At 46.8% G+C, this 57,671-nt stretch carries 36 protein-coding genes and 1 pseudogene (2 of these 37 cut by a window edge); 34 read left to right on the top strand and 3 right to left on the bottom strand.

Going from position 1 to position 57,671, the window contains the following annotated elements; all coding sequences use genetic code 11:
- Positions 1-673 carry the beginning of a sensor histidine kinase gene (locus AC58U0_RS15265; protein WP_497379793.1) on the bottom strand. Its footprint begins 1,112 nt before the window's first position, so 673 of the gene's 1,785 nt are visible here — the first part of the coding sequence; it begins with the start codon at positions 671-673; the stop codon falls past the left edge of the window.
- Positions 674-802: 129 nt separating this feature from the next.
- Between AC58U0_RS15265 and AC58U0_RS15260 the strand changes: the two genes are divergently transcribed.
- From AC58U0_RS15260 to AC58U0_RS15250, 3 genes are all read left to right on the top strand, one after another.
- A complete protein-coding gene (locus tag AC58U0_RS15260) occupies positions 803-2,128 on the top strand; it encodes an ABC transporter substrate-binding protein (protein WP_497379792.1) in 1,326 nt (441 codons plus the stop codon).
- A gap of 83 nt (positions 2,129-2,211) precedes the next feature.
- Positions 2,212-3,084, top strand: coding sequence for a carbohydrate ABC transporter permease (locus AC58U0_RS15255; RefSeq protein ID WP_497379790.1), 873 nt, complete (start codon positions 2,212-2,214; stop codon positions 3,082-3,084).
- Positions 3,081-3,920, top strand: coding sequence for a carbohydrate ABC transporter permease (locus AC58U0_RS15250; protein ID WP_497379789.1), 840 nt, complete (start codon positions 3,081-3,083; stop codon positions 3,918-3,920). Before AC58U0_RS15255 ends, AC58U0_RS15250 begins: the two co-directional genes overlap by 4 nt.
- 418 nt (positions 3,921-4,338) lie before the next feature.
- On the opposite strand, the gene AC58U0_RS15245 is transcribed toward AC58U0_RS15250, so the two are convergent.
- Positions 4,339-4,530 (bottom strand): helix-turn-helix domain-containing protein, encoded by a 192-nt coding sequence (locus AC58U0_RS15245; RefSeq protein WP_497379788.1) that lies wholly within the window; start codon positions 4,528-4,530, stop codon positions 4,339-4,341.
- Between the two features lie 404 nt (positions 4,531-4,934).
- On the opposite strand from AC58U0_RS15245, the gene AC58U0_RS15240 reads away from it, so the two are divergent.
- From AC58U0_RS15240 to AC58U0_RS15145, 20 genes are all read left to right on the top strand, one after another.
- Positions 4,935-5,912 (top strand): glycoside hydrolase family 43 protein, encoded by a 978-nt coding sequence (locus AC58U0_RS15240; protein WP_497379787.1) that lies wholly within the window; start codon positions 4,935-4,937, stop codon positions 5,910-5,912.
- Between the two features lie 480 nt (positions 5,913-6,392).
- Positions 6,393-7,316, top strand: coding sequence for an ABC transporter permease subunit (locus AC58U0_RS15235; protein ID WP_497379786.1), 924 nt, complete (start codon positions 6,393-6,395; stop codon positions 7,314-7,316).
- Positions 7,313-8,281: a carbohydrate ABC transporter permease gene (locus tag AC58U0_RS15230; RefSeq protein ID WP_497379785.1), complete on the top strand. Its 969-nt coding sequence runs from the start codon at positions 7,313-7,315 to the stop codon at positions 8,279-8,281. The genes AC58U0_RS15235 and AC58U0_RS15230 overlap by 4 nt, the downstream gene beginning before the upstream one ends.
- A gap of 42 nt (positions 8,282-8,323) precedes the next feature.
- A complete protein-coding gene (locus tag AC58U0_RS15225) occupies positions 8,324-10,123 on the top strand; it encodes a type 2 periplasmic-binding domain-containing protein (RefSeq protein ID WP_497379784.1) in 1,800 nt (599 codons plus the stop codon).
- A gap of 160 nt (positions 10,124-10,283) precedes the next feature.
- Positions 10,284-11,816, top strand: a complete 1,533-nt coding sequence (locus tag AC58U0_RS15220) for a carboxylesterase/lipase family protein (protein WP_497379783.1) — start codon at positions 10,284-10,286, stop codon at positions 11,814-11,816.
- 304 nt (positions 11,817-12,120) lie between these two features.
- Positions 12,121-12,906: a helix-turn-helix transcriptional regulator gene (locus AC58U0_RS15215; protein ID WP_497379782.1), complete on the top strand. Its 786-nt coding sequence runs from the start codon at positions 12,121-12,123 to the stop codon at positions 12,904-12,906.
- 41 nt (positions 12,907-12,947) lie between these two features.
- The gene (locus tag AC58U0_RS15210; RefSeq protein WP_497379781.1) at positions 12,948-15,272 is read left to right on the top strand and encodes a glycoside hydrolase family 95 protein; all 2,325 of its coding nucleotides are present in this window, start codon (positions 12,948-12,950) and stop codon (positions 15,270-15,272) included.
- 1,118 nt (positions 15,273-16,390) lie between these two features.
- Entirely contained in the window at positions 16,391-18,073 is a 1,683-nt protein-coding gene (locus AC58U0_RS15205) for an ABC transporter substrate-binding protein (RefSeq protein ID WP_497379780.1), read from the top strand.
- A 72-nt stretch (positions 18,074-18,145) separates the two neighbouring features.
- Positions 18,146-19,120 carry an ABC transporter permease gene (locus tag AC58U0_RS15200; RefSeq protein WP_060648371.1) on the top strand — a complete coding sequence of 325 codons (975 nt, stop codon included), beginning with the start codon at positions 18,146-18,148 and terminating at the stop codon, positions 19,118-19,120.
- Between the two features lie 13 nt (positions 19,121-19,133).
- Positions 19,134-20,045, top strand: a complete 912-nt coding sequence (locus AC58U0_RS15195) for a carbohydrate ABC transporter permease (RefSeq protein WP_497379779.1) — start codon at positions 19,134-19,136, stop codon at positions 20,043-20,045.
- A 126-nt stretch (positions 20,046-20,171) separates the two neighbouring features.
- Positions 20,172-21,689, top strand: coding sequence for a response regulator transcription factor (locus AC58U0_RS15190; RefSeq protein ID WP_497379777.1), 1,518 nt, complete (start codon positions 20,172-20,174; stop codon positions 21,687-21,689).
- Positions 21,690-21,714: 25 nt separating this feature from the next.
- Complete coding sequence (locus AC58U0_RS15185; protein WP_497379776.1) at positions 21,715-23,538, top strand: sensor histidine kinase; 1,824 nt, start codon at positions 21,715-21,717, stop codon at positions 23,536-23,538.
- Positions 23,531-25,036: a response regulator transcription factor gene (locus AC58U0_RS15180; protein ID WP_497379775.1), complete on the top strand. Its 1,506-nt coding sequence runs from the start codon at positions 23,531-23,533 to the stop codon at positions 25,034-25,036. The genes AC58U0_RS15185 and AC58U0_RS15180 overlap by 8 nt, the downstream gene beginning before the upstream one ends.
- Positions 25,037-26,361: 1,325 nt before the next feature.
- Complete coding sequence (locus AC58U0_RS15175) at positions 26,362-27,354, top strand: endo-1,4-beta-xylanase (RefSeq protein WP_497379774.1); 993 nt, start codon at positions 26,362-26,364, stop codon at positions 27,352-27,354.
- Positions 27,355-27,667: 313 nt separating this feature from the next.
- Positions 27,668-31,837 (top strand): endo-1,4-beta-xylanase, encoded by a 4,170-nt coding sequence (locus tag AC58U0_RS15170; RefSeq protein WP_497379773.1) that lies wholly within the window; start codon positions 27,668-27,670, stop codon positions 31,835-31,837.
- A gap of 100 nt (positions 31,838-31,937) precedes the next feature.
- Positions 31,938-33,008 carry an alpha/beta hydrolase gene (locus AC58U0_RS15165; RefSeq protein WP_497379772.1) on the top strand — a complete coding sequence of 357 codons (1,071 nt, stop codon included), beginning with the start codon at positions 31,938-31,940 and terminating at the stop codon, positions 33,006-33,008.
- A gap of 108 nt (positions 33,009-33,116) precedes the next feature.
- On the top strand, positions 33,117-33,377 hold the full coding sequence (locus AC58U0_RS15160; protein ID WP_497379771.1) for a hypothetical protein: 261 nt from the start codon (positions 33,117-33,119) through the stop codon (positions 33,375-33,377).
- Between the two features lie 2 nt (positions 33,378-33,379).
- Entirely contained in the window at positions 33,380-33,517 is a 138-nt protein-coding gene (locus tag AC58U0_RS15155; protein ID WP_497379769.1) for a helix-turn-helix domain-containing protein, read from the top strand.
- A 43-nt stretch (positions 33,518-33,560) separates the two neighbouring features.
- Positions 33,561-35,084, top strand: coding sequence for a glycoside hydrolase family 43 protein (locus AC58U0_RS15150; protein ID WP_497379768.1), 1,524 nt, complete (start codon positions 33,561-33,563; stop codon positions 35,082-35,084).
- Positions 35,085-35,448: 364 nt separating this feature from the next.
- Positions 35,449-38,157, top strand: coding sequence for a glycosyl hydrolase family 95 catalytic domain-containing protein (locus tag AC58U0_RS15145; protein WP_497379767.1), 2,709 nt, complete (start codon positions 35,449-35,451; stop codon positions 38,155-38,157).
- On the opposite strand, the gene AC58U0_RS15140 is transcribed toward AC58U0_RS15145, so the two are convergent.
- Positions 38,128-39,039: an AraC family transcriptional regulator gene (locus AC58U0_RS15140; protein ID WP_497379766.1), complete on the bottom strand. Its 912-nt coding sequence runs from the start codon at positions 39,037-39,039 to the stop codon at positions 38,128-38,130. The two genes, AC58U0_RS15145 and AC58U0_RS15140, sit on opposite strands and share 30 nt — an antisense overlap.
- A 531-nt stretch (positions 39,040-39,570) precedes the next feature.
- On the opposite strand from AC58U0_RS15140, the gene AC58U0_RS15135 reads away from it, so the two are divergent.
- The 11 genes and pseudogenes from AC58U0_RS15135 to AC58U0_RS15085 all read left to right on the top strand — a co-directional run.
- Positions 39,571-41,868: a helix-turn-helix domain-containing protein gene (locus AC58U0_RS15135; protein WP_497379765.1), complete on the top strand. Its 2,298-nt coding sequence runs from the start codon at positions 39,571-39,573 to the stop codon at positions 41,866-41,868.
- Between the two features lie 392 nt (positions 41,869-42,260).
- Positions 42,261-43,115 carry an ABC transporter permease gene (locus tag AC58U0_RS15130; protein WP_497379928.1) on the top strand — a complete coding sequence of 285 codons (855 nt, stop codon included), beginning with the start codon at positions 42,261-42,263 and terminating at the stop codon, positions 43,113-43,115.
- 23 nt (positions 43,116-43,138) lie between these two features.
- Complete coding sequence (locus AC58U0_RS15125; RefSeq protein ID WP_497379764.1) at positions 43,139-44,035, top strand: carbohydrate ABC transporter permease; 897 nt, start codon at positions 43,139-43,141, stop codon at positions 44,033-44,035.
- Positions 44,036-44,166: 131 nt separating this feature from the next.
- A complete protein-coding gene (locus AC58U0_RS15120) occupies positions 44,167-45,831 on the top strand; it encodes a type 2 periplasmic-binding domain-containing protein (RefSeq protein WP_497379763.1) in 1,665 nt (554 codons plus the stop codon).
- 149 nt (positions 45,832-45,980) lie between these two features.
- The gene (locus AC58U0_RS15115; protein WP_497379762.1) at positions 45,981-49,064 is read left to right on the top strand and encodes a discoidin domain-containing protein; all 3,084 of its coding nucleotides are present in this window, start codon (positions 45,981-45,983) and stop codon (positions 49,062-49,064) included.
- 124 nt (positions 49,065-49,188) lie between these two features.
- A complete protein-coding gene (locus AC58U0_RS15110; protein WP_497379761.1) occupies positions 49,189-51,861 on the top strand; it encodes a glycoside hydrolase family 2 protein in 2,673 nt (890 codons plus the stop codon).
- A gap of 41 nt (positions 51,862-51,902) precedes the next feature.
- Positions 51,903-54,274 (top strand): annotated as a pseudogene (locus AC58U0_RS15105) (glycoside hydrolase family 95 protein).
- 69 nt (positions 54,275-54,343) lie between these two features.
- Positions 54,344-56,275, top strand: coding sequence for a glycoside hydrolase family 43 protein (locus AC58U0_RS15100; protein WP_497379760.1), 1,932 nt, complete (start codon positions 54,344-54,346; stop codon positions 56,273-56,275).
- A gap of 35 nt (positions 56,276-56,310) precedes the next feature.
- Positions 56,311-56,652 carry a hypothetical protein gene (locus AC58U0_RS15095; RefSeq protein WP_497379927.1) on the top strand — a complete coding sequence of 114 codons (342 nt, stop codon included), beginning with the start codon at positions 56,311-56,313 and terminating at the stop codon, positions 56,650-56,652.
- On the top strand, positions 56,637-57,059 hold the full coding sequence (locus tag AC58U0_RS15090; protein WP_497379759.1) for a beta-galactosidase small subunit-related protein: 423 nt from the start codon (positions 56,637-56,639) through the stop codon (positions 57,057-57,059). Before AC58U0_RS15095 ends, AC58U0_RS15090 begins: the two co-directional genes overlap by 16 nt.
- Positions 57,060-57,243: 184 nt before the next feature.
- Positions 57,244-57,671, top strand: the 5' portion of a protein-coding gene (locus AC58U0_RS15085; protein ID WP_497379758.1) for an ABC transporter permease. Its footprint extends 514 nt past the window's final position; the window shows 428 of its 942 coding nt (coding positions 1-428); the start codon lies at positions 57,244-57,246; its stop codon lies beyond the right edge, outside the window.

Here is a 57,671-nt window from a genome sequence, read left to right as displayed (position 1 = left end):
CGTATCTGGAATCAAACAAGCCAAGCAGCATGTCCCGATCCAGGCATATGACGAAGTATCCATAGGCCTTATTCGGATGAATGCTTTGAAAATCGAAGATTGGATTTACGATATAAATAACCGGCTGATCTTCGTTGTTCATTAATCCGTTCAGTTTGCCGACTAGGGGATACTGATAGTTTTTCGGCATCGCGGAAAAGAAGTTTTGGTATTCAAACCGCTCGCTTAAGCCGTTAGCCGTGTTTCTTGGTTTGTAAAACAGCTTAGAATCATTGACGCGGTAAAAAAGGACGCTTGAAGCGGCAGGAATTCGGTTTAACAGTATAGACATGAGGCTGGAAAAATATTGGCTTTCTTCCAGAACGGTCTTGGGTGAGGTCGGAACATTACCCGGTAAAAAATGCTCGTAAGTGCCAACGGTTTGGGAATTTCCCGGATATAACGCCGTGGTCTCGCGTTTGAATTGATCCAGCACTCCGCGAAATTGGTCCGCGATTCTTTGCACTCGTACGTCTAGCTGCTCTTTTTCCCCTTTCTCCAGTAGATCGTAAAACCGAGAGTTAGTCAAAAAGCCGATCAGCACAAATACGCAAAGGAGCGAAATTCCGATTCGGACATTGAGCTTTCGGAATACGTGTCTGCCGATATATTTTCTATACATCAGCCTAACCATGGGGCATCACCTTCAAATCGGTTTAATTAGTCAAGTTAATGTTTAGTTATTCCACTGGTTCCAATAGCTTCTAAATCTATATAATTAGAATGCAAACAATCATAATGTTTTGTCAAGGGGGAAAACCGAATGAACAAGCTTTTGAAAAGGCTGTTTACCGTCACACTGGGTTTGACCGTATTCACCGCAGGTTGCGGAAACGGCTCTCAGAATGTGGCAGGAGGAGGCGGTAATAGTCCGAGCAGCACGCCGCAAGGGAAACAGAACGCCGACAAACAGGCTGTGGAAATCACTTATCAATCCTGGATCACGCCGAATTTGACGGCCGCGTTTTATGATAATGCGATCAAGAAGTTTCAAGAAAAAAATCCGGGCATCAAAGTCAAGCGCATTGAGCCGCCGGCCAACGAAGGGTCTCCGGACAACTATTTAAAAACGCTGCTCGCGGCAGGGGATTTCCCCGATGTGATCCAGAATGGGACCATCCAGCTGTTTTTCGATGCGGATGCGCTGCATGAAATACCGATCGATGATGACATCAAACAAATTAATAATTACGATTCCTCGATGATTAACGGCAAGCTCTACAACATTTCCGCCACACGCCAGCCGCAGTCGTTGATGTTTTATAACAAAAAGATGTTTACCGATGCCGGTGTCACGAGCGTTCCTAAGACATGGGCCGAACTGGAAGAAACCAGCACCAAATTGAAGGCTAAAGGCTTCACGCCGATTCTCACGGCCGGAGATTGGACGGCAGGTTTTGCGTTTTCCGTGATGACCTCTCCGACCATTTACAAAGACAATCAGAAGTGGTATACGGACCGTTATGACGGCAAAGTGAAATTCACGGACCCGAACTGGATCGAGGCCGCCAATTACTACGACGGCTTGGTGAAGAAAGGATACTTCAACAAAGGGGCATTAAGTATCGGATATACCGATGTGGAGCAGGAGTTCCTTAAAGGCAATGGAGCCATGTATCCGATGGGGGTATGGTTTACGGCTGCCGAGGCGAAGGCGAAAAAGGATTTTGAAGTGGGCGTGTTCCCGATTCCGACGAAAGACGGCAAAGTATTTATGGTCGGCGGCGACAATGAGGGCCAGTTCGCAGTATCCAAAACGGCCAAGAACGCTGATGCTGCGATCAAATTCGCCAAATTCATGATGCTCGATCCGGAGGTAGGCAGGGAGTTCTTGAAGGCGGACGCCCTTATCTCCAACCTGAAGACACCGATTACGTACGATATGACTCCGCTGCAAAAAGAATTGGCAGGCATAATGGCTAACGTGGGGAAAATGGTCGGTCACTATAATAATCAGGTCGGAAGCGTGCCTGTATCCGGGATCCAGGATCAGTACAACAAAGTAGCGCAAACGTTACTGCTTGGCAATGCGCCGGTACAGGAGCAAATGGCTTCCCTCGATGCGTACTGGGAGTCACATAAAAAATAAAGCCAAACACAATAAGCATTGCAGCAAAGGTACATGGGAGCCCATGTACCTTTGCTGTGAACACCGAAGGGAGAAGTACAGACATGAAAGGAAATGACTTACGGAGCTATTCGCTTATGTATGCTCCCGGGCTGCTGATCTATATTTGTTTTATGCTCATTCCGATTATCCTCTGCTTTTATTATGCTTTTTTCGATTGGAACGGTATTAATAGCAAGATGAATTTCGTCGGCTTTGACAATTTTGTAAAAGGCGTTACAGACAAACAATTTCACCGGGCGTTATATGTCACTTTTTTCATCACCGTCATTTCAACCATTATCGTGAATGCGTTCGGTATTTTATTCGCCGTGCTTCTCAATAAAAAGGGGAAGCTGATCAACTTTTACCGATCCGTTTTTTTCTTTCCTTTGCTGCTCAGTCCTGTCGCAGTCGGATTCATATGGAAAAGCATTATCAACTATAACGGATTGTTAAACACGGTGCTGCAGCGGATGGATATCGAAAAAATCCAATTCCTAGGGGATCCGCAATGGTCTGTCTTAACGATTGCCGGAATCGCCATATGGCAGTCGACAGGCTTTATTATTGTCATTTACCTTGCTGGTCTGCAGACGATTCCGAAAGAGCTTTACGATGCCGCGAGCATCGACGGCGCCTCCCGCTTGTCACAGTTCAACAACGTCACGTTTCCTTTATTGGCGCCATCCTTCACGATGGGAATTGTGTTTATGTTTACCGGGATGATGCGGGAGTACGACCGTATTGCCGTTCTGACACAAGGCGGGCCTGCAGGATCCACGGAAACGATCGCCTATCAGATCGTAAAGGAAGGATTTAGCGCAAACCGGTTGAGCTACGCTTCAAGCCTTTCCGTCTATTTATTAATCATAGTCGGCGTACTAGCGACAACTATGACGGTTTACCTTAGAAGAAGGGAGGAACGCATCGTATGAAATCAGATGCAAGGCTGCACGACATATGGCGTCATGGGTTCCTGATGGTGCTTTCTCTGCTCTTGCTGGTACCGTTTTATATCACGGTCGTTAATTCATTCAAGAACAGGCAGGACATTGTTCAAAATCCCGCCGGACTTCCGCTCGGCCGTTTGACGCTTCATAATTTTGCTCATGCCGCCGTCAGCCCGTCTTTCAACATTTTTAAGGCTTACGGCACATCCGTGACGATTACTGTGGTATCGGTCGTTTTGCTGATTGTAATCAGTTCGATGATGTCGTACGTGACCGCACGAAGCAGTCATCCTTTTTTGAAGTACGTTTATTTGCTTTTGTTGACAGGGCTTATGATTCCTCCTCAGGTGATCCTCATCCCTTTAGTTAAGGTACTCGCCCTACTTGGACTGATGTTTACTTCACAAGGATTGATTCTTTACTACATGGGTTTTTACATTCCGTTTACGGTGTTTGTGTATACCGGTTTTATACGCACGTTGTCGAAGGAGCTCGATGAGTCGGCACGCATGGACGGCGCTGGACCGTTTGTCATTTTCTGGGCCATCATTTTTCCATTGCTGCGGCCGGCGACGGCATCTGTGATCATCTTCCTGTTTCTTTGGATCTGGAACGATTTTTTGAATCCCATCATTTTGCTCGGTTCTACGAAGGGGTATACGGTAACGACTGGGATATACCGCGCCGTAGGGCAGTACAGCACGAACTGGGAGGATGTGTTTTCGCTCGTAGTATTGGCGTCGCTCCCTGTCTTATTGCTTTATCTGTTTATGCAGCGCCAGTTTATTGCAGGCTTAACGGAAGGGGCCGTCAAGGGATGACACGGTAAGAAAAAAACGGGATGACGAAAGGGAGATTTTCATGGATTTGACCGGTAAAACAGTTTTGATCACAGGCGCCACAAGCGGTATAGGCAGAGCTGTTGAGAGGATGCCATTGAAAGAATAAAAGTAATTGGAAATTCTATTCTAGTTTGCCGGGTAAATTTGAGCTATAAAGGCTGAATAGCAACCAGCGGTGATTATTTGATAGTTGAAATAGATGGTTTATGGCAGCCTGTGTTCAACAAACGACGGACGCCGGCGACGGTGACGGCCCCCGGCTATGATTTAATCATGGCATAATCACCATACCGCTAATGTAATCCAATTCGTCCCTATTTAAAGTCGACAAATGATTCCTTCCGAACTGATGAAACCTACATTAAAGGTCAATAAAATATTTGGTCTAGCGGCATAGTTAACGTACAATTTGTCGGGTAGTTGCTATCTTTTCTAATTTTTGCACCACTACCGTTTCGACGTTGTCATCCGTTGAAAGAAGCAACTCTTTGGCTCGGACAAGTCGTTTAGCGTTCACATAGTCGGTTACATTCATTCCTGTCAGTTGCTTAAAGACGCGGGAAAAGTGGCTGTTTTCCGCTTTCGCCATTAATCGGATACGAGGACAGCATGAACAATCAAATTTAATGGCGGATTAAAAGCTGGTCCAACGGAAGCCAAATCACATACATGTGAACTAATATTAAAAGAGCAGCGCCTCCTTGTCGGTTGGTAATTAACTGACAAGGAGGTGCTATTTTATGCAAGTGTTCTAAATACGTTATCCCGTATCTTTCATTATTTATGGGGGATAGATCTTTAATCTATTTATTTTGTAATCGCATACAAGGTCTCATAATAAAGGTGTAAGAGAAAATCAAATCTATAAGGAGAAGCAAAAATGGGGGGGGCACGAAAAAGAAGTTGTGAGGATCCATGTCGCTTGCATCAGCCGCATATTAACAAAAAAAAGTAAATGAACAACCATAATAAATAAAATAGAGGAGCGTAAGCATGCACAATCTACCGAAACCTCATCACCCGCTTGTCACCCATATCTTTACTGCTGATCCTTCGGCGCACGTATTTGAGGGGAAAATTTACATCTACCCGTCACACGATCTCGATCATGACGGCACTGATAATGACAATGGGGATCAATATGCAATGGAAGATTATCATGTTCTATCCATGGATGGCTTCGATTCCCCCGTTATCGACCATGGCCAGGTCCTTCATCTAAAAGATATTCCCTGGGCTTCCAAACAACTCTGGGCTCCTGATGCTGCTTTTAAGGCCGGCACCTATTTCTTGTACTTTCCTGCCCGGGATCATGATGGGATTTTTCGAATCGGTGTGGCGACCAGCTCATCGCCGGCCGGTCCTTTTCTTCCTCAACCGTCTTATATCGAGGAAAGCTTCAGTATCGACCCAGCCGTGCTTGTTGATGACGACAATCGGGCTTACATGTATTTCGGCGGTCTTTGGGGCGGCCAATTGGAAAAATGGCAGACCAGTACTTTCGAGCCGGAAGCGGTGGGGCCAGCGGCGGAGGCGCCTGCGATAGGTCCTCGGGTCGCTCTGCTGAGCGAGGACATGCTGTCATTTCAAACCGCTCCATTAGAAATTTCGATTGTTGACGAAAATGGCGACCCGATTCTCTCTGGAGACGAAGATAGGCGTTATTTTGAAGGACCGTGGGTACACAAATATAATGGCTGGTACTACTTGTCCTACTCCACGGGCACCACTCATAAATTAGTATACGCCGTCAGCCGGAATCCGTTGGGACCGTATACCTTCAAGGGCACGATCTTAACTCCGGTTATCGGCTGGACAACTCATCACTCCATCGTCCAGTTCGAAGACAAATGGTACTTATTTTATCACGACAGTTCTTTGTCCGAAGGCGTTAACCACAAGCGTTGTGTCAAATATACGGAGTTAATCTATAACGAAGATGGTACGATTCGGACGATCGCTCCTTATTAACGAAAAAATTTTGGCTTTGGCCCTTAAAAACTGCGGGCGGGACATTCTGTTCTCCGCCTGCAATTGGGGAGCCGACAACGTATACCAACGGATCTGCTCGGAGTTCCTAGTGTTAGGAATCTGGGCTTTTTTCACGTATTAAACCATATGTGGCTGTCTTCAGCTGTAGCTTGTGGTTGCTTGTATATGGATATTTGATCTTTTCTCCACTGTTCATAGATGCCATCATCGTGATTCACCGAGCTATATGAGAATAGATCAATAATCGATGAGAATAGGTCATTGTTTTGAAAAAAATGATATCTTATAATAGCTTTAACGAAACCGAATGAAAACGCTATCAACACAAGGAGCGTCCTTAAATTCATCGATGACCTTTTGCACTGGAGTAGAGTGAAACTGCCATTTCGGCACTTCATATTTTTTTGGAATATCGTTATTTGTCAATAAATACGTTGAATATAAAATAGGGGGCCTGACATGGTACGAATAGAAAAATACAGCAAGAAAAGCATCTCAATAATGAAATTCCTTTTTATTATGCCTTTTATGGTTTTACTTGGTATCTTTGCATATTACCCGCTATATGGTTGGGTTTATGCATTCTTTGACTATACGCCGCCGATTCCGCTGTCCCAATCGCCGTTTGTTGGTCTGAAATGGTTTCATACCCTGGTCGAAAACCAAGTGAAGATCGATCAAACGATTCAAATTCTCAAGAATACGTTTGGGATGAGTGGCTTGAATCTGCTATTCTCATGGCTTCCAATGATTTTTGCCATATTCCTGACTGAGATCAAATCCGTACGTTTCCGGAGGTTTATTCAGACGGTAACAACCTTGCCGAACTTCATCAGCTGGGTATTGGTCTATTCACTGGCATTTTCAATGTTCTCTAGTGAAGGTATAGTCAACGGCCTTTTGAAACAACTTGGATTTATTGATTCCCCGGTATTACTTCTTCAAAACTCCGACCATGTTTGGATTATGATGTGGATATGGACGACTTGGAAAACATTGGGTTGGTCAGCCATATTGTATATAGCGGCGATTATGAGTATAGATGATTCTCTATATGAAGCGGCCTATGTAGACGGCGCGACAAGAATGCGGGTGATCTGGCATGTCGTATTGCCGAGTATGGTGCCGACCTATTTTGTTTTGTTGATGCTGCAAATTGCGAGTTTTCTGAATAATGGCTTGGAGCAATATTTCGTATTTCAAAATGCATTTAACAAGGATTCCATACAGGTTTTAGACTTATATGTTTACAACCTTGCAATGGGGGGCGGCAGCTATTCCGTGTCTGTCGCGATCAGTATGCTAAAGAGCTTAATTAGTGTTGTGCTTCTCTTTTCTGTGAACGGACTATCAAAAAGACTAAGGGGAGAGAGTATTGTATGAGTGATACAGCAGCAGGGCTGGCGCCAAATGATAAAGTGCCCGGCAGCCATCTCACTAGAAAAATGAAAGTCCAGGTCAGCCCAACAGACAAAATGATGACTGTTTTCATATATTTCCTGTTTTCCCTGTATGCGCTTATATGTGTATATCCATTTTACTCCATCATTATTAATACCATAAGCGCAAATGATATCAGTGCCAAAGGTGATGTTATCTTTTACCCGATAAATATCCAATTTCATAACTACGTGGATGCGTTTAAAATACCGGGTTTATGGGATGCAGCCATTGTATCTGTAGGAAGGACCGTGATTGGAACCACTTTGACGGTAGGGGCTTCCGCCTTTCTGGGATTCATGTTTACCCAGGAGGATATGTGGAGGAGAAAATTATGGTATCGCTATACGGTTTTAACCATGTTTTTTAATGCCGGGGTTATTCCGTGGTATTTAACAATGAGGTCTTTGCATCTGACAAACAATTTTTTGGCCTATATTCTACCGACAATCGTAGCTCCGTTTTTCATCATTCTTGTAAAGACTTTCGTGGAATCAACGCCGAAGGAATTGCAACATGCGGCTAGTATCGACGGGGCTGGGACCATGACCCTTTTTTTCAAAATCATGTTGCCCATCTGCAAGCCCATATTGGCTACAGTTGCCATATTCGCAGCAGTGGATCAGTGGAATTCCTTCCAGGACACGTTGTTGTTGGTCACGGAGAGCAAGCTTTATAGCTTACAGTTTATTCTATATAACTATATGAATCAGGCAAGTTCCATATCCAGCATGGTAAACCTGCAGAATGCCGGTTCAACAGCGATAACAAGTCTGGCAACAAAGCAAACCACTACTTCAATTCGAATGACGGTAACCATTATTGTTGTAGCGCCTATTTTATTGGTTTATCCGATTTTCCAAAGGTTTTTTGTAAAGGGGATTATGATCGGTGCAGTGAAAGGATAACTTGCACCGGTTTAATAAATTGAAAGAATATGGGGGTTGAGTATGAGTAAACCTAGTAAAGCAGTAAAAAAATCGATGTTGTTATTGTTTGCTAGCCTCTTCATGGTTTCGGTAGCATTGACCGGCTGTGGAGGCGAATCTAACAATAAGGCTGCATCAACGGAACCAAGTAAGTCACCAGACTCCGGTACTGGAGCTACATCCAAGGCTAGTACAGCACTAGATCACAGTAAACCGCTGACCATTACCGTTTTTGACAATGCAGCAAATTATCAAGGCGAGCAGAAAGGGTGGTATGGAAAGCTTATTAAGGATAAGTTCAATATCACATTGAACATTCTTGCTCCGCAGGTTGCCGGCGATCAGCTATACAAGACAAGATCGGCAGCAGGAAATTTGGGCGATCTCCTGATCGTCAATAATAATCAGTTGGAAGAATTAATTCCAGCCGGTCTGATTATGGACCTCACGGGTAAGGTCAAAAATACCCAGAACCTGTCCAAATATGTGGACAATCATTTCAAACCTTTCAATGCAGCATTCCAAAAAGTAAATCCGGATGGCAAGATTTATGCTTTGCCAACTTTTGAGGCAGATACTTCACCAACGACATACTCGGAGCAAATCCCTTACTCAAGCCCAATAATGCCTTGGGATTATTATAAGGGAGTCGGGGCTCCCAAGCTGAACAATCTGGATGATCTTTTGAATGTGCTGCAACTCATGCATGAGAAATATCCGAAGACGCCGGACGGTAAACCGATAGCTCCGATCACTTTGTGGAAGGACTGGGACAGCAGAGGCACAATGGAAAATGCACGTTGGTTGAGCAATTGGTACGGTTATGAGCAGCCAGAAGGAACCACGACCATGCAGTTAAATGCAAAAGGCGACATTGTTCCCCTCATCGATGACAACAGTATGTACAAGAAAATTCTGCAATTTTATTTTAAAGCCAATCAGATGGGTTTGGTTGACCCTGACTCGCCGACTCAGGATTGGAACAAAGTATCGGAAAAGCTGACCAACAAGCAGGTACTTCTTTTGTGGTACTCATGGGAAACAGGGTTCTACAATACGATTGAAAGAGGTAAAAAGGGTGACGGGAATGTTGCTATTCCGATCGCTGACACGCACATCATTCAGTCAAGCGATGCCTATTACGGCAACGGAAGAGCATTTGCTATCGGCTCCAAAGCCAATGATCCCGATCGGATCATGGAGTTCATGGATTGGCTGGCTTCTCCTGAAGGCTTGCGCTACTATGTGAATGGATTTGAAGGCTTCAACTACGAAAAGACGGCAGATGGTAAATTTAAGCTGACCGAAGTAGGTCAAACCGCATTCCAGAAAAATACACCTGTTCCAGATGAGTATGGAGGCGGAGGATACCAGGACGGACAAAGCAAGCTCAACACAATGATCATAAGCGATTTTGCCAAAGATCCAATGACAGGGGAGTTCTATAACAGTAATTACTGGGCTGCAACAATTGAAGCGAACAAGACAGCGCTAACGACGGATTGGCAGAACACCTATAAAGCAGAAAACGCAACAGACTACTACCTGAAAAATAAGATGATCGATATCGTCCCCAATATCAATACAAGTCTAGGAAGTGATTCATCAGATATTAAAAACAAACGCAGCCAGATTTCTGACTATGTAAAGAACACATCCTGGAAAATGGTATTTGCTAAGAATCAAGCAGAATTCGACAAGCTTTGGGAAATGATGAAAAAAGATGTGACAGGCCTCGGTTGGAATGATGTCTTTGCTTCGGATACGGAAAAAGCGCAAAAGATTGTTAAAATGCGTGCCGATGCATTAGCTAAAAAGTAAAAATAATAATTTTTTATGAATGAGGGATATGTATGATCTTATATATCCCTCATTCATTTTCTGATTTTAGACTAATACATCGTCCGTCGATGATCTTTTGCAGATTCTTGCGAAGACGCTTTCGTGGAACGAGTTCGCTTAATGAAAGGAGAAATCAAGCATGCTTAGAGTCGTAAACGTTGAAAACGGATGGGTACAAGGGTTGCCGGCAGCCGACCCCAGGATCACAAGTTTCAAAGGGATCCCGTTTGCCGCTCCGCCCGTAGGAGAGAACCGCTGGCGTGCTCCGCAGCCCGTCAAAGACTGGGAGGGCGTGCTCAACGCGTACGAATTCGCGCCTGTCTCGATGCAGGCCAGACAAGAAATCGACGACAACAATATTTATACCCGGGAATGGGCTGTGGAACCGGACATCGCCATGGACGAGGACTGCCTCTACCTTAACGTGTGGACCCCGGCTAACCGTACCGATGAAAAGCTGCCGGTGTACGTATGGTATTTCGGAGGAGGCCTGCAGGTCGGTCATACGGCCGAGATGGAGTTTGACGGGGAACGCATCGCCCGAAGAGGCATCGTCGTGGTTACGATCAACTATCGTCTGAACGTGTTCGGATTTCTATGCCACCCTGAAATCACGGCGGAATCGCTGGAAGCTCCCGCGAACTTCGGCCACCTCGACCAACAAGCTGCTACAAGATGGGTCAAACGCAATATCACTGCTTTCGGCGGCGATCCGGACAACATCACCATCGGCGGACAATCTGCCGGCGGCGGAAGCGTCATGAGCCAGCTTACTTCACCGCAGAACAACGGCCTCTTTCAGAGAGCGATCGTGCAGAGCGGGGTATTCACGGAGCTCTACCCAGGAGTCCGCACGCCCAGGTTTCTGCGCGATATAACGGAAGCCGAACAGGAAGGCGTTCAATTCTTCGAATTTCTCGGCATTTCCTCGCTTGCGGAAGCCCGGAAGCTGGATGCGGTTTCTCTCCGAGACAAGATGCTGGAGTACAAGGCGTTCTGGGGCACCGTCGTCGACAATAAGTTCAGTGTTGGCAGCGCGTTCGAATTGTTCCTTCAAAACAAGCGCTTGCAGGTACCGGTGATGTTCGGCCATACGTCATCCGAGTTTTTCAGTGCTCCGGAGGCCGATTCACTGGACGGAATCAAGAACTTGGCCGTCAACTTATTCGGCGACGATGCCAATGAATTTCTTGAAGTTTGCGGATTTCCGTCAGGCAACTTCGATGAGGTCTTGAAAAAAACTTCGGTAAGCGGCATCGAATACGCGATACGGATTGCCGGGCAGGCCAATGCGGATACTGGCGCCAATCTCCCGCTTTACTATTACAATTTCGATGCGGGAATCCCGGGTTGGGATAACCCTGGAACGTTCCACTCGGTGGATCTCTGGTTCTTCTTCGAGACCCTCGCCAAATGCTGGAGGCCGTTCGTCGGCAAACATTACGATCTTGCCCGCCAAATGTGCAATTACTGGGCGAACTTCATTCGTTGTGGAGATCCGAACGGCAAAGATTCTACGGGAGAGGACTTGCCACGGTGGGAGCCCTATACGCCAAAGGCACCATACGGCATGCGATTCGTGGATCAAGCCGAGTTTTCCAGGGAACAACCCAGCGATATGATGCAGCTCCTCGTGAGACAATATTTCAAGAATTCGGCAACTATATCATGATCTCCAAAGAGGGTGGCATTGAGGTTCAAAAAAACGGCAAACTTCTCATTTCAATAAGCGGCCGATGTTCGTGAAGGTAAAGACCGCCTTTGGCGTTAACGAGGTTTACGACCAAGCTTACGAGACGACCTTGGTTTTCAACCAAGGTCTTTTTAACGATTGCGGAATCGGTTGACGTTTCATTACTATCACTGCTTCGGACGCTCACGATGATGGTGTTGCTTCGTTGACTGTTTTCAAACAGTCATATATGCTAATAAAAATAATTGATGTATTGTCATTTTTTTGATACTGGAGGATCATGATGACCAACATTTTCTATGTTGAATATGATGCCGCGCACGCAAGCAATTTTGTGTTCGATGTCCCTGAGGGCCATAACTGTTGGCTGCTCGTCGTGACCCATACACCTGCCATGTTCTGGGTCAATGAAGAATTGAAGGAGTACCCAGCACACAGTGGAGTTTTATACCATCCCCATCAAAAAATTTATTACCGGGCCTGCGCGGAACAATATAAGAATGACTGGATTCGTTTCGAATCTAACGAATCGTATGTAACGGAAACATCGCTTCCATTCGGAGTGCCATTTCCATTGAATGACCCTGAATACTGCCACAAAATATTCCAACTCCTCGTCAGTGAACACTCTTTTCAAAAAGATTATAAAGAATCATCCATTGACTGCTTACTGAGAACCCTGTTTAACAAGCTGCTGGAATCTTACTTTCAAGAAGCAATTACGCCCAAATACTACAACTTGTTATCGCTTCGGACCGCCATTTACAGTAATCCTAGCCAGGACTGGGCGGTTCCGAGAATGGCCGACTCTATCCGCATCAGTCCTGGGTATTTGCAGACAATTTACAAGAAGACTTTCGGGATTTCTTGTATGGATGATGTGATTACAAGTCGCATCCGCCAAGCCAAAGAATATTTGTTGCACGGCTCTCTATCCATTGCGGAGGTCGCTTTACGCTGCGGGTATAACAACGTGGAGCACTTCTGCCGTCAATTCAAGCAAATTACGGGCTTTACACCAAGAAAGTTTCACAAGCAGATGGAAGGCGCGTCTGTTGAGAGGCGCTGATTAAAAATAGAATACGATTGTAAAGTGAAGGGGCAATCATCATGAGTGAAGCACGTTTAGAGTACAAAGAAAGACTATTTTTTCGCTCCCCAGCCAAGCATTGGGACGAAGCATTTCCGATTGGCAACGGACGGCTGGGAGCTATGATTTTCGGAGGGCCATGCTCCGAACGATTGCAGCTTAATGAAGATTCCTTGTGGTATGGAGGGCCAAGGGATCGGCATAACCCGGATGCTTTGGTACATCTTCCGGAAATTCGCCGCCTCATATTTGAAGGGAAGCTCAAAGAAGCCGAGTCCCTCGCTTCGCTTGCCTTAACCGCGATCCCTGAAACCCAGCGTCATTATGTGCCGCTCGGCGATCTGTTTCTTCACTTCCAAACATTAGACGATGACCAAGTCATCGATTATGAACGGGAGCTCGATTTATCAGAAGCAGTGGTCAGCATTTCCTTTAAAGCGGGTGAGGTTCATTATCGTCGCAAGATCTTTGCGAGCTATCCGGACGGCGCGATTGTGATTCGATTGACGGCTGATACACCGGGCCAAATCTCCTTTACGGCAAGAATGGGAAGGGAAAGGTTCCGATACGTAGACCATATCCGCACAGAAGAAGGTAATTCGATCATAATGAGCGGCAATAGTGGCGGAGGTGTCAACTATTGCGGTGTGTTGATGTGCAAACCAGAGGGAGGCCAAATGCGTACGATTGGGGAGCACTTGGTCGTGACCAATGCCGATGCCGTCACATTGGTCATTTCTGCCGCCACGGATTTTCGAGAGTCCGATCCTGAATCCGCAGCGTTTGCGAATGCTAAGCGCGCTGCTTCACGGACGTATATCGATTTATTAACAGCCCACATTGAAGATTATAATAAACTGTTTCAGCGGACGTCGTTAAGGCTTGATCCTGCATTCAAAGCTGTGGAACAAGACACCTCGAAACGATTGGAACGGATGAAGGCTGGAGCCGAAGACCCCGACCTTCTAGCTTTATATTTTCAGTATGGCCGTTATCTGCTTATTGCTTCAAGCAGACCAGGATCTTTACCTGCGAATTTGCAAGGGATTTGGAATAAGGATATGTTGCCGGCCTGGGACAGCAAATTTACCATTAACATTAATGCGCAAATGAACTATTGGCCGGCTGAGATCTGCAATTTATCCGAATGCCACGAGCCTCTCTTTGAATTGATCGAACGGATGATTCCAAACGGTCGCCGAACCGCTCAAGTCATGTATGGGTGCGGTGGCAGTGCTGCCCATCATAATACTGATATTTGGGCGGATACTGCGCCGCAGGATCTTTATCTACCCTCGACATATTGGCCCCTTGGTCTTGCATGGTTATGTCTGCATCTTTGGGAACATTATCAATTCGAGCGGAATGAGGCATTTCTGAAGCGTGCTTACCCGATGATGAAAGAAGCGGCTGCTTTTCTTGTTGATTATATGGTCGAACTTCCGAGTGGAGTGCTTGTCACTTGCCCCTCTGTCTCACCTGAAAACACATATAGATTGCCGAATGGGGAAACGGGCGTGCTTTGCTATGGGCCGTCCATGGATAGCCAGATTGCTCGCGAATTGTTTATCGCATGTCTAGCGGCAGGTGAACAGGTAGAGACGGATATGGACTTCTTGACAACGCTTAAACTTACAATGGATAAGCTGCCACAGCCCCAGATTGGGCGTCATGGACAAATACAGGAGTGGATTGAAGATTATGAGGAAGTGGAGCCAGGACATCGTCATATCTCACACTTGTTTGCTTTGCACCCGGGAACACAGATCACTCCAGAGAAGACACCAAGCCTAAGTGCTGCTGCTCGCCGGACACTTGAGAGACGACTTGCAAACGGAGGCGGACATACAGGCTGGAGTCGCGCCTGGATTGTGAATTTTTGGGCTCGGCTGGGAGATGCGGAAGAAGCATACGAAAATGTAACTGCCCTTTTGACGCACTCCACATTGCCCAACCTTCTCGATAACCATCCGCCGTTTCAGATAGACGGCAATTTTGGCGGGACTGCGGGTATCGCGGAAATGCTGCTGCAAAGCCATGCTGACGCCATTCATTTGTTACCTGCTCTCCCTAAGGCATGGTCCAATGGTGAAGTAACGGGGCTTCGCGCCCGCGGTGCGGTAACGGTAGATATAACATGGAAGGACGGTCAATTACAGCATGCTGATCTGAAGCCAGATTATAAAGGGGTGTATCGTATTCGTTGCAATCTGCCTATCCAATTATGGATGGAAGGGGAGATTTATGAGCCAACGCTACTCGACGCATCAACCTATTCGTTTGAGGCGGAGGCAGGGGCTGCGGTTCATGTACTTGCTAAGGCAGAATCCAAGCCCGTGAATTGAGATTTCGGGATTATCGTTTAACCAATACTCATACAGCGATAGTCTAGGACTTTATTTTCTCGTCCATGGCTGTCGCTGTTTCTTTTATTGGAGTCAGTCTAAATCTTACATGAGTTATGTAGTATCTGGACTTAATTGGATATAAGCTAAAATACGATCAGTGTCATTGGAGAAAATCCAATAGATTACTTGTTCAGACATGAGATATCGTACTTTTATTGGAAAAAATCCAATGAAATCCAAAGTTCCCCATCCTAATTGTCATTTGGAATCAGTTTGCTTGGAAAATATCCAATAGATCGTGCCATCTCTATGCACAAATGAGTAAAACAGTGGATAAATTCCAATGGATCAAGGGTATTTCCAGAAATTCACTTCAACTGCATAGGTCATGAATCTTACTTTGTATAGGAAATTAAAGGAAATTATGCAAGATGCCGATTTATGGATAAGTGTTGTAAAATGAATTCTGTTTCCAAACTTAACACGTACCGGCATCACCAGATTTTAGCGGAACGTAGAAGCTTTATTTTGCTCAAAACCGCGTAATTCACGTTTTCGCGGAACGAGGAGCCCCTATTTCCCGCTTTCAAGGTGTAAAAACCGATAAAACGTCAAAATAGAACCCTTACGTTCCGCGTGCGGGTGCCGCCTCGACATAATCACGGAAATAACGGCTCCTCGTTTCCCTCACTCGATCCTAAGGTTTGTTGCATAAATGCTCGAAATCGCTTCGCAGAGTTCGCCAAGGATTGGAAGATCCGTCGGCTAGAAGTATTTTTTCAGCCGTAGGTTGTTCTTCTCAATAACTTCGTCGATGCTGTAGGGAAATGCTCAATCATTGCCTTTGTTGACGAATGATTTAAATAAGCTCAAAATGGTGGGAGGCCTATCCTTGTAGGTGCGGAAGGACAACCTTGCTTGAAGTAAACAGCCGTAGATGGGTTGACTTATTTAGTCGAACATTAGATTTACATGACTGTAATTCGTAGGGGTAAGACCTATATTCTGTGAATTGTAAGCGTATTCTTGAGAGGTATAATAAATAGTGTAAGTAAATAAGTGTTTGGCCTAAAGGATCATGCATCTTCATGGAGACAATAAGGGAGGACTAGAAAATGGTTAAACAAGTAAAACGGCACGCTTTAGCAGCATTGGTACCCGTTCTGGCACTAGGACTGACACTATCAGCCTGCAGCAACTCGAAGGATGGTGATGCTGCGAATAGCACCGCATCACCTAGCGGTAGTCAGACAAGTCCGGCAGCAACGAAAAACGACGCGGTCAAGCCAGTTACATTATCTGTGTTCATTGGTGGCCCTGGTCAACAGCCGACTCCTGACAACAAGATCTACAAGATGATTAAAGATAAAACTGGCGTTAGCCTTAAAATGGAGTTTCTTGTCGGTGACCTGCAGCAGAAGATGGGCGTTATGATTGCCGGCGGTGATTATGCGGATATTATGTCTGGGGATGATAAACTAATTGCGGCCGGTGCTTTTATTCCCCTCGAGGACCTGATTGACAAGTACGCACCGAATCTGAAGAAGCACTATGCCACCGTGTTGAATCAGGCCAAGGATCCTGCAAGCGGTCACCTTTATGTTCTGCCAGCTTACGGCGTATTCAGTGGTCAAGTTAACGATACTACGTATGAAGGACCAGGCTTTTACCTGCAAAAGGATGTCCTGAAGGAAATGGGTTATCCAACTCCTAAAACGTTGGACGATTATTTCGATATCATTGCGAAATACAAAGCGAAACATCCAGATATGATCGGGTTCGAGACGTTGAGCTTCGACTGGAGAAACTTCCCGCTGCTTAATCCGCCAGAGCATTTAGCTGGTTACCCAAATGACGGTGGAGTTATCGTCGATAACGGGAAAGCGCAAATTTTTGCGGACAAGGATATTGCCAAGACCTATTACAAGAAGCTGAATGAGATCAATGCGCAAGGCTTGATGGATAGAGAGGCACTGGTACAGAACTACGATCAGTACTTAGCTAAAATTGCCAGTGGCCGCGTCATTGGGATGTTCGACCAGCACTGGAACTTTGGCGATGGAGAAAATTCTTTGAAATCACAAGGTAAATTCGGCAGCACATACGTAGGGTTCCCGCTCTTATATCCAGGTGCCAAAGAGTACTATCGTGACCGTCCAGTTTTGAACATCAACCGCGGATTCGGGATTTCGACGAAAGCCAAGGATCCGGTTCAAATCATCAAATTCCTTGACTCACTAATGACCGAAGATTGGCAGAAGACACTCCAATGGGGTATTCAAGGCGAGGATTATGAGGTAAAGGATGGCAAGTTCTACCGTACGCCTGAACAGCGCGCGAAAGCAGACGATAATACATGGAAGCTAGCGAATAAAGCGGATGGGTTCTTTGGTGGCCTGCCTAAGATGCAAGGGACGTATAGTGACGGAAATGCAACAGATCCGGGATCACAGCCACAGGAATTCTTTGACAGCTTAAAGCCGCAGGATCAGGAAGTGCTGAAGGCATATAACCATAAGACATGGGCAGAGTTCTTCAAATCACCTGTAGAAAATCCCGTATACTATCCAGCGTGGAGTATTGATCTGGTGGATGGTTCACCAGCCAAAGTGGCCAATACAAAGCTGAACGACCTTGCCATAAAATATTTGCCGAAAGCTATTATGGCCAAACCGGACGACTTTGAAGGTGTATGGAAGGAATATGTGGAACAGATTTCCAAAAGCAATTTCAAAGCCTACGAAGATCGTATTAATGAACAAATTAACTGGCGTATTCAGAATTGGGGCAGCAAATAAGAAAATAGAACATGTAGTAGAGTGGGGGAGACTCAGGGTCTTCTCCGCTTTACTTCCTAGGAGGGAATGTCGATGGCCGAGACCATACTGTCCAAAAGACCAACGAAAAAGCAAAAAATTGATCCGGAAATCGGCGTCGGTTTAAGTTGGAAGACGCTCAAAAATCAGAAGCAGTTAATGCTGATGTCGTTTCCCATCGTGATTTATATTCTGATTTTCAATTATGTACCGATTTGGGGCTGGTTGATGGCGTTCCAGAATTATCGTCCGGCTTTGAAATTTTCCAAACAGCAGTGGGTAGGGTTGAAGCAGTTTAAATTTCTCTTTCAAGATGATACGTTCTTGACCGTGCTTCGCAACACGCTTGCCATGAGTATGATCAATTTGGTTCTTAGCTTTGCAACAGCCATTATTTTAGCTCTTTTACTGAATGAAATTAAAGTTCGTTTCTGGAAACGATCCATCCAAACGATTTCTTATCTGCCTCATTTTCTGTCATGGATCATTGCTGCGGGTATTGTAGCAACTTCGCTATCCGTCGACGATGGTATCATTAATCAGTTGTTGATGAAGCTGCACCTTATTAATGAACCTGTGATGTGGCTTAGTGAGGGCAAATATTTTTGGGGGATTGTGGGCTTGTCTAATGTGTGGAAAGAGGTGGGATGGAATACCATCATTTACCTTGCAGCTATCACCTCGATCGATCCGTCGCTGTATGAGTCTGCTGGGATCGACGGTGCAAACCGTTACCAGAAGATCCTTTACGTCACACTTCCTGGGATCAAGTCGACATTTATCATTCTATTAATCATGAACATCGGACATATTCTGGATGCAGGCTTTGAAATTCAGTACCTGCTCGGCAATGGATTGGTCGTCGACTGGTCGCAAACGATTGATATTTTCGTTCTAAAGTACGGGATAGCTCAAGGCAACTATTCGCTGGCCACTGCGGCAGGTATTTTCAAAACAGTTGTAAGCATAATCCTTATTCTAATTGCAAATTCTACCGCCAAGCGCCTTGGTGAAGAGCGGTTGATATAAAGGAGAGATGACGATGGGAACAACAACTGCGCGCAGAATTCGGATGGAGCCGATTCTGTTCCATACGATTAACGGCATCTTCATGCTCGTTCTTGCTATAGTAACCTTATATCCGTTCCTTCATACACTAACGATTTCATTCAATGAGGGCAATGATGCGCTTCGGGGAGGCATCTATATATGGCCTCGTTCATGGTCATTGCAAAATTATAAGGCGATTTTCCTTTCCGGTACGATTTACCATGCGGCATGGATTTCAGTCGCTCGTACGATTACAGCGACGGTGATTGGTGTATTCCTTACCACCATGTTAGCGTATACACTAGCACAGCCCCACTATATTTTTCGTAAAATCATCGGTTTAATTTTTGTGTTGACGATGTATTTTAATGCAGGACTTATTCCTAACTACTTTCTGATCAAAAGCCTGGGGCTTCTGAATAACTTCTGGGTGTATGTGCTCCCAGGAATGGTGAATGCGTTTAATCTCATTGTCATTCGGACGTATATTCGAACGCTTCCATCAGGCTTGGTTGAGTCTGCGAAAATGGACGGGGCCGGTGATTTCACCATATTTATACGCATCATATTCCCGCTGTGTACGCCTGTACTAGCGACCATCGCCTTGTTTATTGCAGTTGGCTCTTGGAATTCCTGGTTCGATACATTCCTGTATGCTTCGTCTGATTTGAAGCTGAGTACACTTCAGTACGAAATGATGAAGCTGCTTGGATCAACGATGAGCAGCAACAATGATCCCGGTCTGATGTCAGGGGCAAACACAAATCAAACGAAGGCCATGGTTACGCCTGCTTCCATACGTTCGGCGATCACGATTGTGGCGGCGGTTCCGATTCTATTCGTATATCCTTTCCTGCAAAAGTATTTTATCGTCGGCATGAACCTTGGAAGCGTCAAAGAGTAAGAAGGAATAAACTATGAGGATAATCATTTCCCGTTTCAGCTCGGAGCTGGGGCGGTTTTTGCTTTATTTAGGCCGATCCTTTCCTTTATAATAGACATATCTACTCCCTGAAATGAGGTGTTTCCCATGTTAAGGGTCATGTTTGCCGATGACGAGCCCTATATGCTAGAGGGATTGCGGTCAATGATTGATTGGAATAAGCTAGGCTTTGAAATATGCGGGGAAGCGCCGGATGGCGAAGACGCATTAGCCATGATGGCGTCGACCCTGCCTCATTTGGTGCTGACGGATGTTCGAATGCCTGTCATAGATGGTTTGGAATTGATTGAACAAGCTTCCTGCCTGTATCCTGAAATGAAATTTATTATTTTGAGCGGATACGCGGATTTCGAATATGCCAAAAGAGCTATGCGACATGGTGTGGCCAATTATTTGATGAAGCCTTTAATTGAAGATGAGCTTATAGCTGCGGTGGAAGCGGTCGCGAATACGATCCAGGAGCGTGAAGCTCACAGCCAGTACGAAAGCGCTGCCTTGGATTGCTTACGATTGGAAACGATTTCAAGGTTATTGCAGGGAGAAATCAGGCAGAAATGGATTGAGCAAGCGAATGCTTTGTTAGATCTTCATGAATGTTCAAGCTTCCGCTGCATCTTGCTTGAACCTGACTTTCAGGCTCATGTCCAATCGGACCTGATACAGGTTATTGTGGATAGGATCAAGCTTCCTCAAGCGACTTTACTTCCATTTGGGGTAGGCAAAGAACGACATGGATTCTTGCTGGTCTCGGGGCCAGAGGAGCGCGATTTTTCTCCCGCAATGATTACAGAGCTAATTGCCAGTGTACGAAATAATTGGGGCAGAGCGCTCTCGTTTTCGGTAAGCGGCGAACACAAGGGACCGCATGCGTTAAAAGAAGCATTCCGTGAGGGACTTTTGGCCGAAATGTGCAAGTTCCCTTCTGGAACGGAAGGGATTTACATCTATCAAGGAGAGTGGTCAGCGGAGACGCTGCCTGCCTTTGTTGGAATGACGGAATCCATCCTAGCTGCCGTCGGGAGTGGGTGTCCAGAAACGGTTCGAACCCACGTGCACCACCTATTCATCGCTCTTTCGAGGCAGTCCGTCTCCGGATCTTGGGTGAGCGCTTATTTAGGCAACATTAAGCTTGAAATTCTTAAGGTTGTTACCCAATCCGGAGGTGAGCATGTGTTAGCGCCGAATTGGTTTGCATCATACGTGCCAACAGATCTTGGCCTCTTGGAACGCAAGGTCATGCAGGAATTCCTGCAAGCTGCAGAGTGGATTGGCCAGAAGAAAGGCATAGGGCAAGATGCGGTCATATCCGCAGCGGAAGACTACGTCAAATCGCATTACAGCGAAAAACTGCAACTCCAGCATGTCGCAGAGCATTTTCGGCTGAATCCGGCCTACTTTGGCCAAAGGTTCAAGAAACAAGTTGGCCTCACCTTCAATGAATATTTACATGTCGTACGAATTGACGAGGCCAAAAAATTACTTCGTCGTGAAGAACTGAAAATATCCGATGTCGCTGATCGTGTCGGCTACTCAGATTCTGAACAGTTCGTAACCAAGTTCAAGGCACTTACCGGCCTGTTACCCTCTGCCTACAAAAAGGGATGACCTACAACTGACAAGGAGATCGCATATGAGCCGGAGATGGAAGCTGTTAAGTATAGTTAATGATATTCCGCTGAAATTCAAGTTTCTGATCATTTACTTGATGTGTGTGCTGCTTCCCATTTTGTGTATAAACGGTTTATTTTACATGCAGGATAGCAAAAACACGGAACGTAGAGAGATGGACAACTTGCGAATTTCCCTGAATCGGGTCGGAAGTGAAATCATGCAGATGGTGAACGAAGGTGTCGTGATTGGCAACGCCGTAGCCGCTGACCGTGTCTTTAATGAAATGCTTGAGTATACGTACTCTGATAATGTCGCCTATTACGAAGAATACGATCGTTACCTCCGAGATAAATTGGGTCAGTATCCGAATATTTACCCATATATATCTTGGATTGGCGTGTATACCTCTAACCCAACGCTATCCAATGGTGGAAGTTACTTTGTGCTTAAGCCCAGTGATCTGCAGAGTAAATGGTACCAGAAGATGAACGAAAAGAAAGATAAGGTGACAGTGACCGCTTATTTGGATACGAATCCCATGAATCCCGAGGAGAAATTGGTATATGTCAGCATTAGTCGGAAGCTGGACAATTTCCCTGACCTTATGGCATTCTCCAAATATCTGCGCATCGATATTCGGATGGATAAGCTGCTGGAGCTGTTTGATAAAGAACGCGATTACTTGCAAATCAAGCTCGTGGATGAGGAAAATCAGCTTGTTTTGGAATCAGCAGGTACATTTAAAGGTGTTGACCCTCTGTTGCAGATCCTGCCTGTATCTAGCGATAATCAGCTGGCAGGCTTACCTGGGAATAGCTTCGTCAGTCCTCTCAGTACCGCCAGTTACATGCTTAACTGGCGGCTGATCGGGATTCCGGAGGGAAGTCGAATCGCGGAGGAGAGGAAAGGGGTTATCCACTTTTTTATATGGCTGACACTCATCTCTACGATTATTCCGACGATATTGATTTATATCATTATGCATTCCTTTAATTTCCGGGTAAGAAAGCTCTCCAAACATATGCAATTGGTGAAAAACGAGAGGTTTGAACCCATCACGATGTATGAAGGGAAAGATGAGATCGGCAATCTTCTTCGCAGCTTTAATCTGATGACAGGGAAAATACGCAATTTAATCAATGACGTATACAAACTCGAAATTCAAAAAAAAGATTTGGAGCTCGAACGCGTGCAGGCAGAGCTGAAATATTTGCAAAGTCAGGTAGATCCTCATTTCCTGTTCAATACGTTAAACGCGATTCTCGTCGTCTGTAAGAAATATCGCTATGAGCATGTGACGGAAATCATACAAAACTTGTCCCAAATTCTGAGAAGGCTGCTAAGCTGGAAAGAGGACTTGGTAACTGTAGAAGAAGAGTTAAGCTTTACCGAAATGTACCTCCAGATCGAGAAATTCCGATTCCAAGATCGGTTTCACTATGAATTGTCCGTTGACGAATCTGTTCTCGCGTATCGGATCCCAAAGATGAGTATTCAATCGCTCGTAGAGAACTCTTGCAAACATGGTCTTCAATCGGTTAAAGGGAATCGCAGGATTCGAATATCTGTAGAGAGAGCAGGAATGAACTTGCTCATGAAAGTCGAAGATAACGGAATCGGTATGAACAGTGCGAAGCTGGATGAGATTGTTCAGAGTCTATTTAAGGGAGAAGACAACGGCAAGAACATCGGACTTCGCAACGTGTACCGCCGCTTAAATCTGTTTTACGCAGAACGTTCTCTCTTCCATATTGAAAGTATCCCCTTCGAAAAGACAAGTGTTACGATTCAAATCCCTTTGAGTCTCATCAAGAACCAGGAGGAGGCTATTGGACATGTATAAAGTTATTTTTGCTGATGACGAGCCTTTTGCCTTGGAAGGGATAAGGCTCATGATGGAGTGGGAAGAGCTTGGCTTTGAAATTGTGGGAATGTGCGAGAATGGCGAAGAAGCATTGGCCTGTATTGAAGCCTGCAAGCCCGATCTCGTGGTAACAGATATTCGGATGCCGGTGATTGACGGTTTAGAATTGATTGAAAGGGTGCAAAAAGCAGGCAGTGATCCGGTATTCATTATTTTAAGCGGGTACAACGATTTCGAATACGCTCGATCTGCCCTGAGGTACGGGGTTAAGCATTATTTGCTTAAACCAGCTTTAGATAGGGAATGGGATGCTATCATTCAACTTGTTATTCAGGAGCTGCAGCACCGAGAACAGCAAAAGGTACGAAATGACCTTGTTGCTAATCGTCTTGTACCGACTATGCTTGCTCAGATAATTAGGGGAGAAATTTCGGCAACGGACGAGACCGTAGGTGAGATACTGAATCCTTTGGTAATAGGAGATCAGGGATGGAGGTATATCCATTTCGAATGGTTGAGCGGCACAGAGCAGGAACTGGATGCGAGGTACTTACAGTCGCAGAAAGTTTATCCCATTGACTTATTTGGGAATCAGGAGGGGCTTGTCATGCCGTCTGTCCCTGATATCAAGGAGTGGGCTCAACATGTATATGAAGATCTTCGTCAGCGCGGTATCGAATGCTGTCTTTCGATAGGACCACACGTCGACTCCCTCCGACATATTGCAGATTCGTATACAGGTGCTCTAGAGGCATCCGTGCATCATTTCTTTCATGTATCAGGGGGTCCGCTCGATTACGAAACGATTCATCTCAGGCAAATTAGCTATGACCTCCATGCGGTTTCTATCGTAGACGACATTCACATTGCGATCGAGGCGCTTCAGGTGAAACGGATTGGCGAGCTGATTAAACAAATGTTTGTGATGCTGTCTGCTAACAAAACGGCTCGGGAAGTCGTCCATTTGTTGGTCATCCGCATTGTTCTGAAGAGCGCTGCCGTCATGCGGGAAATGGGCATTGATTCAGAGGCACTGCCTCGTGTTCGCGATTTTTTGAGAAGGGAGCATCGTTCCTTAAAAGAAGTAGAGGAATCCCTGCAGGTATATATGCAGCAGTATTTGAGCCAGTTGAAGCAGCATAAAGACAAATTCTCGGGCCATCCCCTTCGGGTTATTGAGCGTTATATCCAAGAACATTATCGGGAAACGCTAACGATTAAAGATATCGGAGAACGGTTCTTTATGAACCCGGTTTACTTAGGCCAAGCGTTCATGAAGAGGTGCGGCGTAGGCATCATTGAGTATATTCATGATCTCCGCATTCATGAGGCGAAGCGAATGCTGTGTGAATCGGATGAAACGATTCGCGTGATCGCGGAGCAGATCGGATATGCTAACTATCATCATTTCCTCAAAGAGTTTGAAAAACGTGTGTCCGACAAGCCCGCCGTGTATAGACAATTAAGCAAAGCCTAAAAGAACAGGGAGTGAATCCTAGAGTCTGTGCCGCTTCTACGAAGGACGTGTATTTCTTTTCTAAGAGATACACGTCTATTTGCGTAGATAAGACTTCCATTCCGCGTTGCGGCACCACTGATGAATGAAAATTTTTAATTTTCAGGGCAACGCGCTCGTCCTAGAAGGACAACGGAGTCGTTTATCCTTGGCATAATAGAAAGTATAAGTTTCAAGGTAGATCATGAGGAAACTCCCTTTCTAATTTTTTTGGTAAATTTGGTAGTATGGAGAGAAGGAATACTAGCGTACAAAAATTGTGCGCAAGGTCGTCGGATCTGTCGCGACCGGACGCTAGCGCACAAAAATTGTGCGCAAGGTCGCCGGATCTGTCGCAACCGGACGCTAGCGCACAAAAATTGTGCGCAAGGTCGTGAGATCGGTCGCGACCGGACGCTAGCGCACAAAAATAGTGCGCAAGGTCGTCGGATCTGTCGCGACCGGACGCTAGCGCACAAAAATTGTGCGCAAGGTCGCCGGATCGGTCGCAACCGGACGCTAGCGTACAAAAATAGTGCGCAAGGTCGTCGGATCTGTCGCGACCGGACGCTAGCGCACAAAAATAGTGCGCAAGGTCGTCGGATCTGTCGCGACCGGACGCTAGCGCACAAAAATAGTGCGCAAGGTGCTATTGCTGAGTGAAATTAAGGATAGTGACATGATGCTTCATTAGTGACTTCGGTTTTCTGTGTTTGGTTTTTCTCTATTTTGATTTTTGTCTTCTGGTTCTGATTTTTGAGAGAAATAGGGAAATTTGATTTACAAGTTGTATAACGTACAACAATTTCTTTGACTTTTTCTTGAAAAGCTTAGGATGTTGTATGTTGTACAACAATTTAGCCTTAACTCACTCTAATGGACCACTTTGGATCAGAATTGTTGTATTTTTTGCAACAATCGCGTGAAAATAGCGGATTAGCTTGCCAAATGTTGTACAAAGTGCAACAACACACGGACAAGCAAAAGCAAGAGCAAAGCAAAAGCAAAAGCAAAAGCAAAAGCAAAAGCAAAAGCAAAAGCAAAAGCAAAAGCAAAAGTAAAAGCAAATGCGTCTCGCTTGTTGTAGCTTACTTTGCATCAACATTTATAAAAACTCTCACCCGAAGACCGCGAAAGCCGTTTTTCTCATATGAGTGTTACTGGAACCATCGCATCCAATTTTTAATGCTTTTTAAGAATAGGGGGGAGAGACCTTTAATCTGTGAATGGTAAGTGTATTCAGATTCTATATCATATAACATAGATGGCCTGTTTAAACAGGATATGATGAGGAGGCTTGCCAATCCATGAACAACAAGGTACCGAACTTGCACGATGCTTTTAGCGGAATATTCAGAATCGGGGCCGCCGTTAGCACGAAGACCATCCGATCCGAGGAGGATTTCATCGCCCGGCATTATAACAGCATTACTGCGGAGAATCAGATGAAGTTCGAGGAGATCCATCCTGAGGAAGATCGGTATACGTTTGAGGCGGCAGATGAAATAATGGATTTTGCTTTGCAAAAAGGGATTGCCGTCCGGGGGCATACGATGATCTGGCATAATCAAACCTCAGATTGGGTGTTTGAAAGCCCTTCCGGCGGTCCAGCCAGCAGAGAACTGGTTCTCTTACGGATGCAGGAGCATATCCGTACGGTAGCCAGTCGTTACAAGGGGAGGGTTTATGCGTGGGACGTGGTTAATGAGGCGATCGAAGATAAGGCGGAACTGGTGATGCGAAGTACTAAATGGCTGGAGATTCTCGGTGAGGATTATATCCGCTATGCCTTCGAGGCAGCACATGAAGCCGATCCGAATGCGCTTCTATTCTATAATGACTACAACGAGACAGAGCCGGTCAAGCGGGATAAGATTTATAATCTCGTCCGTTCCTTGAAGGAGAAGGGGGTTCCGATCCACGGAATCGGCATGCAGGGACATTGGAACATCCATGGTCCTTCCCTGGATGAAATCCGGCAAGCGATCGAGCTTTACGCATCCCTCGATCTGGAGCTTCACATCACCGAGTTGGATCTTTCCATGTTCCACTTTGACGACAGACGGACCGATCTGACGGTGCCCACCGAGCAAATGGTGGAGCTGCAGCTGCAGCGGTACGAGGAAATCTTCGGACTTTTTAAGGAATATCGGGATGTCATTACGTCGGTAACGTTCTGGGGAGCGGCTGACAACTATACCTGGTTGGACAACTTCCCAGTTCGCGGCCGAAAGAATTGGCCGTTTCTGTTTGATGGGGAATTTCAGCCTAAACAAGCATTCTGGCGTGTAATTGGATAAGCAATTTTGGATCTGGAGCGTCATCGCCGCTCCGGGGGCCAGGGCTAGGGCTATGAGCTTGTGACGGTCAGCCTGCTGTTGGAATTAGGCAAGTCAGAGCAGTAAGTCATCGACAAAGGGGTCGTCCCGCAGGTCAATTTATGACCTTTTGGGACGATTTCTTTTTATTAGTAAGAGGACTAATGTTTAATACATTCTACGACATAATTGAGGGGGGATTATTCTTTATTTTGATTATGTGAAGCCAATTACCTAAGTTGTAAAATGAAATTGGAATAGATTGTAAGCGATTGCAAGAAAGAGGAGGATGCTTGTGAGAAAGAAAATGAATGTATGGGTGGCAATCGTGCTGCTGTTTGGGATGATCGCCCCCCAGCTGCTAGCGCCTTTGGAGGCAGCAGCCAGCGGATCGGTGATTTTGTCCCAAAGCTTTGAAGATAGCCAAACAGGCGGCTGGGTAAAGGTGCCTTGGATGGGAGATGGAACCGTTGCCGTAACGTCGGCAACCTATTCCGAAGGATCCAAGTCCTTGGCGATGACGAACCGTGCTGCAAGTAACAGCAGCCCGTTCTTGGATTTGACTTCGTTGACGAAACCCGGCCATACGTACGATTTATCGCTGAAGCTTAAACTCGGAGCAGGAACCGACACCTTTCATATCGCTTCTAATGTCGCCGCCGCCTCGCTGACTAACCAATATCCTTGGCTGGTAGGGGATAAATCGGTTAATTCCATAGAATGGACCCTCTTTGAACTAAAGGGATACCAGCTCCCGAGCGATACCACGGGGTTCAAAATATGGGTTGAGTCGAATAATTCCACCACAACGGAGGATCTCTATATCGATGAAGTGTCGCTAAAGGACGTCACGTCGATTGATCAACCGGCGGCGATCCAAGGGATCCAATCTACTTTTGAAGACGGCCAGGGGGAATGGGTACGTAGGAACGGATCCGGCAATATCGGCATATCGTCGGTTGACAATCACACCACAGGCGGCTCCAAAAGCTTACTGACCACGGTATCAAAGCAATATGACGGACCTTTGCTTAACGTCCTGGGGGCTATGTCTGCGGGCAACAAATACAATTTGTCCGCATGGGTAAAAATGGCTTCGGGTCAGTCCCCCACTGTATTGCGGCTCTCTGTACAAAGCGGTGACAGTTCTTACGCTAATGTTTCATCTAACGTGACGGTGACTTCTGATCAATGGGTGCAGTTGACCGGCACGTTCACGTTAACAAGCACTCCGACTGTTTTGAATGCATACGTGGAAGTAGCCGACCAGTATAGCGATGCAAGATCCTTCTATATGGACGATTTCGATTTGTCCAATGTGGGCCAAGTAGCCGGACCACTGCCGATTCAAACGGATATTGATCATTTGAAGGACGTCTATGCGGACAACTTCAAGATCGGTGCTGCGGTGGCTGGCGACCAGCTTACTTCCGATGTCCACACACTTCTGGATTATCATTACAGTTCCATCGTCGCCGAGAACGCCACAAAGCCGGGCTCTCTGGAACCGACAGAAGGGCAATGGAACTGGACGGAAGCAGACAAGACTGCACAGTATGCCAAGGGTCACAATATGAATTTCCGGTTGCATACTCTTGCCTGGCATTCACAGGCTGCGGAATGGATGTTTAAGGACGCCCATGGCCAGCCGCTTGCAGCAACACCGGAGAATAAACAGCTGGTGCTGGAGCGTCTCACGACTTATATCCAAACCGTTGCGCGACACTTCACTGACATGGAAGTACCGATCAATGCCATCGATGTTGTAAACGAAGTCATTGATCCGGGACAGCCAGACGGCATGCGGAAGAGTGAGTGGTATAATCTGACCGGCCTGGACTTCATTCGTACCGCCTTCAAAGTTGCTAGGCAAGAGTTCCCGAACTCTAAGCTGTATATCAACGATTACGGTACACAGGATCCAGTCAAACGCGATTTCTTGTTTAATTTGGCGAAGAAGCTGAGAAAAGAGGGAATTCCGATTGACGGTGTAGGCCATCAAACGCACATCAGCATCGGCGGCCCCTCTATCGAACAAATTTCCGATTCCATCCGGAAATTCGGAGAAGCCGGATTCGACAATCAGATCACAGAGCTTGACGTTTCCGTTTATACGGATAGCTCAACAACCAGCTTTGATGAGAACATACTTATTAAACAAGGGTACCGCTACAAACAATTGTTCCAAGAGCTGGTTCGACTGGACAACGAGGGCATACATGCCGACCCGAACACTCCAGCATATAATCCTGACGGATGGATCAGCAATGTTACGCTATGGGGGATTGCAGACGATCATACCTGGCTGGACAACTTCAATAATATCATCCGTAAAGATGCCCCACTTCCGTTTGATGTAAAGCATCAAGCGAAATACGCGTATTGGGGAATGATCGAGGCAGTAAAGACGGTAACGCCTACTCATCTTCCCATCACTCCAGAAACAGCACTCACAGCTCAAGGCACATCTGTAAACGCTTCAGATTCGGTTTGGAATACAATTCCGACAATCAAGACCCAACAAGCAGGTACGCTGCAGGCTCAAGTGAAAACGTTGTGGGATGATCATAACCTATATGCCCGTGTAGCGGTCAAAGACAGTACCAAAACCGCAACGGATAAAATCGATCTCTTCGTAGATAACAATGGAATCCAGAAGTATACATTCGCACGAAATGATGCTCATATTACGGAAACCACCGAGGGTTATGTACTGCAAGCATCGATCCCAATGGCAGGCACCTTAGGCAAGCAAGTGAAGTTTGACGTAAGAGTGACCGACATGGGAACTAATGACGGTACGGAGCATGGCAGCAACGGCGTCATCGTTTCCTGGAGCGATCCTCGGAACGTCCAGGACAGCGATACAGCAGGTTACGGGGTCTTGACTTATATCGATGCTACCAAGGCGGGAAAAGCTGTTTACGGAACCCCCACCATCGACGGTGAACTGGACAGCACGTGGGCGAACGCACGGGTTTATTCCACGGACGTCATGGTAGAACAACATAACAACGCAATCGCTAAAGCTCAATTCCGTTCGATGTGGGATGAGCATAACATTTATGTCTATGCCGTTGTGAAGGACAGCGTATTGAACGATGCCAACGTCAATGCATGGGAGCAGGATTCGGTGGAAATTTTCGTTGACCAGAACAACGGAAAAACGGAAAACTACCAAGATGACGACGGTCAATACCGGATCAACTTCAAGAACGTAAAGACTGTCGGCGGCCATGCAAAACAAAATAACTTTACATCAGCCACCAAATTAATTGATGGAGGTTACGTCATAGAAGCGGCTATCGCGCTGGATACGATCATTCCTAAAGCCGGAACTATGATCGGATTTGACTTCCAAGTCAACAATGCTCAGGACAGTGGAAGCCGGGACAGCGTCTTTACTTGGAACGACCCGACTGGTCAAACCTATCAGAACACCACGAGATTCGGCGTTCTGACGTTTGAGCCGAAGCCTGCACCGTCCCAGACCGGTTCTACCTCGACCCCCACACCGGACGAATTCTTTAAAGTGGACGACCAAAAGGGCGGCAAGGTCGAACAAAATGGAGCGATGATTGATTTGCCGGCTGGAGCAAGTGGCAAAGACATTATCGTGGTCGTCAAAAAGCTCAGCGATCCCTCAAAGCTGAATACCGACCCGAATTTGAAGCTAGCCGGAGATGTGTACGAGATTACCAAGGACGTAGCAGGACCGTTCCAGAAACCAGTCACGATCACCCTTCCGTTCAACACTAGCGTGTTGGATGATGAGCATGAGCTGGCACTGTACTGGTACAATGAAGAAACCGGCAAGTGGGTCAAACTGGACGACATTAAGGTCGACCGGGAGAAAGGCAGCGTTTCCGGCAGTGTGACGCACTTCACCAAGTTTGCAGTATTGGCGGCAGAAAAGTCTGCATCTGTCGAGGTTCCGGCCTTGACCGATATTAAAGGACACTGGGCCGAAGCAGGGATCCAAGCACTTGTGAAGGCCGGTGTGATCGACGGCTACCAAGATGGTTCTTTCCGACCAGAAGCAGCTGTAACAAGAGCCGAGTTCGTATCCATGATCGTCAGAGCTTTCCACCTAACGGCAACAGGCGGAGCTGGGTTCGCCGATACCGGCAGCCACTGGGCGAAGGATGCAATTGCAATAGCATCCGCACTAGGGATTGCAGTCGGCTATGAGGACGGAACCTTCGGCCCAGATGACAACATCACCCGGGAACAAATGGCCGTAATCCTGGCTCGTGCAGCACATTTGGCATCTGCCAACAGCGGTTTGGACTATAAGGACAGCGGCGACGTCTCTGCCTGGGCCCAAGGACTGCTTGCGGCTTTGACAGCCAAGGGTGATCTGAACGGCTACGAAGACGGTACGCTGAAGCCGAAGGCTTTCAGCACCCGCGCAGAAGCTGCGGTTATCATCATTAGGATTTTGGATGCTCAACAGGTGCAATAACGCCAGCAAGGAATAGAAAGAAGGCTGTCCGCACGTGGATTTCATGTGCGGCAGCTTTGGATGTGGAAAAAATATATATCCGAAGGGACAATAATGATCCATGAAAAGCATGAATGTGACGGCAGTGCCTTCCAAATATCTTATGTCAGTTAATGAAGAGCTTCAAGGTACGGTTCAGGAGGTTTCCTATAAGGTAGGCAACTATATTCATTTTTCTCGACAGCTTGTAACGGATCGGAACATCGAGATCAGTGAAGCAGGAAGAGAAACCGTTGCGGGAGATGCCATATTGAAGAAATGCAACGTCTACTTGCCTGCGGGTTATGACCCAAACGACACTAGTGTTAGATATAATGTATTGTATTTGCTTCATGGAGTAGGTGGGGATCAATACGAATGGTTAAGTAGTAACGGTAAGGTTGATGGACGATATATAATTTGCAATATATTTGACAATCTTATTGTAAACGGTGATATCGATCCGCTGATCGTCGTATTTCCCAACGGAAGAAGCGCGTACGACTGGACGGATAGCTCCTTCAATTCCGAAGGAACCAATATGCTGGGATTCTATTACTTCGATTATGAGTTGAGATACGATCTGATTCCATTTATAGAATCAAACTACAAAACCTACGCAGATATAACAGTCACTTCACATGAGGGAATCATATATAACCGCACGCGCAGAGCGATCGCCGGGCTTTCGATGGGGGGAATGCAAGCCTTGAATCTGATCCTCGGCGGTTACCGTCATGACTCGACGCGAATCACTGGCACAGAGAGTCCCTGGAACAACGGGCTGGATAAGACTGTGCTTGCGCCAGGCATGTTAGATTTGTTCGCTTATGTCGGAGCTTTTTCAAACGCTCCTACATCGAGTGTTGGCGAAACTCTGGGAGTCAGTCTCACATCATGCGTCCATAATCTTCATTTGCTATATACCACCTGCGGCGATGCAGACGGAGTAGCAAATGGCAGCTTTATAAAATCTATAGATGGGCTTATACATCAATCGGGGAATCATCTTAATCATTTTTATCAAATTCGCATTAAGGATGGTTTGCATGATTTCCATGTTTGGAATAACGGTGCCTACAATTTTAGTCAATTGATATTCAGAAATTGTGATGATCCTGTAAGGTCCCATGTTGTGAGGAAAACACTTTAATGAGGTTAGCAGAGCATCACGAACGGGCGAGCTCCGTTTGGCAGTGCAATCTTTGAAACGATTGAAACCGCGGCCAACACAAGGACGCTGAGAGAAAAGGCGGAGTATTTGGCGATTCATCTTGAAGGTGGAAATAGAGAGGGATTTCTCCATCTGTTCAACGAACTGACGGAAACGGCTTTCGATGAACGCGGAAATGGGGGACCTTTTGCCTTGGAGCTGTATTATACGATTACGCTCTTCTTCTTATCTTACATTAACCGTTGGGAGCTGCACGAAAAAGTTGGAACAACCGGGCTTATGCAAAGAGATAGGCATTCGTCTTGGCAAGATAGTTTCGGGTTTTTGAAACAGATCGCAGAGTCCTAAATTTGCTCAAGAAAGACGAGCTGAAGATTGCGGAAGTGGGTGCGCAGGTAGGGTATGAAACCCCGCACTCTTTTACTCGATTTTTCAAAAAATCTATCGGCGTGACTCCTGTAGAATATCGTGAGATTGTAAGGAAATAAGAACATTGGTATCAAGTGTTTTTGAGTATAAGGAGAGATAGCGATGGGGAATGTGACGATAACGAATCCGATCATCTGGGCGGATATTCCTGACCCTTGTGTTATTAGAGTAGGGACGGCCTACTATATGGTTAGCACAAGCATGCATTCGATGCCCGGATGCCCGATTATGAGGTCTGAGAATTTGATGGATTGGAGAATCGTGAACTACGTTTACGAGACCTTAGAGAATAACGATGCGCACAATTTGCTGGACGGGAGAGGCATTTATGGCAAAGGATCATGGGCCGTAAGTTTGCGTCATCATAATGACATGTTTTATGTGTGCTTCTCAAGTAATGATATGAACCAGTTATACATTTACAGGACGGCGGATATCGAGAACGGGAGATGGGAACGCTCTGTAATTGCAGGAATTCATCATGATCCGAGTCTGCTGTTTGACGAAGGCCGCGTTTACGTCATTCACGGCAACGGGATTATTCACATTACAGAGTTGACGTCTGATGTGATGACCGTACAATCTGGCGGCGTCCATCAACGGCTCTTCGAGACGGAGCGTGACGGTATCATGCTGCGATGCGAGGGATGCCATGCGTATAAGCTGAACGGTTTTTATTATTTGTTCTTCATTGAATGGCCCAATACCGGAAACCGCCGTCGCAGACAACTTTGTTATCGTTCAAGGGAGCTGCTGGGTCCTTACGAACATAAAGTAATTCTCGATGACGACATGGGCTACCGTAATAACGGTATCGCTCAAGGAGGCATTATCGACACGCCAGCAAATGAGTGGTATGCCGTATTATTTCAAGATCATGATGCTGTGGGGAGAATTCCCATTGTGCTTCCAGTTTCTTGGGTGGACGATTGGCCGGTCATCGGGTTGGATGGAAAAGCGCGATTGGCATTCAAAGCGCAATTGCCAAGTTCGGCTCCCGCCCCTTTGGTGATAAGCGATGAGTTCGAGTATGACGAAAATAAATTGGCATTGAGTTGGCAGTGGAATCATAATCCGGATAACCGGATTTGGTCTGTGACCGCGCGCCAAGGCTGGTTGCGATTAGTGACGGGGAATGTTACCAGCAGTGTCTTATTCGCACGCAATACATTGACGCAACGGACGGAAGGCCCTGTATGTATCGGAATTACGGTGATGGATGTATCTCAGATGAAGTCGGGTGATCACGCAGGTTTGGTTGCATTGCAAAATCATTTCGGAACTGTCGGCATTCAAGTTGCAGCGAACGGCAACCGCTATGTTGCGATGTGTGTCAATGGGGGAGGTGGCAGCGAAGAAACGGTTGAACGACTTCAATACGAGGATAGCCTGATTTATTTGAAAGTTCATTTCAATTTTGAAAATAGCGTTGATATTGCAAGCTTTTACTATTCAGCAAACGGTGAAGAATGGAAACAAATCGGAAGCTCGCTAACGATGAAGTATACGCTGGACCATTTTATGGGCTACCGGATCGGGTTGTTTAACTATGCTTCCAAGCATGCTGGCGGGCATGCTGACTTTGACTTTTTTCGATTTACAAAGGTGGGTAATAACGTATTATAAGAAGAGCATGTCCCATGCAAAGCTAAGCTGGGTCTAGGTATTCAGCAAATCAAGCCTCCGATTCTGCTTCAGCAGGATGGGGGCTTTGTGCGTGTCCACAACCTCAAGAAATTCGACAATTTATCCTTAACTGCTTCACGTATGAAGGAAAGATCTCCTCCCATCTTATAGAGTGCTTGCTCTGGTAACCTAAGTAGCTGATGTCGGCGTTCTTCCTCATAAATTAAAGGAGAACGTGTGGCGCCGCCCCACTGTCTGCTAAATTGCGACATATTTGCTTTCTTTTACGTCGCTCTGAACGATTCATGAACCTTCCCCTGCCAGATATAATAAATACCATAACGAGCAGATCAGGGGGAATAGCATGACTAAAATATCGGAAATTACACGAATGTACGAAAAAGGCAATTACGCTAACACCTATAAAGAGGTGGCAACAACAAATCCCGGATTGGCGTGGCGGGAAGGCATGATTAGTGGAAATGGCGAAAATGGGTATATAACGTCAGGATCGCCGTATACGGACAGCTTTATTTTTCAATATATGTGGTTCAACTATCCGTCCCAGGATCCAAGAGTGATTCCTGAAGAATTAACGGGGCAGCTTGCCGATGCGAGATGGAATGTATTTATCCAAAACGATCAATGGAAGATTACGTTCCCGGACGGCACAACGAGAGAAAGAACCTTTTTTTACGCCTTCCATCCGGGACATCAGCTTAGAGTAAACGTCACTGATAAGGGAAACGTGTCCGATTATGAAAGATGGACGAATTATGAAACGGCGGAAACCGGAGTTCGATACACTGATGAGAATGGCGAGTGGATCCGTACTTCATTTACGTCCAGAGAAGACAATGTTTCGATTTCGAAGATCGTACAATCATCCGCCGGCGCAAAGATCAATATGATCATCTCCATGGATGACATTTCGGGCATGTCCAGGGCGCACGACCTATCGGCGCTCCAATACAAAAAGCTGGTAGATCCGAGTGCGGCATATATCGCGCAGGTTGCGCATTACCCATCCTACCAGGACAGCGAGCTGAGCAATGGTGGATATGCAGGTCTGACGCAGATTATTGTTGTTAATGGAACCAAGAAGAGAGTACTGCTCGCTGACACGAATGAACCGATGAATGTAGGAACGGAACAGAATCCTGCGATCCAAGTGATCGACGCCGACGCCGTATATTTAATTACGCAATCGAACAGGACATTTGATATGGGCGAAATCGAAGATTTTGCCGGAATGACGCAATACGCTATCGTAGACAATTTATTTCAGAACACGAATGCGGTCGCTGAAAAATATAAAGATGCCTATGGTAAATTCGATTATCAGGCTGCCCTCACGCCTCACGCCCTAAAGCATTCCGCAGAATTTAACGCTGTACAATTTACTCTTACAGGCGACGAGGATGACAAGAGCGCTGACAACGTAACGCTAATCAACGCGCAAAAGGCATCAAAAACTAGAATCAATCATGCTTTCATGGAGCAGGTGTACAACCAAGGACGTTATGCTTTGATCTGCTGCAGCGGTTCAAGCGCTCCGCGCTTGTATGGGATGTGGACCGGAGAGTGGAATCCTGGCTGGCGAAGTATCTATACGCTTGACGCCAATGTGAATTTACAGGTTTCTCCGATGAACACAGGCCATTTCACACAAGCGCAGCTTGGGTACATCACATTCTTCTTGAGAAATACGCCCGACTTCGAATACAACGCAAGAATGTCTTATGGCATGCATGATGCGCTGCAGGTGTCGGTAAACTCGGACATCGACCGCGCAATGCATGTGGAATACGACAATGACTTTCCGTTTCAATATTGGAATGCCGGAGCGAGCTGGTGTCTGCTCCCGATCTTCGAGTATTGGCAGTGTTACGGCAATGGGCAGATTCCGATCAACGACAACATGAGGATCCATGAGCTGAAACCGATTCTCAGCGTAAAGGATGGGGGACTGACGGATGAAGAATTCGGACAATTGATCGACAAGGGATATCTGGATTTGGAAAAGGATGTTTTGCTTCCGCTGCTTACAAAGCAGGCTAATTTCTGGGAACAAATATGTACCCCGGAATACTTTACGGATATTAACGGCAATGCATGCCATGAGGAAGGCAAAGCAGCGCTGCAGCCGGGCGAGAAATATATGATTATTCCAACCTATTCGCCTGAAAACAACCCGATCGGTTACAACAGTACGATTACGGCAAATGCTACGATGGATATTGCCGCAGCGCGGGATGGTCTGCATATGGTCATCGCCATGGAAAATGCGGTAAAGCGCGACGGATATGAAGCCGCAATCGCCAAATGGGTAGATTTGCTGGAACTGCTGCCGGATTACAAGGTTGACAACGACGGCGCTTTACGCGAATGGGCGATGAGTAAATATACCGAAAACAACAACCACCGCCATCTGAGCCATCTCTACCCGGCATGGCCTGCCTATGAAACGCAGAACAATATGGAGTTGACAAAAGCTGCAAATATCGCGATTGCGAACAGAGATCAATACAATACATTGGACGCGACAGCCGGGCACGGCTGGATGCACAAGGCGCTGGTTTACGCAAGGCTGAAAAATGGGGACGGGGTCGTTTCTTCCCTTCTGCCGATGATGACGGAATCCGGATATTACACCTCCTTAATGACCGACCATGATACAAACAGAAGATGCGCCTCCTACTGCACGGATACATTGTTCGGTACTGTGAGTGCCGTGAATGAAGCATTGCTCTTTTCGAATACCGGTGAGATCGAGGTTCTTCCGGCACTGCCCTCCGAATGGACTTCGGGCTCCATTCATGGACTCATGGCAAGAACCCGTGTGGAGGTTAAAGAGTTGTCATGGGATATATCGTCCGGCATGGTATGTGTTACCTTACAGTCGAATGCGGATCATCAGGAAGTAATCGTAAAATCAGGTATTCCTTGGACAAAAGCAATGGTTAACTCCCAAGAAGTAAAGGCGCTTGACGATGAATTTGGTAAATATATTCGCTTAGCGCTGAATTCCGGTATAGACGTTTCAGTTGTTTTTATTTTGTCCGATAGATGAGATGTTCGAGTTGTACATGCGCAAGGAGCGAAATTCACCTGCCGGGACCTTGTAGTATTTCTTAAAGGTGGTACAAAAATGTTCCAATGAAGAAAAACCGACATGTCGCGCTATTTCACTAATGGTCATTGAGGTTGTAGTAAGAAGGTGAACGGCAGCCGTCATTCTTGCTTGGGTCTTTTTTTGCGTAAACGATAGGCCATAATACTGTTGAATGGTTCTCTCCGTCTGTCTGACACTTAGTCTTAGTTTTTGAGCGAGCTTCTGTATAGTTAAATCATCAGAGTTGTATAAAAAACTATTTTCAATGATAACGACTCTCTCGTCGTCTAAGGTTTTATGCGGCATAGCAGAGGAGGTCGGAACATTGTTTGTGTAGTTTCTGACCAGCTTGATGACGATCTGCTCGATAATATGTTGAACCGTCAGGTAGTAGCCGATATACTGGTTGGTCGTTTCATAGGAGAGTTGCTCGAACAATGACAACAAATTCTGCTTGTCCTGACCGAACCAAAAAGTTGTTTGAACGAATTGGTCTGCAATGAAGGAAAGATCCGGATCATCGTTAATGTTATTAGACAACACTTCAAAGCATATGCAGTATTCCGCCATAGGGTCGGCGAGGACCGTAATTTGCTCGTGCATAATATCCGGGCCAGTCATATAAAGAGTGCCAGGATGTATCGGATAATTGCGGCCGTTTGCTACCAAGATTCCCTGTCCCTGAGGAATATAATGCAGTTCGTAGCTTTTCATGCTGTGACTGTGTTCGAGAAAGGATTGATAAAAGACCCCGAATCTGATATACAAAACGTTTAATAATAAACCGCCTAACGAAATCTTGACGTTCATATTGTCGACATTAACTTTTGGGAGCTCCACTCGGCCAATCCCCCCATTTGCAGATTCTTTATGTTGTTTTGTTTCGTAAGAAGATCTCAAACGGCCCTTTAATTTCATTATTTGTGTTCAACAAGCTTAACACAAGCTCGTACTTAACAATACCGAAAATTTCAACTTGGTATTCAGTATGTCTTTGGTAGACTTCACCTTATGTTCTTCTCTTTGGGTGAAGTTTTCCCTTTAAACTAATGATTGGATATGAACTGTCCGGAAATGGATTAGGATCGGCATCGGCATCGGGATCCTAATAGATACGGAGCAAGGCGAACAAGCCTTGCTCTATTTGCTTATGTTTCAGTCTGTAGGCCTTAGGGGACAATATGATCCGCAGTCTTGATTTTTACGTTTTCTCTGGTAGACTTCATTTTAAGTAAGCGTTTTCGTAAAGAAGGAAAGGATGAAAACGATTATCACAAAGTTTACTAGCATCAAATATAAGTTTGTCTTGGTATATGAAATCATTGTTATAATGCAGAGTATAGAAAACGCTATCATAGAGGGGCGAAAGTATTGAACTTTACAATGACCAAATCTTTCCGTAAATTCTTGTTATCGTATATCTTCATCTTGCTCATTCCTAATATTTCTGGGTATATTTCGTATCGCACTTCCATCAAGCAAACAGAAACGAGCTCGATTGAATCGAGTCTCATTTTGTTAGGTCAAACAAAGTCGATTCTGGAGCGGCGGATCGCGGAGGTCGACGGCTTTACAAAGGAACTGGCCCTCCACCATGAAATAACCGGCTTACTTACCCAAACCGTTCAAACCGACGCCAACGCGAATTATTCGCTTTGGAAAACCTGGGTCGATTTCTCCAGTTATGGTAAATCAAATGATTATCTGCAAAATTATTTCATTTATTTAAAAAAATCTCATGTCATACTGAGCCCGGCATCCATATTTTATCGTCCGGAGGATTTCTACGAGTTGAATCATGATACGGGTCAATCCTATGAGCAGTGGCTGGAAACTCTCCATACGAAGCAACAAAGTACGGTTATTCCTCGCCGTTCGTATACATCCAGCAACCAGAATCAATCCTTTGTCATTAAATTCGTGCAGTCTCTTCCGCTAAACAGCGTGGATTCTCCTCTAGGGTCTGTGGTCGTGACTATTGACGAACGCAAGATCATCGGATTGCTGGACAGCATCACGAAGCAGTTCGGCGGATGGGCATTCATTACGGATCGTAACGGAAATACATTGACTCAGATCGGTATTGACGACGCTCAGATCCATCGCTTGAACCTTGATACGAGTATGACATCAGGGGCATCGCACCGTTTCCTCGATGATGGGTCGCTATTGATTACGACCCGATCCGAAACCAACGGCTGGCTGTACGCTGCGCAAATACCGAAGCAGACTCTTTTCGATAAGGCTAACACCATCCGGAACATTACATGGTCGGTTACAGCGGCTGCTTTCGTTGCTGGAATATTGATTTCTTTGCTGCTTGCCCATCGAAACAGCATGCCGATCCATCGGCTGGCCGGAGCGATCCGGGAACAACTCGGACTGGAATATAGTAAGGGCAATAACGATTTCGATTTCCTGCATGGCAACATCTCGATGCTTATTAGCAATAGCAAGCGGCTCGAGGAGGAACTGACGAGCCAGCTCCCGCTTCTCAAGGATGCCTTATTGAAACGGATTATCCGAGGCGAGCTGAGCTCGCCTAGCGAGATGGAGAACGCCATGGCACAGACCGGCATGGAGATCTACGGTCCGCATGGATTCGTCGGCATGATTCTGATCAACGGCTATGGAGAGATGGTGAGCCCGGATATTTTCCGGGAAATGAACGCTGCGCGATTGATTATCAAACATGTGATGCAAGAAACCGTTCATTCGATGTGTCAAATTACCGATTGGGAATCCGACAAGATTGCGTTTTTGTTGACGTTTCCGGAGGAACCCGTTCGATCTTCCAGCGAGCAGGTTGAGGAACAGATCAGGCTGCTTCACCGGCAGCTTGAAGCCGATTATCAGCTCTCTATTACGATCTGTATGGGGGCGCCTTTTCATCGTTTATCCGAAATCAGCCGTTCTTACGAGGAAGCCAAGCAAGCGATGGATTACGCGTCGTTCAAAGTGGATTCCCGAACCTTCTGGTACGAGCATATGGAGAAAGAAACGACGACCTACTATTACCCCATTGATCTAGAGCTCCGGTTGCTCAATGCAATGAAAGCGGGGGAGTGGCACGAAGTTCAGCGAATCATGGAGAATATTTTTGAACGGAACTTTACCGAGAGAGAGCTTTCGGCGGATAGGGTGCAGGAGTTGTTTAACGAATTGAAGGGGACCCTGCTCAAACTGCTCGAATTCCATTTATTCCGGGATGCAAGCGAGCTGGAAGCCGTGAGAAAGCTATTCGCAGATATCCAAATATCGGACAGCCCTCTAACGGTTCGGGGAAATATGGAAGCGGCTATGGAAGCGTTCTGCGGCATAATCGCCCAGAGGCGTTCGGATACGTACAAAGAGACCGTTTCCTATATTCTGAAGCTCCTGGAATCGATGTACGGGGAGTCAGATCTGACTGTGTATAAGATTGCCAAACAGATAGGCCGACCGGAGAAATACATTACACAGCTGTTTAAAGAACACACGGGAGAGACGATTGCTGACCGGCTTGAACAAATCCGGATACGGAAGGCTACCGAATTATTGATTCAGACCGAGCTGACGATCGAAGAGATAGCGGAGCGGGTCGGATATAACAGCGCCCATTCGTTTCGGCGCGCGTTCAAGCGCGTCTCCGGTACATCGCCGAGCCATTTCCGAACTTCAACTGAATAGACGATGTTTGCGCCGACTTGTCAATCAAGTCGGTTTTTGTATTTGGGGGACTTTATTGTTCCTCAGGAATTGTACGGTGAAACCGGAATTGTCCCCTTTTGTTTCGAATTGATTGGGATAGCGCTTATTGTACGGGGAAGCATGATATTGTTCCTTTACACAAGAAACGGATCGTAGCTATGATTCAGGTGTAGCGAAAGCGGTTGCAAAAATTGCGGTCGAATGGTTTTGTCGCATACAACAAATAACTTAATGATTGACGAATTGGGGGAGTGGTAAGTTTGGAAACAATTACATCAACGGGACCGCAAACGAGGTCGCCAAGCATTTCGGCCAAGCGCTGGGGTGTCGCAAAGAAAAGCTTGCGTAGGCACTGGCAGCTGTATCTGCTCATCATACCGTGTGTCGTTCACTTTGTGCTTTTCAAATATATCCCAATGTCGAATGTTGTACTCGCATTCAAGGATTATAACGTTATCAAGGGAATTTGGGGGAGTCCATGGGTAGGATTTAAGTACTTTCAGTTGTTTTTTGAAAATCCGCAATTCGGAACGCTGATCAAAAATACGTTGTATCTCAGTGTGTACCAATTAGTGGTAGATTTCCCGCTGCCGATTGTGCTGGCTCTCTGCTTGAACGAGGTTAAAAGCAAATTTTTTAAAAGAACGGTACAGATGGTGACGTACGCGCCGTATTTCATTTCGTCGGTGGTTATGATCTCGATTACGATCCTGATGCTGAACCCGCGACTAGGAATTATTAATCTGTTCCTAAAGTCTTTTGGCTTTCATGAAATTGATTTTCTGGGAGACCCAGGGCTTTTTCGGTCCGTTTATGTATGGGCTGGCGCTTGGCAAAATACAGGTTATGCTGCAGTTATTTATTTTGCGGCATTGGCAGGAATTGATCCGTCTCTTTATGAAGCAGCGAGAGTTGACGGCGCTACCCGCTTCCAGCGAATCGTTCATATTGATGTTCCCGGGATTATGCCCACTGCTATTATCATCCTTATTCTCAATATCGGTGGCATCATGTCGGTGGGGTTTGAAAAAGTTTACTTGCTTCAAAATCCGTTGAATTTCGCTACTTCGGAAGTCATTGCCACTTATGTTTACAAGATTGGGCTGTTGAACGCCAATTTCAGCTTTGCAACGGCAGTCGGACTGTTTAACTCCATGATCAATGTGGCTCTGCTTTTGGCTGTAAACGCGCTTGCCAAACGAATATCAAGCACAAGCTTGTGGTAAACAAACCAGGAAGAGGTGGTTCCATGATTTCAGTTAAGCCCCGGATTCGCGAATCGCTGGGTGACCGAGTGTTTCTAACCTGTATATACATTATATTATCTTTTGTGTTGATTATCGTCCTTTATCCGCTTATTTATATCGCGAGTTCCTCCATCAGCGATCCACTTGCCGTTGCTTCCGGCAAAGTATGGCTTTGGCCGGTGGATATAACCTTCCTTGGATATAAAGTCGTGTTGCAAAACAAGCAAATTATCTGGGGATACGGCAATTCATTGATTTATACGATCTGCTCTACCCTGATCAGCGTGACATTGACGGTTATATTTGCATTTCCGTTATCGCGCAAAACCTTTTGGGGACGCAATGCGTTGATGATGTTCATCACATTCACAATGTTTTTTGGCGGCGGATTGATTCCGACTTACATGGTGGTTAAATCTCTTGGCATGATTGATACCCGTTGGGCGATCTTGATCCCTGGGGCCATTGGAGTTTGGTCGGTCATTATTGCCAAGACATTCTTCCAAACGTCTATTCCCGATGAATTAGCGGATGCGAGCGAAATGGACGGCTGCAGCGATTTGCGTTTCTTGTGGAGCGTTGTCTTGCCGTTATCCAAGCCGATTCTGGTAGTAATGTGTTTGTTTAGTGCAGTGGGGCAATGGAATGCCTACTTTGACGCGCTGATCTATTTGAAGAGCCAGCAGTTGTATCCGCTGCAGCTAGTACTGCGCAACATTCTCATACTGAATGCGAGTGCCGCCAATCCAAACACATCGGATTTGATTCAACAGAAGCAGCTCGCTGATTTGATGAAATATGCCTTGATTATGATTGCAAATCTTCCCGTATTCATCATTTATCCATTCGTACAGAAGCACTTTGTCCAGGGTGTGCTGATCGGTTCTTTGAAAGGATAAGAGAATGGGTTATCTTGAAAGGGGTGGGATCGATGTAAACGCAGGAGGAATTGCCAAATGCATGGATATAGGTTGGCATGGAGTCGGAATTACCGGATTTGACATGAACTCAATTTGAAGGGGCGACGTAAATGAAAAAGTATTTGACTATAATCTCTGCCACTCTGCTCATTAGCAGCCTTTTGCTTTCCGCATGCAGTTCTGACAGTGAAAATGCGGGAGAAGCGCAGAAAACAGCGAACGATTCAAAAGGACAGCAAAGCACAGCCAACAGCACACCGGTAAAAATCAAGATTTTCGCCACAGCAAATCCTGACATGGATTTTGCGACTAACACGTTTACGAAATTGGCTGAACAAAAATTCAATATCAAGTTTGATTGGCAGACGGTACCGAATGACGGCGCAACCGAAAAAAGGCAAATTGCGCTTGCCAGCGGCGACTATCCAGACTTGTTCATGACTGTTCCGTGGATTACCGGATTTCCCCAAATAGATTTGCTTAAGTACTCCAAGGATGGCGTTATTGTTCCGCTCAACGATTTGATCGACAAATATGGGCCGAACATCAAAGCCGCATTTGACAAATATCCGCTCTACAAGGCTGCGAATACGGCTCCGGATGGGAAAATATACGGCCTAAGCCAATTTAACGAATGCTATCACTGCTCCTTTGGTAGTAAGCTGTGGCTCAACACTAGCTGGCTGAAGAAGCTTGACCTGGAAGTGCCAAAAACGACGGACGACATGAAGAAAGTGCTGGAAGCGTTCAAGACGAAGGATCCGAACGGCAACGGAAAGCAAGATGAAATTCCGGTCAGCAGCACGGGCGATGCCAATGGCTCGCAACTTATTCCTTATTTCATGAACGCATTTATTTACGACGACGGCAATGTTCATCTCAACGTAAATGGCGGCAAGGTTGATTCGGCGGCGAACAAGCCGGAATGGAAGGAAGGTCTGGCTTATATCAAATCGCTGTATGACGAGAAGCTGATTGACTCGGCCACTTTTAGCCAAAATGGCGAGGCACTGTGGAAAATTGGAAACAACGCAACAGCAATTCTCGGTGCGGCAGCCGCCATGCATCCGTACGTTTTTGTGGATGCGGTGGGGAACCCAAACGGTAAGGACTATAATGCAGTTCCTCCGCTGCAAGGGCCGCATGCACAATACACAACGTACGGCTCTCCATATAGCTCCACAGCAGGCTTCGTGTTGACCAATAAGGCCAGTAAAGAAGTGCAAATCGCTGCCATCAAGCTGCTTGACTACTTGTATACGGAAGAAGGCCAGCTGCTTTCCAACTTCGGGCAGGAAGGCGTAGAGTGGCGCAAGCCGCAAGATGGCGATGTCGCTCTCGAGAAGAGCGTGAAACCGATATTTGCCCAAATTCCGGGCAAGGAAGGGGAGAAGCCTCGCAATGATTCTTGGGGCGCTACTTCGCAATACTTCCAGCCTAAGTCATTCCGCGATGGCAATGTTCAGGGGACGGACATTTATGGGCCAACCGGTTACGAGCGCCGACTGCAGGAAGCAACGCACCTGTACGACGGCAAACAGCCGAAGGAGTTTTACCCGTATGATGCGGTTTGGATCGATCCGTCCGTCGTGGATGAATTAGCCATGCTGCAGAAGAACATCAAGGATTACATCAATCAGAACGCGCTTCAATTCATCATGGGTTCGAAAGATCTGAACAAAGACTGGGACGCCTATGTGGCTGGTCTGGACAAGCTAAACCTGAAACGCTACAAGGAAATTATGCAAAAATCTTATGACGGATTTAAAAAGTAATCTGTAAAAGTGCAGCATGCAAATCATCCAACGACAGACCATTCTGAAATGATCTGTCGTTGGATTTTATACCAAGTCTGGAGGTGAGAGCAAGAATCAAGATTTAGATGATTCGTTATGTCAAAACAAAAAACGAAGGAGGAGTTACTTTGTTAAAGAAAAGAAACAGTAAAAGGTACAAAGCATTATCCGTTTTTATGGCAATGCTTGCATTATTCGCCTCGCTATCGTTTAGTTTTCCAACTGAAGTTCATGCTGCCACGACATTGGTTACCTATCCAAACCCTCCAGGCGGAGCAGCACTTAACACCGACTTCACCGTAAAGGTACGTGCAAACGGCGGGGCATGGCAGGACCTGGACGAATATGATACGACAGTAGGGGGTTATCATCCCTCTCATGCATCCTTTGTTTACTTCGATACGGACGGTCCTGTGGATGTATCCGTGACCTATAATGCCGGAACTGTCTCAACAGCTAAAGTCCGTCCGACGAGCAAAGGCATCACCCCTGCGATCAACGGCAATACATTGACCTTTACGATATCCGGTCCTACTAAGCTCTCGGTAGAGGTTAATGGAGATATCAATCACAATCTTCATCTTTTTGCAAATCCGCTGGAGGTCAATCCTCCAAGTCCTAGCGATCCGAACGTCATTTACCTTGCTCCTGGTGTTTATAACCAGGGTTACACGGTGCCCAGCGGCAAGACCCTTTATATCGCCGGCGGAGCGGTCGTCAAAGGCGGTGTGTTTTTGGATAATGCCACTAACTCTGCAGTCATAGGCCGTGGGATATTGGATCATCCGGGCTGGAGAGGCATATCGGTCAACTATGCCGAGAACATCACGATCGACGGCATCATCGTAAACGACTACGGCATGGGAGGCGGAGGCGGCGATTTAGTCGATCTGCAAAATGCCAATAATGTTATGATAAACAACCTCAAAGGCTTCAGCTACAAGAGCTGGACCGACGGCATTGACAGTATGGGCTCTTCCAATGTTACGGTCAATGACGGTTTTATCCGCTCCGGCGATGATAGTATGGCGTTTTACACCGCTCGCCCGGAATCGAATTTTTGGGGTAATACCACGAATATAACGGTAACGAACATGACTTTGATGCCCGACGTTGCTCGTCCGATTAATTTCGGTACTCATGGCGATCCGACTGAATATGAAGGCGGTCTTCTGATGGATTCGATAAGCTTCTCGAATATCGACATCATGCTGAATAATACAGGAAGTCCCATGAGCCCTATACAGTTTACGAATGGCGATGGAAACCTGATCCAGAACGTTCAGTTTACAGATATCCGGATTGAGGATAATTATGTGAATTCGATTGTGAATATCAATAATGTTTGGACCGCCGGTCAGACTGGCCCGGGACGCGGAATTAAAAATGTCTATTTCAAGAATATCACCTATACCGGCAATAATAATGGCAACGGTATTACCGGCTATAGCCCGAACCGCCTGGTTCAAGACGTCACCTTTGAGAATCTGGTGGTCAACGGCAATCTGATTCTGACCCCCGCTGCAGGAAATATTAATATCGGCAGCAACACCAGCAACATTCGGGTTGTAGCTCCAGGCGGGGCAAGTTACACGCCGATTCCGGTTCCGACACCTCTTTACACCAATCTGGCGTTGAACGCGGCTGCCAGCTCGGATAGCGAAAAGCCCGGCAATCCGGCTTCCAGCGGCAACGATGGCAATCATCGGACCAACTGGACCGCTAATGATACCAATACCGGCCATTGGTGGAAGGTAGACCTTGGCAGCAACAAAGCGATTCATGGCACCAAAGTAATATGGGATTCCAACAATTTAACTCACTTGTATAAGATTGAGATATCGACTGATAATACCAACTGGACGACAGTAGTGGACAGGACGGCAGGCAACAGCACTTATAAGACGAATAACGATCCTTTTAACGCTACTGCCAGATATGTCCGGATTACCGTGACAGGAATGTCAGCTGGCTTGGCAGCTTCTTTCAACGAGTTCAGGGTGCTTCAGAACAGTAGCTCGTCACTGGTGAAGAATGGCGATTTTGAGAACGGCAATACCGTCGTTTGGACAGGCAATGGACTGTCACTGCACATTTCTGCCGCAGTCAACAGCTCTTTCGGTCTTGATCTCAAAAGCCCCGGTAATTACGCAGAGCAAACGATAACCGGGCTCAGTCCGAATACCTTATACAATCTTACGGTCGATGCCAAAGGCGTATCGGGTACAGGTCGAGGCTTTGTTTATGTCAAAGATTACGGCGCTTCCCAGCTCAGCCAAGGCATTATTTCCGATAATACTTTCCACACTACTACAGTTAGCTTTGTCACTGGCCCGACATCTACATCCGCAACGATCGGTGTAAATGACACAGCCGGAAGAATTCAGCTTGATAATTTTGCCGTGAATCAGGGGCCCGTATTAGTTCAAAATGGCAACTTTGAATCCGGCAATACCTCCGGATGGACAGGCTCTGGACTCGCTGCCTACACTTATGCTGCAGCCAACGGCTCTTACGGGCTTCAGCTCACTAACTCGGGCAACTATGCCGAGCAAACGATAACCGGGCTCAGTCCAAATACCTCCTACGTGTTGACGGTCAATACCAAAGGCGTATCGGGTACAGGTCAAGGCTACGTTTACGTTAAAAATTACGGCGGTACCCAGATCAACAGAAATGTTATTTCGGATAACAATTGGCACGGTGAAGCGATTTACTTTGTCACAGGACCCACAACTACATCCGTAACGATCGGAGCTTCTTGCACGGCAACAAGAGTCCAATTTGATGATTTTTCCTTAAATAAAGGTCCTGTTCTGGTTCAAAACGGCAACTTTGAATCCGGCAACATCAATGGATGGACAGGCTCCGGAGCAGCCGCTCAGGTTTGGGCTGCATACAACAGCACTTACGGTGTTGAGCTCAAGAACCCGGGTAACTACGTAGAGCAAACGATAACCGGGCTTTCTCCAAATACCACGTACACATTGACGGTCGATGGCAAAGGCGTATCGGGTACAGGTCAAGGCTACGCTTATGTAAAAAATTACGGCGGTACCCAGATCAACCAAAATATCACTTCCGATAATAATTTTCACAGCATGACGATTAACTTTACTACAGAAGCTGCATCTACATCTGCAACGATCGGCGGTTACTGTACGGTCACAAGAATTGCGTTTGATAATTTCGTCTTGAATCCGTCTAATTAAAGCGGCGATTTCGAAAACAATAACAAAAAAGACTGACCCTGAGATCGAAATCATTTCAGGGTCAGTTCTTATGAAATTAATTCGCAATGCGACTGGCATTTCATTTTGGGAGTGAGTGATAAGATTGAGACCCAAGGGACCTCGTACAACAATCAATATCAACAGGGAATGGAAATTCATTAGGGGAGACTGGGAAGGATTCAGCGATCATGGCCCGGAACAAGCGGATTATGACGATGCCGCATGGAGTCATACCGGGCTGCCCCATTCTTTCAGCATCCCTTACTTTATGGAAAACGAATGGTATGTCGGATACGGTTGGTACCGTAAACATGTGGAGATGGATTCGGACTGGGACAACAACAAGATCGTTCACTTGGAATTTGAAGGCGTGTTCCAGATAGCGGAAGTATATGTGAACGGTAGTTTTGCCGGCAGGCATGAAGGCGGGTATACCGGGTTCAGTATCCATATCACCGAGTTTCTGCGCCCAGGAGACAATGTCATTGCCGTTCGAGTGAATAATGAATGGAACGGTCAAATTGCGCCGCGTTCCGGGGAGCATACTTTCTCCGGCGGCATTTATCGGGATGTAAGCTTAACCCTAACGGAGCCTCTTCATGTCGCTTGGAACGGTACGTTTGTTTCCACTACCTTGCTCGCTTCCGGCGATGATGATGTGCAAATGAAGGTGCGGATGCAAACGGAGGTCATCAACCATTCGGGCATAGACAAAGTGGCCACGGTTCGCACGATCGTTACAGATCATCAAGGTCAAGTGCTGACCGAAATGGAAAGTACGCATACCGTGCCGGCCGGCGGAGTGCAGCAGTTTGATTCCGTCAGCGAACCTATTATGAATCCGCGACTTTGGTGTCCTGAAGATCCGTACCTTTACCGTATTTCAACCGAAGTAGTCGCTGATGGAGCCGTTACGGATGTTTATGAGGATAAGATGGGCTTCCGATGGATGGAGTGGACGGCTCACGAAGGATTTTATTTGAATGGCAAGCATGTGTATTTAAACGGGGCGAACGTTCATCAGGATCAGGCGGGCTGGGGCGATGCGGTTACCCAGGCGGCTATTTACCGGGATGTCCGAATGATCAAGGATGCGGGAATGAACTTCATTCGGGGCAGCCATTACCCCCATCATCCGGCTTTTGCCCGCGCTTGCGACTACTACGGCATTCTATTCTGGTCTGAAGCGACCTTCTGGGGAATTGGCGGAACGGCTGGCGACACGGGAGAGCAGACACATTGGGGGAAGTGCAGCGCTTATCCGGTATTGGAAGCGCACCAAAAGGGCTTCGAACAAAGCGCCATTCAGCAATTGCGCGAAATGATCCGCATCAATCGAAATCGTCCCAGCATTATCGTATGGAGCATGTGCAATGAGCCGTTCTTTAGCCATGAATCCGTCAAGGAGAAGGCGATTGAACTCATTAAGAAAATGGTGAAAGTATCGCACGAGGAAGACCCGACACGTAAAGCGGCAGCCGGCGGCGGGCAAAGGTGGAATTTGGACCAGCCGGAGATTTCGGATGTTGCTGGTTTGAACGGTGACGGCGGAGGCTTCTATTTGAAGTGGGATGGCGATGAGCGTGTCGATGACCCGGAGTCGGAACGTCCAGAATGCCCGCAAGTCATTTCCGAATATGGAAGCGAAGTGATGGATCGGCCGGGGGAATATCTTCCGTTCTACGACCACATCTCAGCAAGCCAAACCGATCCGTATCGCTTTGCCGCCCCCAAGTGGCGCAGTGGGCAAGCCGTATGGTGCGGCTTCCATCACGGAAGTCTGGCCAACGATATGGGACACATGGGGATTATCGATTACTATCGTCTCCCCTTGCGCAGTTGGTACTGGTACCGGTTTAATTTTTTTGCCAAACAAGCGGGTGCGAATGCTCATAACCTTGCCTATTTAGGGATCCGGCCTCCTGCTCACGGCAATACTGAACCGGAATGGCCCGAACCGGGCACGCCTAAGAGGATCAAGCTTAATCCGGGCGTGGGAAGCCAAACGACGATAAGGAACGACGGTACGGACGATATTCAGCTGGTTGTACAACTGGTAAATGAATATGGAAACCGGGTGGATGCAACTGCAGATATCACGCTGAAGGTTATATCCGGTCCCGGTCAATTCCCGTCTTATGATCCTAAGTTCATGAACGCCGAAACAGGACTCGCCATCATTGAAGGAATAGGGGCTATTACATTCCGTTCTTATTATGCGGGCGAAACGGTCATTTCGGCGACTTCGCCCGGTTTGCAAGGTGCAGTCATCCTCATCACATCGGTTGGTGAAGGTGCCACTATAGAACCGGACATGACGATCCCCCGGATTCAGGGAGGCAATCAGGATAAATCCAGGTTCAGCATAGAAATGCTCGATCTCTCTACGCATCGGCCCATTCGAGCAAGCAGCGAAGCCAAAGGATATGCCAAGAGCAACGCCAACAATGCTGAGACGAGCACTTCATGGAGAGCAAGCAGCATAAACCCCGGGGAGTGGTGGACGCTCGATTTGGAGGGGGTCAAGTATCCGAAACGGGTTGAGCTGGAGTTTGATTGCAAAGGGGTATATCAGTTTGTGCTTGAAGGATCCAATGATGGAAATGAATGGCGTACATTGCTTGATCATCGCAATAACAGAGAAGAGATGGACACCGTGATTGAGTTGCTCGCCCCGAATGCTTGTCGTTACGTGAGAATCTTATTCACGGCTTTGCCCGCAGGAGTGCCTGCCAATCTGAAATCTTTTGGATTATTCGGTTTGAACAACGAGTAATCGGCAATTTTTATTCTGAAAGAGAAGGAAAGGAAATCACCATGAATATACAGTTTCATTCCCCCGCCGTTTATTGGACGGAAGCCCTTCCTGTTGGAAATGGCAAACTTGGCGCGATGGTTTTTGGCGGTGTCGAGAAAGAACGTATTGCTTTGAATGAAGATACACTTTGGTCCGGTTACCCTAGTGATTGGAATAATCCGGGGGCGAAAGAAGTCTTGCTGAAGGTGAGAGAGCTTATCGCGCAAGGCAAGTATGAGGAAGCAGATCGGCTTTGCAAGGAAATGATGGGTCCCTTTACGCAATCTTATTTGCCATTCGGCGACTTGCAGCTGGTTATGGATCATGGCAATGTATACGGGCAATACCGCCGAAAGCTCGATCTGTCTGCGGGAATCGCTACAGTCGATTATTCCGTTGGAGGCGTTCAGTATTCCCGTGAAATATTTGCCTCTTATCCCGACCAAGCCATTATCGTGCGGTTACAATCGAGCAAGGCGGGACAGCTCAGTTTTCGGGCCAAATTAGATAGTCCGCTAAGATTCACTTCGTCCTATGAATCCGAACACTACGCTATTTCCGGCCATGCGCCGGAGTACGTTTCCCCAAGTTATCACCATATAGAAGATCCCGTTCGTTACGGAGACTCGGAGACCACGCAAGCATTGAAGTTCCAGGGACGGTTGGCTGCGGTGCATGAAGGCGGAACGATGAAGGTTGATGCGGACGGCTTGCACGTGATTGGAGCGACTAGCGCGATATTGTATTTCAACGCGGTGACCTCCTTTGATCCAAGCATTGGTGCGAGCAGTTCCGAACTGAATCTGAAGCAAATTACAACGGATGCCATCCACGCCGTTAGCGGTAAGCCGTATGAGGTGATTCGAAACCGCATCTTGACGATCATAACAAGCTGTTCGGCAGAGTTTCCTTGTCTCTGGGGGAGAGCATAGCCCCCTCCGATATGCCGACCGATCGGCGAATTGCCGAATTTGGCAGCAGCGACCCCGGTCTGGTCGAACTTCTGTTCCATTACGGACGGTATCTGTTGATTGCAAGCTCCCGCTCGGGAACTCAGCCTGCCAATCTTCAAGGCATATGGAATGAGGAAACGCGGGCGCCGTGGAGCAGCAACTATACGCTTAATATTAATGCAGAGATGAACTACTGGCCCGCAGAGTCTTGCAATTTGGCGGAAATGCATGAGGCTTTGATTGATTTTATTGGCAGGTTGGCACGGAACGGCAAGAAGACGGCGGAAACGAATTATGGCGCAAGAGGGTGGGTGGCGCACCATAACTCGGATTTGTGGGCCCAGACGGCGCCGGTTGGCGATTTTGGAATTGGAGACCCGGTATGGGCGTTTTGGCCGATGGGTGGCATCTGGTTGACCCAGCATTTATGGGAGCATTATGCCTTCAGCGGGGATGAGGTGTTTTTACGGGAAATGGCGTACCCCATCATGAAGGAAGCAGCGTTATTCTGTTTTGATTGGCTCATTGAAGATAAAGATGGTCATTTCATTACTTCGCCTTCGACCTCTCCGGAGCAGAAATTTGTGGTTGGCGATAAGCACTATGCCGTAAGCGAGGCGTCGACCATGGACTTATCTTTGATCGGTGAATGTTTCGAAAACTGTATCCAGGCGGCAGAACAGCTGAAGATCGATGAAGATTTTGCGAAGACACTGCTGGAAACGAAGCAAAGGCTGCTGCCGCTCCAAATCGGCAAGCAGGGTCAATTGCAGGAATGGTCGCAGGATTTCGAAGGAGAGGATGTCCATCATCGTCACGTCTCTCATCTTGTCGGGGTCTATCCGGGGCGGCTGATTACGGACCATTCTGCTCCCGATCTGTTCCAAGCTGCGAAGACATCGCTTGAAATTAGGGGGGACGGGGGAACGGGATGGAGTCTGGGCTGGAAAATCGGCTTATGGGCAAGATTCAAGGACGGCAATCGCGCAGAGCGGTTAATCTCGAATTTGTTGACTCTCATTAAGGGGGACGAACCGATTAATCATGACAGAGGCGGCGTCTATGCCAATCTGTTCGACGCGCATCCTCCTTTCCAAATCGACGGAAACTTTGCAGCCACAGCAGGGATCGCAGAGCTGCTGCTGCAATCGCATCAAGGATACTTGGAACTCCTGCCAGCGCTGCCCGATGCCTGGAAAGACGGGTTTGTCAAAGGCTTGCGGGGCCGAGGAGGCTATGAAGTCGATATGGAGTGGAAGGGCGGCGCATTGTCAAAGGCGGAAATCGCAGCTTCACAAACGCAGACTTGCAAAGTGCTCGCGAGGCAGAACGTAAGGATTACGCAAGATGGCGAAGTAATTACTTATTCTCAAGTGGGAAACGGCTGTATCGGGTTCCATGCTGAAAGCGGAAAACGTTACGTGGTATCGACCGTTTGAAGACTTTTGTCTTTAAACCCTCGCAGCAAAGACATCATATGAATGATCCACTTTCGTGCCGAGCGGAGAATGCCCGATCACGAAGAATATGACGGTTACCTGTCCGTTTATATTAACGATGACGGCAAAGGCGGCGGAGAGGAAAATGGAACGAATCGAAAATTCCATAAAGGGGAGGACTTTATTTTGACAGTACATAACAGCAAATATTCAGGTTACCTTTTGGTACATTTTATCGGGGAGCAGCTTGAGGGTGAACAGGTCTATTTCTCTTATAGTGAGGATGGCTTGCATTGGAAAGACCTGAACGCGAGCTTACCGGTTCTACGTTCGGAACTAGGGGAAAAGGGCGTGAGGGATCCGTTTATCGTGCGCTCGCCTAAGGAGGACAAGTTTTATCTAATTGCCACGGATCTCCGCATTGCAAACGGAAAGGGCTGGGACACTGCGGTGAATGCCGGAAGCCGCGACATTATCGTATGGGAATCCGCCGATCTGGTGCACTGGTCTTCACCGTGGGCAATCACGCTTGGCATACCGGGTGCCGGCTGCGTCTGGGCGCCGGAGGCCATTTATGATGAAGTTGCGGACGAATTCCTGGTGTTCTGGGCCTCCGCGACGCAGGAGCCGCAGGAAATAGAGCGGAAACAAAAGATCTATAGCGCCCGTACCAGGGATTTCCGCAGCTTCATAGCGCCTGAAAAGTATATTGAACGGGATAACCACATCATTGATACCACGATCATTGCCCAAAATGGTACCTACTACCGTTATTCCAAAGATGAAACGACTAAGAATATCCGGGTCGAAAAAGGCACATCACTGGAAAAAGACTCCTTTACCAATCTGTCCGCTCCGGCTTTGGAGGAATTGTTAGGTGTGGAAGGCCCGCAAATTTTCAAGTTGAACGATCGCGAGGAGTGGTGCCTTATTGTGGATCGCTTTGCGGAAGGAAAGGGCTACCTCCCCTTGCTGACCTCCGACCTTGAAAGCGGAGAATTCCGGGTTCTGCCGGAAGGGTCGTTCGATTTGGGGAAAACTAAGAAACGCCATGGCGGAGTCCTTCCTATTACCGCTGATGAATGCAGCCGCCTTCTGGCGGCGTTTGGCGACGGCCATCAGGTGCTGTCCGGACAATTTGCTGACCCGGATCTTGTGAAGTTCGGCGACCGCTATTACCTTTATCCCACAACCGACGGCTTCACGGGCTGGTCGGGCACGCAATTTCATGCGTTTTCTTCGGCTGACATGCGCATTTGGAAAGACGAAGGCGTGATTTTGGATCTTGCGACGGAAGATGTACCCTGGGCTGTCGGCAGCGCATGGGCTCCAGCCATTGCCAGCATAGACGGTAAATATTACTATTATTTCTGTGGCAAAATGGAAAGCGGAGAGAGCGCCATAGGGGTTGCGGTTGCCGAAACTCCGGCAGGGCAGTTTCGCGCGCAACCGGAGCCGCTTATTACCATGGAACAGATGAAGCGTCTGGGAATCGCCATGGGCCAGACCATTGACCCATCCGTCTTTACCCAGGATGACGGTACGGCTTACATACTGTTTGGAAATGCACACCCTGCAATCGTACAGCTCGGCGAAGATATGGTAAGCGTCATTGAGGATACGATGAAGAATCTTGCCGGACTGCACGACTTCCGGGAGGCGGTCACCGTTCTGAGGCGTGGCGGGCAGTATCACTTCACGTGGTCCTGCGATGACACCGGCAGCGAGGATTACCACGTGAACTATGGCACGGCGGAGCATCTTTACGGTCCAGTAACTTACCGCTACCCGGTGCTTGTCAAAAATAAGGAAAAGGATATGCTCGGCACCGCTCATCATTCAATTCTCCAGGAGCCGGGCACCGATAAGTATTGGATTGCGTATCACCGGTTTGTCACGCCGCTGACCCGGTTTACACAAGGAAAAGGCTATCACCGCGAAGTTTGCATAGACCCCCTCACCTTTGGCGAAGACGGGTTGATGCAGCAGGTGAAACTGTAGAGGAAGCTATGTAGCTCCAACCCAAGTATTCAGGCATAATAGGAAAGATTCGCTTTCGTTCCGCTTCTCTCCTTTATCGGGAACGAGCTTCTCAATTAGGGGAGAGAGGTGTGCGCGATCCGTTCATGACCCGTTCGCCCCAAGGGGATAAGTTATTCTTGTTGGAGACGGAACTCAAGGCGCACGGAAACGGAAGTTGGCATCGCGCCGTAACCGAAGGCAGCCGCTCCATCCTGATATGGGAATCGAATGATCTGATTCATTGGTCCGAGCAGAGGATGGTAGAAGTTGCGCCTCCGGATGCCGGCTGTGCTTGGGCGCCGGAAGCGATCTATGACGCCGATTCGGAGCCCTGCCAGAGATGTTCGCTATATTGAAATGGTACGGTAGAGGATTGCATGAGAACTACATCGACCGTAAGACAAGCGCTCCTGTCGGATTGTATCACAGCTCAGTAGACGAACAACATTATCCTTATATCGTGCCGGTAGAATGCGGCGGCAAGGAAGATGTCCGCTGGTTGGAACTATCCGATTCAATGGGAAGGGGCATCCGAGTGGAAGGAGAACGGCCGCTTCATTTCGATGTGCATCGCAATTCGGTTGCGGAATACGCAGCTGCACGGCACCAATCGGATCTTGTACGCGGTGATCGTATCTGGTTAAACATCGATCATGCACATACCGGACTCGGTGGAGATAATGGTTGGAGTACTACTATTCATCGGGAATATCAAATTACTCCAAATGTTTACCAGTATGCTTTTTTCATAAAACCTTTGTGAGCATTTAGACTACATAGAACCCCATTCTTCTTTAGTATGTAGAATGGGGTTTTGTGCTGCAATAAGCTTTCTTTAAAATAGGCACACTTATCTTGGAAAAGAACCGTATCCTCCCAGCCCCCTTCAAATTATAATTTAGACATAGAGAAAATAATAAAAATAAATCTAGAGGGTGGTGATAGCCATGAACAACGACTTATTTTTAAAACGCTTTCAAAATCAACTGCCATTTCAGATATTCGTCTGGTTAGGTCTTTTATTCCTGTTGATTTTTAGTTACATTCCCATGTTCGGTATTATTATCGCGTTCAAGAATTACAAAATATCGACGGGAATTGAAGGCATATTTACAAGCCCATGGGCAGGGTTCGCCCATTTCAAGGAGTTAATTAATGATTACAATTTCCCGATGTTAGTACGTAATACGCTGGTTTTAAGCTTGTTAAAAATTATCTTCTCTTACCCGATCCCGATCCTGTTTGCTATTCTGCTTAGCGAAGTGAAGCATGTATTCCTCAAACGGTTCGTCCAGACGGTTAGTTACTTGCCTCATTTCATCTCCTGGGTAGTCGTAACCGGCATTGCTTATTCGTTCTTCTCAAGCGGTTTCGG

The organism is Paenibacillus sp. J31P190 (genome assembly GCF_059692075.1).
The sequence above is the reverse complement of the archived record's forward strand: the minus strand, read 5'-3'. Positions and strand labels throughout refer to the sequence as shown.

What these genes read in the sequence shown, in the direction of transcription:
- AC58U0_RS15260 (WP_497379792.1), top strand. Translation starts at nt 803, where the DNA reads ATGAACAAGCTTTTGAAAAGGCTGTTTACCGTCACACTGGGTTTGACC.
- AC58U0_RS15255 (WP_497379790.1), top strand. Translation starts at nt 2,212, where the DNA reads ATGAAAGGAAATGACTTACGGAGCTATTCGCTTATGTATGCTCCCGGG.
- AC58U0_RS15250 (WP_497379789.1), top strand. Translation starts at nt 3,081, where the DNA reads ATGAAATCAGATGCAAGGCTGCACGACATATGGCGTCATGGGTTCCTG.
- AC58U0_RS15245 (WP_497379788.1), bottom strand. Translation starts at nt 4,530, where the DNA reads ATGGCGAAAGCGGAAAACAGCCACTTTTCCCGCGTCTTTAAGCAACTG.
- AC58U0_RS15240 (WP_497379787.1), top strand. Translation starts at nt 4,935, where the DNA reads ATGCACAATCTACCGAAACCTCATCACCCGCTTGTCACCCATATCTTT.
- AC58U0_RS15235 (WP_497379786.1), top strand. Translation starts at nt 6,393, where the DNA reads ATGGTACGAATAGAAAAATACAGCAAGAAAAGCATCTCAATAATGAAA.
- AC58U0_RS15230 (WP_497379785.1), top strand. Translation starts at nt 7,313, where the DNA reads ATGAGTGATACAGCAGCAGGGCTGGCGCCAAATGATAAAGTGCCCGGC.
- AC58U0_RS15225 (WP_497379784.1), top strand. Translation starts at nt 8,324, where the DNA reads ATGAGTAAACCTAGTAAAGCAGTAAAAAAATCGATGTTGTTATTGTTT.
- AC58U0_RS15220 (WP_497379783.1), top strand. Translation starts at nt 10,284, where the DNA reads ATGCTTAGAGTCGTAAACGTTGAAAACGGATGGGTACAAGGGTTGCCG.
- AC58U0_RS15215 (WP_497379782.1), top strand. Translation starts at nt 12,121, where the DNA reads ATGACCAACATTTTCTATGTTGAATATGATGCCGCGCACGCAAGCAAT.
- AC58U0_RS15210 (WP_497379781.1), top strand. Translation starts at nt 12,948, where the DNA reads ATGAGTGAAGCACGTTTAGAGTACAAAGAAAGACTATTTTTTCGCTCC.
- AC58U0_RS15205 (WP_497379780.1), top strand. Translation starts at nt 16,391, where the DNA reads ATGGTTAAACAAGTAAAACGGCACGCTTTAGCAGCATTGGTACCCGTT.
- AC58U0_RS15200 (WP_060648371.1), top strand. Translation starts at nt 18,146, where the DNA reads ATGGCCGAGACCATACTGTCCAAAAGACCAACGAAAAAGCAAAAAATT.
- AC58U0_RS15195 (WP_497379779.1), top strand. Translation starts at nt 19,134, where the DNA reads ATGGGAACAACAACTGCGCGCAGAATTCGGATGGAGCCGATTCTGTTC.
- AC58U0_RS15190 (WP_497379777.1), top strand. Translation starts at nt 20,172, where the DNA reads ATGTTAAGGGTCATGTTTGCCGATGACGAGCCCTATATGCTAGAGGGA.
- AC58U0_RS15185 (WP_497379776.1), top strand. Translation starts at nt 21,715, where the DNA reads ATGAGCCGGAGATGGAAGCTGTTAAGTATAGTTAATGATATTCCGCTG.
- AC58U0_RS15180 (WP_497379775.1), top strand. Translation starts at nt 23,531, where the DNA reads ATGTATAAAGTTATTTTTGCTGATGACGAGCCTTTTGCCTTGGAAGGG.
- AC58U0_RS15175 (WP_497379774.1), top strand. Translation starts at nt 26,362, where the DNA reads ATGAACAACAAGGTACCGAACTTGCACGATGCTTTTAGCGGAATATTC.
- AC58U0_RS15165 (WP_497379772.1), top strand. Translation starts at nt 31,938, where the DNA reads ATGAAAAGCATGAATGTGACGGCAGTGCCTTCCAAATATCTTATGTCA.
- AC58U0_RS15150 (WP_497379768.1), top strand. Translation starts at nt 33,561, where the DNA reads ATGGGGAATGTGACGATAACGAATCCGATCATCTGGGCGGATATTCCT.
- AC58U0_RS15145 (WP_497379767.1), top strand. Translation starts at nt 35,449, where the DNA reads ATGACTAAAATATCGGAAATTACACGAATGTACGAAAAAGGCAATTAC.
- AC58U0_RS15125 (WP_497379764.1), top strand. Translation starts at nt 43,139, where the DNA reads ATGATTTCAGTTAAGCCCCGGATTCGCGAATCGCTGGGTGACCGAGTG.
- AC58U0_RS15120 (WP_497379763.1), top strand. Translation starts at nt 44,167, where the DNA reads ATGAAAAAGTATTTGACTATAATCTCTGCCACTCTGCTCATTAGCAGC.
- AC58U0_RS15100 (WP_497379760.1), top strand. Translation starts at nt 54,344, where the DNA reads ATGCCCGATCACGAAGAATATGACGGTTACCTGTCCGTTTATATTAAC.
- AC58U0_RS15090 (WP_497379759.1), top strand. Translation starts at nt 56,637, where the DNA reads ATGTTCGCTATATTGAAATGGTACGGTAGAGGATTGCATGAGAACTAC.